The following is a 41,781-nucleotide window of genomic DNA, read 5'->3' as shown; positions in this document are numbered from 1 at the left end:
CACCACCCCCAAACCTTGTTTGTTCGTTGTCGGGGGGGGTGGTTTTTTTTTATAAGCCCCCGCCCCGGGCGGGGGGCGCCGGCGGGTCCGGGGGGGGGCAGCCGGCACCGGACGGCGCGAGACCGGTGGTGCGGCGGATCGTCAGTGCACCGCGCGGCGATGCCAGATCCGCCGCGGCCCTGGCAGCCCGATCCGGGCGATGAGATGGGCCAGGATCATGCCGATCACCAGCCACACCACCGCGGCGAGCCCCTCGTTGACGAGCGTGCGCAACTTGGCGTCACCAGGGGTGAACAGATCGCGCAGGCCGAGGGACACCGAGCCGGACCAGGTGTCGATGAAGCGGGCGAAAGTGTTGGCCGGGTTGGCGTCGGCGTAGACCAGCACGATGTGCAGGGCGAGAATCAGCGCGAACAGCACGCAGATCACCCGGATCACCGCGTTGAGGGTGCGGACGATCCGCACCCGGGGGTGGACGCGTTCCACCACCTCTTCCTCCTCGGCCGGGGTGAGGCGCTCATAAGGTTCCGAATGCGTCATCGTCGACCTTCTTCCTCGCGACCACCATCCACTGTGGACTTGCCGGGCCGCGCTCGTGGCCGTCGGGTACCCCGCCCCCGCCTCGCGAAACACCGGCCGGCCAGGTCATCCGGGCGACGCGGCCACCACGGCCCGCCGCCGGCGGTCACGCACCGAAGTCACGTGCCTCCCGCGGGTTTACAACCACGTCCGCTGTTCGTAGTATCCGGCCGGAGCCGAACGTGTGCTCCGCGTCACGAGGTGGAGGTCAGCCGATGGCACGCATGCCTCGCCACAGGAAACCGGGACCGCGGGTGAACGTCGTTCGCCGGTGCATGCTCACCGCGTCCCTGCTCGTGGTCGCGGGTGGCGCCGCCGTCCCGCTGCTGACCCCGGCGGAACACCACATCACGGTGAGCGCGCCCGCGGCCGATCGCCTGCCGCCGGCGGGCTCGGCGACGGAACCCGCCTCGGCCGCGACGTTCACGCTTTCACCCGTCCCGGCGCGGCCCACGCCTTCTTCCGCGCCCGCCACCGAAACCGTGTCCACCACGACGCCGATGACGACGACGTTCACGGCGGCCCCGCTCCCGTCCGGCGCCGCGACGGCCACCCTCAACGGCACGACCAGCTCGTCGCCGTCCAGCACCGGCCCGGCGACGTCCCCCGGGCTCCTGCTGCCGCCGCCCGGCACGTCGGCGACCACTCCCCCGCCGCCTGCCGCGACGGAACCGGCGCCCAGCCCGAGTCCGACGATCTGGGACTACCTCGGCCGGTTCTACCACTGGTTCACCGGCTGATTTCCGCGCGATTTTCCCCCGGTCCCGCACCACTCAGCGGTGCAGAACGAGCTCTCTTTCCCCGGCTCCACGTTCCCCGGCGCGGCGAATCGGGATACTCCCGAGCAGCAGCAGAATCCCGAGCCCGCCCAAGATCACGTGGCCGGCTGTCAGGCACAGCCCGCACAATCCGATCCACAGGGCGATCTTCATTGCGCAAGTGTAGGTCCGCTTCCCATACCCGGCGGGAAAACTTGGGAAAGACTTAGGGTTGTCGTCGTCCACGCGTATTCGTTATTTCCCTGTGACCGATTCAGGAGAAACGCGATACGCAATCCGCGTGCAAGATCGGCACGCGGCGCTTTGTCCGGGGCCGGGTAATGCATTGTCCGGCACCGGACAAAGCGAAACCACGGGGTCAGGCGGTCGTCGTGGCTTCCCGCGCCCGCTCCCGCAGCAGAAAGCGCTGGGTCTTCCCGCTCGGCGTCTTCGGCAGCTCGGTCACGTAGTGCACTTCGCGGGGATAGACGTGCGCGGCCAGCCGGGCTTTCACGAGCTGCTTCAGCTCCTCGGTGAGCTCGTCCCCGGTTTCGACACCGTCACGGACGACGACATACGCCACCACGACCTCGCCCCGGAGCGCGTCCGGAGTGCCGATGACGGCGGCCTCGGCGACGGAAGGGTGTTGCACCAGCGCGCTTTCCACCTCGAACGGACCGATCCGGTACCCCGCCATGAGGATCACGTCGTCGTCGCGCGAGCCGAAGGTGAGATAGCCGTCGGCGCTCTTGGCCGCGACGTCACCGGTGTAGTACCAGCGACGGTCCTCGCTGAACCGTTCGGCGCTGCGCCCGGGCGCGTTGCGGTACCCGGAAAACGGCATCAGCGTGCTGCGCGTGAGGTCCACGGCTACCCTGCCGGCCTCGCCGGGCTCGGCGATCTCGTCGGTGCCGGACTTCAGCACCTCGACGGCGAACCCGGGCAGCGGACGGCCCATCGAGCCGGGCCTGATCTCGGCGACGAGGTCGGGGTGCCAGGCGTTGCCGACCATCATCCCGGTCTCGGTCTGCCCGTAGTGGTCCCGCACGGGGATGCCGAACGTGTCGAGTGCCCAGCTGATCACGTCCGGGGTCAGCGGCTCGCCCGCCGACGAACAATGCCGCAGCCGCAGGCCGTCCGGCACCTCGGCCCCGGAATTGCGCAGCGCCCGGTAAACCGTCGGCCCCGCGGTGAAGTTGGTGACGCGGAAACGCGTCAGCACCTGCCAGGTCAGGTCCGGCGAGAAGCCCGCGTGCAGCAGGAGGCTGCGCCTGCCGGTGGCCAGCGGCCCGGCGATCGCGTAGTAGAGCCCGTACGCCCAGCCGGGATCGGCGGCGTTCCAGAACACGTCGTCGTCGGTGTGGTCGAGGCCGAACTGCTGGTAGGCATGGATTCCGGCGAGACCGCGCACCGGGACCGGGACCGCTTTCGGCGTCCCGGTGGTACCGGAGGTGAACAGCTCGATCAACGTGCCCTCGCCGCCGGCGGCGACCGGGTCCGGGACCGGTGAGTCCTCGGCGAGCAGATCCGCGAACGCCAGATCGCCGCCGCTCGCCTCGCCGGTGGTGATGACCAGCCAACCGGCGTCGGCCGGGATGTCTTCGCCCGGCTCGAGTTTCGCCCGCTGCGACGGGTCGACGACGACGGCCTTGGTGCCGTTCCCGGTGATGCGCAGGGCGATCGCGGGCGGGGCGAACGCGGTGAACAGCGGCACCTGGACCGCGCCGAGCCGCCAGATCCCGAGCAGCGCGACGACGAGTTCGGCGGACTTGCCCATCAGCGTCGCGACCCGGTCGCCGGGACCGATCCCGCGGGCGGCCAGCGCGGCGGCGAACCGGCCCGAGGCCTCGTCCAGCTCGCCGAAGGTCAGGTCACGGCTGCTCAGATCCGCTTCGATGACCGTGAAGGCGACCGCGTCGGCCGGATGACGGCGGCACAGCAGGTCGAGAGCGCTGGCGCCGGGCGCGCCGTAGACGGCCAACAGGTCCAGCGCGGTCTGCTCCGGTGAGGTCATGAGTCGCTCCGACGAGGTCGTGGGCAGCGTGCCGGGGCCACGTTGCCGCAGGTGGTCGTACTATCGGGGGGTCCGTTACCCGCCGACTACCCCCGAACAGGGGTGATGCGCGCATGCCGACACCGGAGCCGGCCGACAGCGCCGAAGTCCGTCGTGCCCTCGGCACGGTCCGGACCTCCGCGCGGCTGCCGCTCGCGTTCGGCGGTGTGGTCGTCGGCGGCTCCGAGCTGCGGATGAGCGAACTCGTGGGCACCGCGACCAACTCCCTGCGCGGGCTCGTCGTGGCCGAAGGCCGCGGGCTGGGCGGCCAGGCGATCGCGGCGCGGCGCCCGGTGGCCGTCACCGACTACCACGCCAGCGACTCCATCAGTCACCACTTCGACCACGCGGTCCGCGCGGAAGGTGTGCGGTCCGCCCTCGCCGTGCCGGTGATCGTGCGCCGCTCCGTACGCGCGGTGCTCTACGGCGCGGTCCGGGAGGCGGTGCGGTTCGGCGATCCGGCGATCGACGCGGTCGCCCAGGCCGCCCGTGACCTGGAACAGGAACTCGCCGTCCGCGACGAGGTGGAACGCCGCCTGGCGCTGCTCACCGCGCCCCAGCACTTGGCCGGGATGGCCGCCGACAGCGCGTCGGCCGAACGGGAGACGATCCGGCGAGGCCACGCCGAACTGCGGCTGCTCAGCCGCGAAGTCACCGACGAGGCGCTGCGCGAGCGGATCGACGCCGTCACGGCGACCCTCGCCGAAGCCGCGACACCCCCGGACGGCGCGGCGCCTTCGCTGTCCGTACGCGAACTCGACGTCCTCGCCTGCGTCGCCGCGGGCCAGACCAACGCCGAGATCGCCACGACGTTGTCCATCGGCGCCGAGACGGTCAAGAGCTACCTGCGTGGCGCCATGTGCAAACTCGACTGCCACACCAGGCTCCAGGCCGTCAACGCCGCCCGCCGCGCCGGCCTCCTCCCCTGATCACGCGAGATCTCCGCTCAATCACGCGAGCCCGCCCCTCGAACACACGAGACCGCGGCCTGATCACGAGGTGGCGGCGCGTTTGAGGGTGCGGATGACCGGGGCGGTTTCGAGGTGGTCGATGGCGTCGATGCCGCCGACCCGCTCGGTGAGGTAGGTGTACAACGCCTCGACGTCGCGGCAGAGCACCTTGACGATCAGGTTGCTCGGCCCGGTCGTCGCCGCGGCGAACGCGGCTTCCTGGTGTCCCGCAAGGGCTTCGGCGACTTCGACCAGTCGCGTCGGCCGCACCGAGAGCCACAGCACGGCCTGCGCGTGGAATCCCAGCAACGCCGGGTCCATGTCCATGTCGAAGTAGAGCACCCCGGCCCGCCGCAGCCGATGGACCCGGCGGCGCACGGTCGCCTCGGCCCAGCCCGTGGCCACGGCAAGATCGGCGAAGGACATGCGGCCGTCCTGACGCAGCAGACCGAGCAGGGGCTCGTCGGCCGCGATGTCGGCCGGATCGAGCGGCTCACCGGAAGGATCCGGCGGCTCCGGGGTGAGCCGATCGATCTGCTCCGGCGTGAGCGCCGCCGCGCGCCCGTCCCAGCCGACCGGCCCGCCGACGAACGTCCTCAGTAGACAGTGGGCGGAGACCGCGACGACCCGCGGAGTCCGGGGAAGTTCTTGCAGCAGCAGGGATTCCGGCGCGTCCGGCCCCAGGGAGCGGATGACACAGACGATCTCCGTGCCGCCGGAGGTGAGCTGCACCCAGCGGGTGTCGTCGCGGCGGGTCAGCGCGTTCGCCACCTTCAAGGCCGCGTCGGGCGTGCAGCGCAGCCGGACGAACCATTCGACCTGGCCCAGCCGTCGCGGATCGGTCATCCCGACGACGCGGAGCGTCCCGTCGGCCCGCAGCCTCCGATAGCGGCGCGCGACGGTCTGCTGGGACGTCCCGAGCACCTCCGCGACGTGGTTGAACGCCGCCCGGCCGTCGAGGTGCAGGGCATGGACCAGCGCGCGGTCGAGGTCGTCCAGTGGCATATTCCGATCGTAGCCGCTCTCGCATGGAACTATCCGTCGGAAGCTGCGCAGTAGATGGATCGAATCGCAGCGCTTTTCTACCTTCACGGATATGACCGTTCAGTACACCTCCACCGTGGCCCCGCCGCATCGGGGCCGATGGCTCGCGCTCTCGGCGCTCCTCCTCGCGGAGGCCATGAACCTGCTCGACGCCACGATCACGCAGGTCGCCTCGCCCGCCATCCGCGCCGATCTGGGCGTCTCCGACGGTCAGCTGCAATGGGTGAGCGCGGGCTACACGTGTCCGTTCGCGGTGCTGCTGATCACCGGCGGGCGGATCGGCGACATCCTCGGCCGCCGCCGCGCGTTCGTCCTCGGTACAGCCGCGTTCGTCGTGTGCTCGGCGCTGTGCGCGTTCGCCCCTGGCATCGGATTCCTGCTCGCGGCCCGCGCGGTCCAGGGCGCGAGCGCGGCGCTGATCATCCCGCAGACGTTCGGGCTGATCCGCGCGATGTTCGATGGCGCGGAGCGGGCGAAGGCGCTGGGCACGATCGGACCAGTGATGGCGCTGGCTTCGGTGTGCGGCCCTGTTCTCGGCGGCGCGCTCACCGACGCCGACATCCTCGGTTCGGGCTGGCGCGCGGTGTTCCTGGTCAACGTGCCGCTGGGCCTGCTCGTCCTGCTGGCCACCCCGCTCGTCCTGGAGGACCGCTCCCCCATGCGGCCGCGGCTCGACGTCGCGGGCACGGCACTCGCGGCCGTGTCGACCGGCCTGATGATCTACCCGCTGGTGCAGGGCAACGACGCGGGCTGGGCGCCGTGGACCTGGCTGTGCCTGCTGGCGGGCGTCGCGTTGTTCGCGGTGTTCGTACGGCACCAGACCGGAAAGGCCCGTCGCGGCGGCAGCCCGCTGGTCGAGCCGGGCCTGTTCCGCGACCGCGTTTTCCCCGCTTCGCTGGTGTCCTCATTGCTGTTCTTCGCGGTGATGAACGGTCTGATGTTCGTCCTCGTGGTGTTCTTCCAGCTCGGCGGCCGGACCGGCGCGCTGGGCGCGGGGCTGGGCATGCTGCCGTGGTCGGCGGGGCTGGGGATCGGCTCGTGGTGCACCGGCCGGTACCTCGTCCCCCGCTTCGGCGCACGGGTGATGCGTGTCGCCCTGCTCGTCCTCGTGGCCGGGCTGGCCGGGACGGTGGTGCTCGTCGACGCGCCGTGGCCGGTATTGCTGTGGCCGCTGCTGGTTTCGGGCGTCGGGCTCGGGATGTTCACCGTCCCGTTCTTCACCAACGCACTGTCCCGTGTGGACCATCACGAGACCGGATCCGCGTCCGGGCTGCTCAACGCCGCCCAGCAGTTCGGCGCCACGGCCGGGGTCGCCGTGCTCGGCGCGGCGTTCTTCCACCTCGACGGCGTCGGCGGGACCCGGCTCGCACTGGGGATCTCGCTCGGGATGCTCGCGCTCGTCCTGGCGCTGACCCGTCCGATGCTGAGGCGCCGATGAACCTCCCGTCGATTGCGGCCATTAAGTGGCCTATATGCCCGGCAGAGTGGCCCGCATGACCGCACCACAACCCTTCCGCATCGACGTCCCGCAGGCCGATCTCGACGAGCTCGCCGACCGTCTCGCCCACACCCGCTGGCCCGGCGAAATCCCCGGCATCGGCTGGTCGTACGGGGTGAACGAGGACTACTTGCGGGACCTCGTCGAGTACTGGCGCACCGGCTACGACTGGCGCCGCCACGAAGCGCGGCTCAACGCCGTCCCGCAGTTCACCACGGAGATCGACGGGCAGAACGTCCACTTCCTGCACGTCCGCTCCCCCGAACCGGACGCGACACCGCTGCTGATCACCCACGGCTGGCCGAGCACCGTGTACGACTTCCTCGACATCCTCGGCCCGCTCACGAATCCTCGCGAATTCGGCGGTGACCCGGCCGACGCCTTCCACGTCGTCGCGCCTTCCGTGCCCGGCTTCGCGTTTTCCGGACCGACCAAGGAAACCGGCTGGGGTGTCAGCCGCATCGCCCGCGCGTGGCTCGAACTGATGACCCGCCTCGGCTACGAACGGTTCGGCGCGCAGGGCGGCGACTTCGGCAGCATCGTTTCCCCGGCGATCGGCCGGATCGCGCCGGATCGCGTCCTCGGCGTGCACGTCAACGCGCTCGCCGACGCGTCGGTGTCGACAGACCCGGACGATCTGTCGATGCTCTCCGACGCCGAACGCGAACTGGCGGAACACCAGAGCATGCTGTGGATGCAGCATTCCGGCTACGCGACCCAGATGTCGACGCGGCCGCAGACGCTGGCGTACGCGCTCAACGACTCGCCCGCCGGTCAGCTCGCGTGGAACCTGGAATGGTTCGTGGACTGGGATCCCGCGCAGACCAAGCAACCCCCGGTCGACCGCGACGCCATCCTCACCGACGTCTCGATCTTCTGGTTGACCCAGACCACCGGTTCGGCAGCGCGGCTGTACCTCGAAGGCGGAAAGGAGGCCTGGGGCGTACGTCCGCAGCCTTCTCCGGTCCCGACCGGCGTCGCCAACTTCCTCGGCGACGGCGCGATCCGCGGGCTTGCCGAACTGTCGAACACCATCACGCACTGGACGCGCTACGACACCGGCGGCCACTTCGCCTCCTTGCAGGCCCCGGACCTCCTGGTGTCCGACATCCGCACCTTCTTCCGCACCGTGCACTGAGCGGCGGCCCCATGCCGTTAAGGCCACCTTGCAGGCGTCTGACGCCCGTAAGGTGGCCTTAACGGCATTTCGGGCCCGGGCGCGAGAGGTGTGTCACCAAAGCGTCAGTGCGTCGTGGTGATCGGCCGGAAGCGCGTTAAGAGGCCGTAGGAACGCGGCGGCGCGGGGACGGCGTGACCGCAGCCTGGGGCCGTGACCACCACTCTCAGCCCCGCCCGCACCACGGGCGGCAAGAACGAAGACCGGCATCGCCTGTCCGTGATCGGCGGGCTCGCCGCGCTTTCCCTCGACGCCATGGCATCCGTGGCGTACGGACCCGAAGCGATCGTGCTCGTGCTGGCCGTCGCGGGCGGGACCGGGCTCGGCTTCACCCTCCCGGTCACGCTCGCGATCGCGCTGCTGCTGGCGGTGCTGACGCTGTCCTACCGGCAGGTCATAGCGGCGTTCCCGAACGGCGGCGGCGCGTACGGCGTCAGCCGCGAGTACCTGGGCAGGCGGGCATCGCTGGTCGCGGCCGCGTCGTTGATCGTCGACTACGTCCTCAACGTCGCGGTCTCGGTGGCCGCCGGGGTCGCGGCGCTGACGTCGGCCTTCCCGCAACTGCTGCCCTACACCGTTTGGCTGTGCCTCGGCGTGCTGGCGCTGGTGACCGGGATCAACCTGCGCGGCATCGCGAACAGCGCGCGGGCGTTCGTGGTGCCCACCGCGATCTACGTCGGCGCGATCCTGGTGGTCGTCGTGGTCGGCCTGATCCGCACCGACCCCGCCACGGCGCTCGCGGCGGCCCCTGCCCACGCCCAGAGCCTCGAAACAGTCGGAATCCTGTTGCTGCTCAAGGCTTTCGCGAACGGCTGCTCGGCGCTGACCGGCGTCGAGGCGATCGCCAACGCCGTCCCGTCGTTCCGCAAGCCGAGGGTGAAACGCGCGCAGACGGCCGAGGTCGCGCTCGGCGGGCTGCTCGCGGTGATGCTCATCGGCATCGCGATCCTGATCGAGAAGTTCTCGATCCAGCCGGTCGACGGCGTGACCGTGCTCTCGCAGGTCACGGGTGCCGCGCTGGGCAACGGTTTCGGTTTCTACGTCGTCCAGTTCTCCACCGTCGTCCTGCTCGCGCTGGCCGCGAACACCTCGTTCGGCGGACTGCCCGTGCTGGCGCAGTTGCTCGCGGAGCACAACAACCTGCCGCACGTGTTCGCGCTCCGCGCCGAACGTCAGGTGCACCGCTACGGCATCGGGTTCCTCGCGATCACCTCGGCCCTGCTGCTGATCATTTCCGACGGCCAGATGAACACCCTCGTCCCGCTCTTCGCGATCGGCGTGTTCGTCGGGTTCACGCTGTCGCAGATCGGCATGGTCCGGCACTGGCGGCGGACCCGCCCCGCCGGCTGGCACGGGAAGGTGTTCATCAACGGGTTCGGCGCGGCGCTCACCGCGATCGCGGCGGTCGTCGTCACGGCCACGAAGTTCGGCGAAGGCGGCTGGCTGATCGTCGTCACGCTGCCCGCGCTCGTCCTGCTCATGGAGTGGGTGCACCGGACTTACCGCCGTATCGGGGAAAGTCTCGAACTCGGCCGCACACCGGCTCCGCCGCGCCCGCACCGCGCCAGGGTGATCGTGCCCGTCCATTCGGTGACCCGGCTGACCCGCGACGCGCTCGCGGCCGCGCTGTCGCTCGGCGACCGCGTCGAGGCCGTCACGGTGACCCATCCCGGTGAGGAGGCCGCGGCGAAGAAGCTCGTCGAGGACTGGGATCGCTGGCATCCGGACGTCCCGCTCGTGCAGCTCTACGACGAACGCCGCCGGCTCGGCGAGCCGCTGGTCGAGTACCTGCGCGGGATCGGCGACTGCCACGCGTTCGTGCTCATCGCCGAGGTCGAGCCGGAACACCTGTGGCAGCGCGTGTTGCAGAACCAGCGCGGGGCCGTGCTCTCCCGCGCGTTGCGGCGGCATTCCGACGCGGTGGTGTGCCGGATGCGGTTCCGGCTGACCCCGCACGTGTGCATCGACATGGACTAGTACGCGTATAGTCGCTTCCGACTAATAGGGAGCGACTAACTCATCATGGCCACGCGCAAGATCCGGAACACCCTGGCGCTCGCCCTGCTCGGGCTGCTCGTCGAGAAGCCGATGCACCCGTACGAAATGGCGTCCACGCTGCGCGAACGCAATAAGGACACGAGTTTCAAGATCACCACGGGGACGCTGTACGACACCGTCGAATCACTGGTCCGGCACGGCTGGATCGAGCCAGTGGAGACCGTGCGCGAGGGCAACCGCCCGGAGCGCACGGTCTACGCGCACACCGAACTCGGCCAGGACGAGTTCGTGCGCTGGCTCGACGAACTGATCCGCGAGCCGGTCGCGGAGTACCCGAAGTTCGTCGCCGCGGTGTCCTACCTCGGCGCGCTCGGCCCCGAACGGGCCGCCGACGCGCTCGAAGAACGCGCGCGGCACCTGACCGAGCGCATCGAGGGCGCGGCCACGGCGCTGGACGAGACGAGCGGCGCCGGGATGCCCCGGCTGTTCATGATCGAGGTCGAGTACGTCCGGCACGCCTGGCAAGCGGAACTGGACTGGACGCGGCGGACGATCGCCGAGATCCGCGACGGATCGCTTCCATGGCCCGAAACTCATTGACACACAGGGGATTCTCATGCCTTCGAGTCCACTTCAGACGGACGTGCTGATCGCGGGCGCCGGTCCGGCCGGGCTGATGCTCGCCGTCGAACTGCGGCTGGCCGGTGTCGACGTGATCATCGTCGAACGTCATCCCGAGCGGCCGGGCTACTGCCGCGGGTTCAACCTCAACGCCCGCTCGCTCGACCTCCTCGCGCGGCGCGGGCTCGCCGACGCCCTGATCGCCGAAGGTCGTCGCGTGCCGAACGCCGCCGTCGGCGGGATCGACACGATGCTCCTGCTCGCCGGGACCACCACCGATCATCCGTTCACGCTCGGGATTCCGCAGTCCCGGGTCGAGGAGTACCTGGAGGAACACGCCGCCGGGCTGGGCGCGGAGATCCTGCGCGGCCACGAACTCCGCGTCTTCACCCAGGACGGCACCGGCGTCACCGCGACCGTCCACACCGGACACGGCGAGCGCGAGATCCGCGCGGGGTTCCTTGTCGGCTGCGACGGGAGCCGGAGCGTCGTCCGCAAGCAGACCGGGATCGCCTTCCCCGGCACCGCGGCCACGACGTACGCGCTGCTCGGCGACGTCGAGATCGATCTCGACGACCTGCCGCTCGGCGTCACGCACGGGCCGGACGGCGGCAGCGTGTTCGTCATCCCGCGGCCGGGGTACGTGCGGATCGTGACCAGGGACGAGAATCCGCCCGAGGACAAGGACACCCCGGTCACCCTCGAAGTCCTGCAGGCACAGGTCGACGCGGCGATCGGCAGGCACGTCGAGCTGCGAGCGCCGCGCTGGATGACCCGCTTCGGCGACGCCGCGAGGCTGGCGGCGCGGTATCGGGAGGGGCGGGTGCTACTGGCAGGGGACGCCGCGCACATCCATCCGCCGTCCGGCGCGATCGGCGTCAACGTGGCGCTCGACGACGCGGTGAACCTCGGCTGGAAACTCGCCGCCACTGTGCGCGGCACCGCGCCCGCGCATCTGCTCGACACCTACCACACCGAACGGCACGCGGCGGGCGAACGGATCCTCGCGAACACCCGCGCGCAGATGCTGCTGGGCGAGCTGAGCGAAACCGACGACCCGGTGAAGAACCTCCTGAGCAGGATCGCCCGGCATCCGGCGGGAAACCGCGCGTTCACCGAGGTCATCGTGGGACTCGACGCGCGATACGAGACCGTGGTGTCCGGCGATCACCCCTGGCTGGGCCGTCTCGCCCCCGACGTCCCGCTCACGACGTCCACCGGCGAAACCCGCCTCGCCACGCTGCTCCACCCCGCCCGCCCCGTCCTCCTTGACCTGACCCCCGACCACGCCTTCGCCCCCTATTCGTCCACAGTGGACACCTACGCCGCCCGCTGCCCCGCCGAGCCCGACCTCCGCGCCGCCCTCCTCCGCCCCGACGGCCACACCGCCTGGCTCAGCACCACCCCCACCACCGACCCCACCCTCCCCTTAGCCCTCACCACCTGGGCCCCCGCCTGATCACGCGAGTTCTCCACTCAATCACGCGAGATCTCGGCCCCATCACGTGAGTTACGCGCCCAATCACGTGAGATCGCCGAGATCAGAGGAGGCGGGCGATGCCGTCGAGCTGGAGGCTCAGGCCGAACTCGAAGATTTCGTCGAGGCTGTCCAGTTCGATGTCCACCATCTCGGTGGCGAGAGTCGGGTAGCGGCCGGAGGCCAGCAACTCCTCCAGCAGCGTCATGTCCGCCGCCAGCCGCTGGGTGCCGCTGATGCCGGTGTCCTGTTCGGACTCGACCTCGTAGGCGTTGGTCGCCGCGATCCCGCCGATGTAGCCGTTCAACGTGACGATGACGTGCAGCCGCGTCCGGCGGTCCAGCGCGGTATCGGACAGCGCGCGCAGCGACCAGTCGACGTGCTTCAGCGCGCTGGGGATCACCGGCGGCCGCACGAGCGAGTTGAGCAGGACCGGCGCGAGCCACGGATGCCGCCGGTAGGCCCGCCACTGCACCCGCGCGCCGAATTCCAGCCGGGTCCGCCACTGCCGCGGCCCCGGCTCCGGCAGTTCCTCGGCACCGAACGAGGCGTCGGCCATCAGCCGCAGCAGTTCCTCCTTGTCCGGCACATGCCGGTACAGCGACATCGGGCCGACGCCGAGTTCCGCGGCGAGCCTGCGCATCGACAGCGCCGCCCTGCCCTCGGTGTCGGCCAGCCGGATCGCCGCCGCCACGAGACGTTCCCGGCCCAGCGTCGAGGTCGGCGGTTCCTCCGGCGACGCCGGACCGCCCCGCCGCTCGTTCACCACCGAGCCGCTGCCGGGCACCGTGCGGATCCAGCCTTCCTGACGCAGCATGGAAAGCGCTTTCGACGCCGTGGCCATCGCGACGCCCCAGTCGCGCACCAGCGCCCGCGTCGAGGGCACCCGCTCCCCCGCGCGCAGTTCGCCGTCGGTGATCCGCCGCTGGACGTCCGCCACGATCCGCTGATACGGCGTCATCCTCGCCTCCCCAAACCGTACTAGTGCACTAGTACGGTTACCGGGCCGAAGTACTCGATCCCGCTAGTACGGTTTCAGGGTACGCCCCGAGATTATCCCCAGCTAGTTGCCGACATTCGCGCGTGATCGCTAGCTTTGCCAACAGCGCGTACGGCGTATCGCACGCGAAGAGAACAGGGGGATCAGATGACCATCACCCAGGAACCGGCCGTCCGCTCGAAGCAGGCGAAACCGTGGTGGAAGCGGCCGTGGGTCGCGCCGCTCGGCTTCGTCGTGGCCGTCTTCCTCGTCTATTCGCTGCCGCCCTACCTCGGCCTCGACGTGGCGGAGTCGCGGGTGCCACCGCCGCCGGGGGTCGGCTGGTACTACCCGATGCTGGTGACCCACATCGGGTTCGCGTCGATCGCGATGGTGACGTGCGCGCTGCAGATATGGCCGTGGCTGCGGCAGCGGCATCCCGTGGCCCACCGCAGGATCGGCCGGGTCTACGTCTTCGGCGGCGTACTCCCGGCCGGGGTCGCCGCAGTGATCATCGCGAGCGCGATGCCGGTCGGCCCGGTGGCCGCGGTCAGCAACACGATCTTCGCCCTGCTGTGGCTGTTCTTCACGGTCAAGGGTTACCGCGCGGCCCGCGCCCGGCGCTTCGGCGATCACCGGCGCTGGATGATCCGCAGCTTCGCGCTGACGATGTCGATCATCACCAACCGGCTCTGGGCGCCGATCTGGGGCATGGTGCTCGCACCCCAGCTGGAGACGACGTTCGGCGGGAGCGAAGCGGCTTTGGGCTTCACCATCGCCGGGATCACGACCTGGATCGGCTGGACGCTCCCGCTGCTGATCGCGGAGTTCTGGCTGACCGAACGCGGCAAGGGCCGCAAACGCGTGCGCACCCCTGCCGCGAACTAGCTAGAGCGTCGAGATCTTGCCCTTGTGCAGGTTCTGGATCACGTTCCGCGGGTGCTCCTTGACGTACTTCGCGGAGCCGGATTCGTAGACGACGTAGGCGTAACCGTCGTACGCGGCGATACCCTCGGACATGCTCGGCGAGCGGAAGCAGCGCGGCGATCCCTTGTCCAGGTCACGGGCGCCGGCGTTGACCACATAGAGATTGCTGCGGTTGTCGTTGCCGTACGAGGTGCTGTAGACGAAGTGGTCCTTGGTCACCATCAGGCCCTGCGTCTTCATCGGCACCTCGTACGCGCCTTCCTGCGTGGTCAGCGCACCGTCCGCACCGACGGTGTACCGGTACATCTTGTCCCGGCCCTTGTCGTTGAACTTGCCCGCGTACAGGTCGTTCCCGTAGCTGGAGATGAACGAAGCGGCGTAGACATCGCGAGCCTCGCCGTCCTGCTTCAGGTACGGGACGCCGCCCGCCTTCATCGCGGTTTTCAACGCCGACAGCTTGTACTTGCGGATCGTGCTGCCCGCACCCTGCACGAACGCCCAGTCGCGGACCACGGCGATCCCGCCGACGTGCGATTCGGCGATGGCGACCGTGCCGATGTGCTTGCCGCTCTTCGGGTCGATCCCGACGATGTGCGCGTCCTTACCGTCCTGATAGGACGTCACGAGCAGCAGATCGCTCGCGCCGTCCCAGTTGTTCCACGCCGCGATCCCCTGCGGGGTGTGCGTGTCCAGCCCCGGCACGGACGGCCCGATGCCGAACCGCTTGTCGTAGGCGTAGGACGCCGACGGCCCGTTGTAGAACGGCCCGTCCTTGCCGCTGGCCTTGCTGTCGCACGTGATGGCTTCCGCCGCCACGTCCGCGGCCGGGGTCGCCACCGCGGCCGTGGCCGTGGCGAGCACGACCGCCCCGCTCATCGCGGCGACGACGGCGTTCCTCAGCGAAGTCCTCATGCTGCTCCCTCAGTCGTGGTTCCCGGCTGGGACTTCCCCCGCTCCCGCCCGGTTCCCGCAAGGTACCAACGACTTTCGTCGGCCGCCGGACAATCGGCCACAAATCGCCGCGCGACAGCGGACAGGTTCCGTCCTCGATACCCCGGATTTTCCGTGACCGGCTGACTGCATCCGAATGGCCTATGGCAGTTTCTCACCTATTGGTCTATACCAATTGGAAGCGTTTCCCCACACCGTTGTGGAGGTCCCCCGATGCGTCTGTCCCCTCGTCCCCTGTTGGCCGCCCTCGCCGGAGCGCTCGCGCTCGGCGCCGTCGCCGCCCCCGCGACCGCGGCACCCGCCGCGAACCTGCCGGTCGCCCCCTACATCGACATGGGCGCGTGGCCGACGCCCAGCATGTCCGGGATGTCCGCAGCGAGCGGCGTCAAGAGCTTCACCCTCGGCTTCGTCACGTCGTACGGCTGCAAGGCGAGCTGGTTCGCCGCCTACGACCCGCGGACCAAGTGGCAGGCCGACGAGATCGGCAAGATCCGGTCGGCGGGCGGCGACGTGAAGATCGCTTTCGGCGGCGCGTCCGGGATCGAACTCGCGCAGGCGTGCGGCGATGTGTCCACTTTGGCCGCCGAGTACGACGCGGTGGTTAAGGCCTACAGCGCCAAGTACATCGACATGGACATCGAGGGCGCGGCGGTGGCCGACCCCACGTCGGTGCAGCGTCGCTCACAGGCGTTGAAGATCGTGCAGCAGAACAACCCCGGGCTCAAGATCTCGCTGACGCTGCCCGTACTGCCGAGCGGCCTCACCACCGACGGCGTCAACGTCGTCGCCGCGGCCAAGAACGCCGGCGTCGACCTGGACATGGTCAACGTCATGGCGATGGACTACTACCAGGGCCCCGGCGACCAGGGCGCGAAGGCGATCTCGGCGGCGAAGGCCACGCAGGCGCAGGTCAAGTCGGTGCTCGGGCTGCCGGACGAGGCGGCGTGGCAGAAGATCGGCGTGACCCCGATGCTCGGCGTCAACGACTCGCAGAACGAGATCTTCTACCAGAAGGACGCCCGCGCGCTGGTGTCCTTCGCGCAGAGCGTGCACCTGGGCATGCTGTCGTTCTGGGAGCAGGGCCGCGACGCCAACGCCTGCACCGGCGCGCTGTACCGCTGCACCAACGTCCCGCAGTCACCCTACGAGTTCGCCAAGATCTTCGCCGCCTACCACGGCTGACGGCAAAGGTCCGCTCAGGCGTGTTCGGCGATGGTGAACTTGGTGGCGTAGAAGGCGACGTGGTCCTTGATCGGGGCGACAGCGTCGTACGGCGCCTCGTACGTCCAGACGCCGTTCTCCACCGATTCACCGTCGGCGGAGAAGCTGTAATACGCGGCGTCGCCCTTGAAGGGGCAGTACGTCGTGTGCTCGGTCCGCTCCAGCACGCTGAAGTCGACGTCCTCGCGAGGGATGTACTGCACCGGCGGAATGGTCGCCTCGCGTAGCGTCAGCGCGTTGCCGCTGTCGGCGACCACGCGCCCGCCCACGGTCACGACGACCCGGCCGGGGTTCGGCTCGACCGTGATCGGATGACCGGGCCCGGGAATCTGTACCTCTTTGTGCGCCATACCACACGCAGCGCCCGGGCCCGGCCGGTTATTCCCGGCGGCCCGGCTCAGGGCAGGTAGTACATCGGGTTCGGCAGCTTGACCGGCCGTTCGGCGTACCCGCCCTCGAGGTCGCTGAACTGGTCGCCGAAGTTCAGCACGATGTTCGCCCCGGTGGACGCGATGTGCGCGCGAGTCCCGGATTTGTACTGGACGGTGTTGCAGTTCAGGCCGCACGGCAGGTAGTCGGGCGCCGTCTTCTTCGGCTTGAAGAACGCGCCCGCCGGGGCCGGGTAGCCCTCGTTCGCCAGGTTCTTGAGCGACTGCGGGCCCTGGAACTCGTTGCGCCCGGTCAGGAAGTAGATCTTGACGCCGCGCTGGGCCGCCCAGTTCGCCAGCTCCAGAACCGGCTTGTTCGGGCCGAACGTCCCGTTGTCGATCGCCTGCTGTTGTTTGACAGGGTCGAAGCCGAAGTCGTTGTCGGCCTCCCAGCCGTAGGTGATCTCGGCGGTGTCGTCGACGTCGAACACGATCGCCGGGTTCTTCACCTGGTCGGCCAGCCGCCGCGACAGATAGCGCTTGGCATTCTCGACGACTCGCTTCGTGTCGGACACGAAGCGGCTGGTGTCGGAGTAGTGGTGCTTGCCCGCGGCGTCGAGGTAGTCACCGTAGTACGCCTTGACGTCGTTCTTGACCTGTCCGATGTTGGCGGGTTCCTTGGCACGGGCGGCGCTCGCGTCGTCCTGCCCGGCGAGCGCGGAGGCCCCGCCGGCGATCGTGGCTCCGACGGCCGCCGCGGCGGCGAGCTTGACGAGACCGGTCATGCGGCTTCTGAACACGGCTTTCCTCCCAGTGTGACGCCCTCGGTGTGACGCTGACCGGGAGAACGTACTACGGAACCCGCTCGGCGCGGCACAGAAAGGCGACCGGGGACCGGCCGATCCGGGTGAGCACCACCGAGGCCTCGGCCGCGCCACGGGGTTTCAGCCTGCGACGCAGCGCGTCCGGATCGACGTCGAGGCCACGCACGAGGATTTCCAGCCTGCCGACGTCGTGTCGCTTGAGGACGGTCCGCAGCGCTTTCTCCTGGTACGGCCCGTGTTCCAGCACCCGGAACGCCCGTACGCCGGACGGCGGGGTGTCGCCGGTGAGGTAGGCGATCCGCTCATCGAGCTGCCAGAGTCCGTGCCGGGCCGCGTAATGCCGTACCAGTCCGGCACGCACCACCGCGCCGTCGGGATCGATGATCCACTCCCCTGGTTCCCGCTGAGGCAGTTCGTCCGGTTCCGCGTCGGTGACCGTCCACTGTGTTCCGTCCGAACGCAACACCGTCGCCCGGCGCGAGGCCCCGGAATCCAGCCCACGCCACAGGCAGGCTTCCCGGACCTGACCGTCCAAAGAGACCAGTTCGATCTCCGAGGCCCACGGCGCTATCGCGAAGTCGAGACCGGGCGCGCATTTCACCGACAGTGGCCTGCCGGGATACGCCGCGACGAGATCGTCCAGTGGGGGCAGGAAGTCCGCCGGTTTCCACGACCGGCGACCGGCGGAATCGCGCCGCGCCGGATCGGCGACCACCACGGCGTCGCGGCTCACCGGGCACAGCGCGTCGGCCATCACCAGGCCCGGCGCGACCCCGGCGGATCGAGCGTTGTGCCGGGCCATCACCAGCCGCACGGGGTCCACATCGGACCCCAGCGCGCGTCGTGCCACCCGCGAGATCTCGATCAGGTCCGCGCCCACCGAGCACGTCACGTCGTGGACGTCACGACCGTCCAACCGGGACGCCCGATGCCGCGCCACGGCGGAAGCGCTCGCCTGCTGCAAAGCGTCCGAAGTGAACAACCAATCAGCGGCAGCGTCCACTTTGGATGTGGATTTCCGGCGCAGCACCAAGGTTTCCAGCACCGCACCCGCGTACCGCTCCCCCACCGCCCTGCGCACGAAGGCGACGTCGGCAAGCCGCGAGGAATCCGTCAGCGGCAGTGAAGCACATTCGGCGAGCGCCGCGCTCCCCGCGCCGGAGCGCAGGAAGGCGACGTCGTCGAGAGTGAATCCATAGGCCATCTACTACGAAGGACGCTTCGTCCCGGTGATCATCACGTTGTAGAACAGCTCACGCGGCAACACCTTGGAGAGCAGCTTCTTGTCCAAAGCGGACAGCCGCAGCCACAGGCGGTACGCGAACAGGCGCCAGCGCAGCGTCAGTTTCTCCTGCGGCACGGCGGCCTCGAAGGTCCGGATCGGCCAGCCGGTCAGCGCGGCGGCGAACTCCTCGGTGACCGCGCGGACGTCCTGTGCCCCGGCACCGCGGGCCATCGACTCCAGCTCCGACGGATCGAAGGTGTGGATGTCGACCACGGCCTCCAGCGCCGCCGCCCGCGAGGATTCGTCCAATTCGGACTGCGGACGCCGCCAGCCGGACAGCGCGGGCAGCTTCGTCAGGTTCGTGGTGAGGAACCAGGTGACCTGCCCGAGCTTGCGCGCGTAGAAGTCGCCGACCTTCGTCGGCTCGCCCGCGAACACGAACCGCCCTCCCGGCTTGAGCACCCGCAGCACCTCGGCGAACGCCGCGCGGACGTCCGGGATGTGGTGCAGCACCGCGTGCCCGACGACCAGGTCGAACGTGTTGTCGTCGTAGGGAATGCGCTCGGCGTCGGCGACGCGGCCGTCGACGTCCAAGCCCAGGTTCTCGGCGTTGCGCAACGCGACCTGCACCATGCCGGGCGAGAGGTCGGTGACCGAGCCCTTCTTGATCACGCCGCCCTGCATCAGGTTCAGCAGGAAGAACCCGGTGCCGCTGCCCAGTTCCATCGCCGTCGGATACGGCTGGCCATCCTCGCCCGCGACCGCGTTGAACACGTCGGTGGCGTAGGAAATGCAGCGCTCGTCGTAGGAGATGGACCACTTTTCGTCGTAGGTCCCGGCTTCCCAGTCGTGGTAGAGCACGTTCGCCAGCTTGGGGTCGGCGTAGGCCGCCTGGACCTCCTCGGCGCTGGCGTGCGGATTCGGTGCCGGGTCGCTGACGGCCTTGTCGGCGGTGTCGGTCAAGGCACTACTTCCCTTCGAAGGTGGCCTTGCCGGGGCCGTTCTCGATGAACGACTTCATGCCGTTCTTCTGGTCCTCGGTCGCCCAGAGCGCTGCGAACAGGTTCGATTCGAGCTTGAGCGCGTTGCCGAGGTCGGTGTCGAGACCGCCGTCGATCGCGGCTTTCGCGGCGCGCAGCGCGACGGCCGGGCCGTGCGCGAACTGCGCCGCCCACTTGTGCGCCTCGGTGTAGACGTCGTCCGGCGCGACGACCTTGTCGAGGATGCCCAGCGACAGCGCCTCGTCGGCCTTCACGAACCGGCCGGTGAACACGAGGTCCTTGGTCTTGCTCGGGCCGATGAGCCGCGCGAGCCGCTGCGTGCCCCCGGCGCCGGGAATGACGCCGAGCTGGATCTCCGGCTGGCCGACCTTGACGTTGTCGCCGGCGACCCGCCAGTCCGCGGTGAGGGCGAGTTCGAGGCCGCCGCCGAGCGCGTAACCGGTGATCGCGGCGACGACCGGCTTCGGGATCGACGCGATGAGCGCGAGCGAGTTGGTCAGCGCGGTGCCGAACTTCGCGATCTCCGGGTAGGTCCGGGTGGCCATCTCCTTGATGTCCGCGCCCCCGGCGAAGGTCTTCTCGCCGCCGTAGAGGATCACCGCGCGGACGTCGTCGCGATCGGTCGCCTCACGCGCGGCGTCGGCGAGCTCGCCGGTCAGCTGGGCATTCAGGGCATTGACCGGCGGCCGGTTCAGCCGGATCGTGCCGACCCCGTCCTCGACCTCCAGGGTTACGAACTCTCCCACGCCACATCCTCCTCGTTGACGATCTGCCAGCAGGCTACCGACCGGTAAGGCTCAACCTACCGTCGGCGGGCGAAGAAGCGGTCACCCGAACGCTGGAGAATCAGGTCCTGGTCGAACGTCTTCGACAGGTTTTCGCTGGTCACGACGTCCTCGACGAGCCCGGAGACGACGGCGTGGCCCTCCCGCAGGAGCAGCGCGTGGGTGAAGCCGGGCGGGATCTCCTCGACGTGGTGGGTGACCAGCACCATCGCCGGGGCCTCCGGGTCGAGCGCCAGCGCCGACAGCCGCGCGACCAGGTCCTCGCGGCCGCCGAGGTCGAGCCCGGCGGCGGGCTCGTCGAGCAGCAGCATCTCCGGGTCGGTCATCAGCGAACGCGCGATCAGCGCCCGCTTGCGCTCGCCCTCGGACAACGTGCCGAAGGTGCGCTCGGCGAGCTGCCCGATGCCGAGCACGTTCAGCAGTTCCTGGGCACGGGCGGTGTCGAGTGTGTCGTACGCCTCACGCCAGCGGCCGACGACGGCGTACCCGGCGCTGACGACGACGTCGAGCACCTTCTCGTCGCCGGGCACGCGCTGGGCGATCGCGGCCGAGGTGAAGCCGATGCGCGGGCGCAGCTCGAAGATGTTGACCTTGCCGATCCGGTCACCGAGCAGATCGACCGTGCCGGTGGTCGGATGCAGCTCGGCCGCGGCCAGCCTGAGCAGGGTCGTCTTGCCGGCGCCGTTCGGGCCGAGCACCACCCACCGCTCGTCCAGTTCGACATTCCAGTCGAGGCCGGCGAGGAGGTCGTTGCCGCCTCGGCGCACGCCGACGCCGGCCATCCTCACCACGAGATCGTCAAGGTCGCTGGGCTGGATCGGCTCACTCACGCGCCCATTGTGGCCGCCCTCGCGCGCGCGTCCGCACCCGCCCGGTCGTGGATCGCTCCATGCCTGGTCGAGACGTCCAGCGACTGGGACATCCCGCCTGCCCCGCGTGCGCTGTGGCATGATCGGGTCATGTCCGCGACCGCGCCTTCCGCCCCGGTGACCCGGGGTTCGTTCTGGCGCCGCCGGACCATCGACCTGCTCCTGGTCGCCTCCTGCGGGTGTACCGCCTCGCGGCACGCCTGAGTTCGTCCCCTCGACGCGGGTTCTCGCCCGCCGAGTGGTCGCGTGCCGCGCGCGTACGCCTGCCCGCAGCCAGTCCAAGGAGCACTCGCGTGACCACCTCCATCGTCCGTCCCGACGTCGAAATCCACCCCCAGCTGACCGATCCGCTGCTGCCCGAGCTGTTGCACCCGACGCGGCTGTTGTGGACGCCGCGCGAGCTGGCGGACCTGACCACCACCGTGACCACCGAGCTGACCGCGGGCCTGCGGTCGCTCCTGCGGTTCGACGAGGAGCAGCGCTGGTGGGCGCGGCTCGCGCTGACCGACGGCGTCGAGCTGTGGCTGCTGTCGTGGCTGCCCGGCCAGCACACCAAGCCGCACGACCACGGCGGCGCGTCCGGCTCGTTCACCGTGCTGCAGGGCGAACTCGGCGAGGAGTACCGCTACCCCGGCGGCCCGATCCGCCGCCGCACCCACACCGCGGGCGAGGGCCTCGGCTTCGGCGCCGGGCGGGCCCACCAGGTCACCGGCATCGGCGACGCGCCGGCCGCCAGCGTCCACGCCTACTCGCCGCCGCTGGTGCCGACCCGCGAATACGCCACGCTCGCCGACGTGCCGAGCGAGATCCCGCCGCTGCCCGCGCTGGTGCGCCCGTGACGGGTATCGACGATCTCCTGGCCTCCGCGCGATCGGTGCTGGATCGCGCGGAGCCGGAGCGGGCTCAGCGGCTCCAGGCCGAGGGCGCGCTGATCGTCGACATCCGCCCGCACGCGAACCGCCTCGCGGAGGGCGAGATCCCGGACTCGGTCATCGTCGAACGCATCCACCTCGAATGGCGGCTCGACCCGGCGAGCGAGTGGCGGCTGCCCGAGGTCCGCGCCGAGCTGCCGGTGATCGTGATGTGCAACGAGGGCTACGCCTCCAGCCTGGCCGCCGCGGACCTTCAGCGGCTCGGGCTCTCGCGCGCGACGGACCTCGTCGGTGGCTTCCGCGCGTGGCGCGCGGCGGGCCTGCCGGTACGTCCCGGCGGGACCCCCGCCGTGCCATGAGACTTGTGTACACAAAGGACTCAGGTGCCGGTAAGGCCACCTTGAGGGCGTCAGACGCCTGCAAGGTGGCCTTACCGGCATCACAGCACGCCGTGAAGGCGTCGCTTAGCCGTGTCCGGTCAGGATTTCGTCGACTCGAGCACGTATCCGGACCGCTTTCGGATCACCGAACTCCGCCAGGAGGGCCGACGCCTCGGTCCAGTGCGCTCGCGCGGGCGCCGGATCGTCGGAACTCCGCAGGGCGGTGGCGAGATGGTGGAGCGCGAGCGCGAGTTGCCACCGGTCACCGAGTTCCCGGTGGAACGCGACGGCGAGCCGGTGGAATTTGGCCGCTTCGTCGTACCGGCCCATTTCCTGGTAGGCCTCGCCCGTTCCGTCCAGCGCCTTCGCTTCCCGGCTACGGTCACCGAGACGCCGCTGGATCGACGCCGACTTCTGGTAGAAGGTCAAGGCGTCCGCGGGGTTTCCGCGAGCACGGCTGATCCGCGCCATTTCCAGGAAGCAGACCGCCTCGAAAACGACATAGCTGTCTTCGCGTGCCAGAGCCAACGCCGCTTCGACGGCCGAATCGGCGTCGGTCAGCCGACCTCGTTCTCGATACGCTATCGCGAGCGACATCAGGGCATTGCTCTCCGCGGCGCGGTCGCCGACCTCTCGCGAAGCGGCCACCGATTCCCGCAGCATCTCGACGGCTTCCCCCGGCAGGTCCAGATCACACTGGACCATCCCCAGGTTGCTCAGCAACCACGCCTGGTTCGCCCGATCACCGAGCTCCCGGAAGATGGCGACGGAATCGGCGAAATAGCGCTGCGCATCCAGCAGCTGATGCCGTCGGTCCGCCAGGATGCCGAGGTCGTTGGTCGACATCGCGACCCCGAGCCGATCACCGATGTCCGCACGGACGGCCAGCGCGCTCCGGTGGTACTCCTCCGCCCGGTCGAGTTGCTGGGACTGCAGGAAAGCCATCCCCAGACTCGCCAGCAGCTGCGCCTCACCGAACCGATCGTGGTTGTGCCGGGCGGAGTCCAGGCCGACGCGCCCCGTGGCGATCCAGTCCTCGAACGGGTTCTGCAACGCGTACACACTCCACAACACGGCGGGCAACTGCCAGGCCAGCCGGTGGAGCCCCGCCTCGGCCGCGGCGCGGGTGGCGGCGACGAAGTTCGCGCGTTCCTCCTCGTACCACCGGAAAGCCGCACCGTAATCGGCGAAGGACAGCGGAACGACGTCCGCCGGAGGCGGATCCACCAGCACGTCCCGATCCAGTGGGCAGATGACGGCGACGGCGGCACGCGCGGTGCGCACATACCAGGTCACGACCCGCTCCACGGCCGCCCGCCGGGCTTCCGCGGTCTCCTGCCGCATCGCCTGGTCCGTGGCATACGCGCGCAGCAGATCGTGGAACTCGTACCGGCCCGGCGCACGCTGTTCGAGCATGTGCGCCCCCACGAGGGCGTCCAGCAACGATCGTGCCTGCCCGATGCCGGTGCCCGCCAGCGCGGCGGCGGCCGCGCTGCTGACTTCCGGCCCCGGATGCAAGCCCAGCAGCCGGAACATCCGTGCCGCGTCCTCGGGAAGGGCCCGGTACGACCACGCGAACACGGTCCGCACCGCGTCGGATTCCTCGTCGTTCTCAGCGGTGAGCGCGTCCCACAACACCGATTCGTCGCGCAGGTCGGCGATGAGTTCGCCGAGCAGCATCAGCGGACGGCTGGAAGCCCGCTCGGCCGCTATGCGCAGCGCGAGCGGCAACCGGGCACACAACCTCGCCAATTCGACCAGCTCCGCCGGGTCGTCGTCGCGGCGGTAGCCCGCGGTGACCGTGCGCAGCAGGTCGACGGATTCCACTTCGGACAGTGTGTTCAGCGCGAGCCGCCGCGCGCCGTCCCGTGCGACCAGCCCGGACAGGCGATTGCGGCTCGTCACCAGGACAAGGCAGTCGGCGTCTCCCGGCAGGAGCGGCCTGATCTGCCCGACGGTGGCGGCGTTGTCCAGGACGATCAGCACCTGTCGTTCCGCGACCGTGGAGCGATACAGCGCCGCCTTGTCCTCCCGCTCGGCGGGAATGGCTTCCGGCGGCACGCCCAGTGCACGCAGAAAACGATCGAGGGCCTGTTCCGGCGACACCGGCGGTCCGGGGTCGTAACCGCGCAGGTTCACGTACAACTGGCCGTCGGGAAAGCGATGCCGCGCGCTGTGTGCCCAGTGCAACGCCAGCGAGGTTTTGCCGACGCCCGCCGTGCCGGTGATGATGTAGACGCCCACGGCCGAGGGTTCGCCGCGCGCGGCCAGCGCCTCGCCGAGGCGGGCCAGTTCGCCGGACCGGTTGACGAAACCGCCCACGTCGCCGGGAAGCTGGCGTGGCACCTGTCGCGATGGATTGTTCGGGCCGTGGAAGTGGACGCCGCCATGGACGGCGCCCGCCTGCACGATATCGGCCTCGGCCCCGAAAACCTCGGACCGATTGCCCTGCGCGGATTCTTCGTTCCGGTCACCCGAATCTCCGGTGTGCATGAACCCGGCTATTCCCGCACATCGCTCAGCGGTGGCGCCAAGCCCGCTATCTCGCGCTGGAAGAAACTTTCCGCGTCCTCACCGACCGCGTAGAGGTCCGCGATGAAACGCTGACATCGGGCGATCACGGCGCGGTCGACGATGCGGATCCCGCCCTGCTGGCGGCCGGCGTCGTCGTACACGAGGTCGTACATGACATCCGAGCCAAGGGTGACCATCTCGGGCAGCATCTGGTGCTTTTCGAATTGCCGCACCTGATCCTCCCGGACCACGCGCATCCGCTCCCCGGACTGCGCCCTGATCCGAAGCACATGAAAAGCCCACTGGATATACGGCGTGATGGGCTTTTCCACCACCTTGACCCACCAGGACCGGATACCGTGCTCGGCGTCCTCGCGATACTCGGCCTCGATGTCCGGACGGAGCGCCTCGCCCAGCCGGATCGCCTCGTCCCAGTCGCCTCTGGCGAACGCCTGCCAGCTCGGCATCGTCGGGTCCTGAAACTCCTGCCGCCGCTCCAGTTTCCAGAATCCCGGCTCACCGAGCCGCCAGTAGTCCCTGTCGAAGCCGGTCCAGTAGGCGTCGTGTTCCAGCAGTTCGCCGGACGATCCATGAAGGAGCTCATGCATCGGGAATGTCCGATTTCGCCGCGCTGACCATGGCGCCGGGGAGTACCACCAAGCGTTCGCCCTGTGCGACGCTCACGTCCGCGGGAAGCCTCGACCGGTAGGCGTCGGTGAGATCCCGGCCGATCACCGCGACGTCGCCGTTCGAGAGCACCCAGATGTCCGGGCACCCGTTCTTCCCGCCCGTGGTCGCCGTCGTTCCGCCGCGACCGCCGCTGCCCGGTTCACGCGGCGAGACGCCGAGGCGCCTGACCAGTGTCGCCGAAGGATCCGGTTTCCAGACCTTCTCGCCCATTATCGCCTCCCACGCGACCGATCAGGAATATTGACATTACCAGGAGCACAACCGGCGGGAACAGTTCCCGCGTTGCTCCACGCGTGTGAGCGACACAGGCGGCTGTCGCACGCCTTGAATTCTCGACGCGGTACACAAGGCGGCGCGATCCACCAGGATCTCGCAGGGTGATAACGGTGCGCAACCCGAAGATCTTTCGCATAAAAACCACGGAAACCAACGTCAAAGAGGGCTTTATCCACGAATTACCTCACCATGCGGCCGACTCACGGAATTCGTCCAGGCCGCGACAATCGATCACCACATTCCCCCAGCAGTGGGACGCTCGCCAAATAAACCGTACATACGTATTTTGGCGGCAATTCCCACCCAGCGATCTGTGCGGCAGCGACAGCTTTTTGCTTCGTCTGATGTCGGCGTTACCAACCGGGGCAGAGCTTACTCCCGCGTGCTACCGGCAAATATTCGGGGCACCGGAGTCATTCACGGGCGATGTCCGCCTTCCCGATCAGCGCACCGAACCCGGTCAGCAACGCGGTGAGCCCGACTTCGAACTCGTCGTCGCCGCCGACGTCCGCGACGATGTCGGCATGCTCGACGAGCAGCGGAAGGGTCGCCGCGTCTCGCGAGCGATACAACTGTCGGCGATGACGGCGTTCTTCGGGATCCTGCGCGTCGAGCCCCAGATTGAAGTGCACCGAGCCGATGACGAAGGTGGCCAGTGACGACGCGGCGGCGGAGGCGAGCCGGGGACTGAGCCCCGCGCCGATGAACAGTTCGAGGGCGTACTCCACCCCGGCCAGCGAGTTGGGGCCGAGCCGCTCGGTCCCGCGAAGGAGCGAGGCGACGCCGGGATGCCGCAGGAGGTGCGCGCGGAACCGGCGTGCGGACCACGCCGCCTTCTCGGCCCAATCCGCATCTTCGGGCGGAGGCGAACTCGCCACGCTCACCGCCCGGTCGACGAGCAGGGTCACCAGTTCCTCACGGTTGCGCACGTGGCGGTAGAGCGACGCCTGCGTGCAGCCCAGTGCCTCGGCGACATTGCGCATGGTCAGCGCGGCGGCCCCGCGCTCGTCGAGCAAGGCCATGGACGCGTCGAGGATGCCTTCGAGGGTCAGCGATCTGCGCCGCCGCGGCCGCGCGGGTTCCCGCTCCCTGGCAAGCCACCAGGCCGCCGTTCCCGGTCGAGGTTCGTCCTGGCGCTCCTTCCCTTGCGACGGCTCGTCTGCCTCGGATTTCGGCCTCGGTTCCTGCACGGGACAAGGATAGCTCCTATGCGAACATTGACAACTTAAGATAAGCTAACGTTGTTCGCATAAGAGCAGTGGAAGGGAACGCCGTGCGTGCCGTACGAAACTCCGATCAGGGCATCCTCGTGGCCGAGGCCGACGAACCGGAAGGGCCAGGAGTCCGCCTCGCCATCGGCTCGGTGGGCATCTGCGGGACCGACGTCACCTTCGCGGCGAGCGGCGTGCAGGGCTTCACCTACGGCCACGAGTTCGCCGGCACCACCGCCGACGGCCGGTCCTACGCCGTCGAACCCACTGTCTACTGTGGAAAGTGTGACCAGTGCCGTACCGGTCACGTCCAGCGGTGCGCCGCCCCGGAGCACGGAACGCTCGGCATCTTCCGGGACGGCGGCATGTGCGATGCCCTGACGGTTCCCGAGGACATGCTCGTCCCGCTCCCGCCCGGCCTCGACGTGCGCGACGCCTGCCTCGTCGAGTCGGCGTCGGTGGCCGGGCACGGTGTCCGCAGCGCGTCACTCGAGCCGGGCGAGCGGGTGGCGATCGTCGGCGGCGGCAGCATCGGGCTGCTAGCCGCGGCCACGGCCCGGCACCACGGCTACGACGTCGATGTCGAAGCGCGCCACCAGCACCAGAGGACCGCGGCGGAACGGCTGGGAGCCGGTACGGCGGCAGGCACCTACGACGTCGTGATCGACGCCGCGGGCAGCGAGGCCGGTCTCGCCCGATGTGCCGAACTCGCGCGCCCCGGCGGTCGCGTCGTGCTGATGGGCGTATACCAGCACACTGCTCCCATCCCGGGCATTGTCAGCCTGGTCAAGGAACTCACCTACATCCACTCCATCGCCTACAGCAGGCACGACGGCGTCCGCGACACCGAACAGGCCGCCGCGCTGCTCGCCGGGAACCCCGAGATCGCGCGGACGGTGATCACCCACCGCTTCCCGCTGGACGACGCCGCCGAGGCCTTCCGGGTGGCGGGCGACCGGGCCTCCGGCGCCATCAAAGTGGTCCTGCACCCGTGACCAGGGCCGACGACCCTGCCCGCGCCGGGCAGGGTCGTCCGTCCTCATCCGGCCAGAGCGGGCGCCACCTTGCTGGTGAACAGGTCGATACCCGACCGGTCGTAGGCGGCCTCCGCGAAGTTCAGGATCGCGTAGGTCATGCCCAGGTCCCGCATCACCGACAGCCGTTCGGCGATCTGCTCCGGCGTGCCCACCGTCGGGCTGTTCGAGAAGTTGCCGAGCGCGTTCGCGAGCGCGTCGGCCGGGATCAGCCGCTCGTAGTGGGACCGGATCCAGGCGAGCCGGTCCTGAACGTCCTTTTCGGACTCGCCGATGACGACGTTGTAGTTGGCCGACCGGGTGATCGCGCCGAAGTCGGTACCGAGGTCGGCGCAGTGCCCGGCCAGGATGTCCGACTTGCGCCGGAAGTCCTCGGGCGTGTTGCTGAAGTTGGTGTACTTCGCGTACTGGGCGGCGATCCGCAGGGTCTTCTTCTCGCCACCGCCCGCGATCCACAGCGGCAGCCCGCCCTCCTGCGGCGGCAGCGGACGCAGCAGCGCGCCGTCGGTGCGGTAGTGCTTACCGTCCAGAGTGGACGTACCGGTCGTCCAGAGGTCACGCATGATCCGCACGCCCTCGTCGAGCATGCCGAGCCGGTCGCCCGCGCTGGGGAAGCCGTAGCCGTAGGCCCGCCACTCGTGCTCGTACCAGCCGGCACCGATGCCCATCTCGACGCGGCCGCCGGAGATGATGTCGGCGGTGGCCGCGATCTTCGCCAGGTAGGCCGGGTTGCGGTAGCCCATGCAGGTGCACATCTGGCCGAGCCGGATCGTCGACGTCGCGGCGGCGAACGCCGAGATCAGCGACCACGCCTCGTGCGTGGCCTCCTCGGTGGGCACCGGGACGGTGTGGAAGTGGTCGTAGACCCAGATCGACTCGAAGGGGCCCGCCTCGGCGTGGTGGGCGAGGCCGAGCATGGTGGTCCAGTGGTCCGCGGGGTCGATGCCGGCGAGGTCGAGCCGCCAGCCCTGCGGTACGAAGAGTCCGAAACGCATGCCCTCAACCTAGGCCACGGTTCCGCGCGTCCGCAGGTCTTCCTCGACCTGCGCGATCGCGGCGTCCAGCGCGGCGCGGAAATCGATGATCTCCCTGCCCGACAGCGCGATCAGCGCGCCGTCCGGCCCGCACACCCCGAGGCTGCCCTTGTTGGCCTCGACGGAACACACCCCCGTCCGGCGATCGCCGTCGCTGCAGCGCACCAGCCATTCCCGGCGCGGTTTGACGTTGTTGATCGCGAAGTCGCCCATGGCGCTTCCCCTTTCAGGTGACCGTGGTGGACGTGAGCCCGAGATCTTGCTCACAGCTGCTACTGTGAAGCTACAAGAGTAAAAATGCAACTGCTGTACAGCAATTGCTGCAACCTTTGACTCCTTTGGGTGATGCGCATGCGGATGACGCCGACCGTGCGGCTGAAGTTCCTGTCGATCTACATGCGGGAAGCCCGCCTCGAAGCGGGCGTCGACATGAAGGACGCCGCCAAGCTGCTGGGCCGGGACACCACGCGCGTCACGAAGATGGAGAAGGGCCGCGAGGGCCTGACCCCCGGCGACGCGAAGATGCTGCTCGACCACTACGACGTGCACACCGAGGAGCAGAAGGCCGCCATCGTCGAACTGGCCAGGACCCGCAGCCAGCGCGGCCGCTGGTCCGGCCATCGCGCCGCCGTCCCGCTCCAGCAGCGCGCCTACTACGACTTCGAGTGGGACGCCAACCTCATCCAGCACTACGGCGCCGAAGTAGTACCCGGTCTGCTCCAGACCGAGGCGTACATGCGCGCCATCCTCGCCCACGACTTCCGCCGGGACACGATCAACGTCGACGACGTCATCGCAGCGCGACTTGAACGCCAGGAGGTGCTGTTCCGCCAACGGCCCGCAACGGCACACTTCGTGCTCAGCGAGAGCTGCCTACGCCGGATGGTCGGCGGCAACGCGGTGATGCACGAGCAGTTGCGACATCTCGCCACCACCGCCCGGCGACCCAATGTCCAGTTACAGGTGCTGCCCTTCGACTCGCCGAGCGCCGCACGAACCTTCAGCTTCACCATGTTGCGCATCCCGGCGCCCACTACCTCGGCACCGCCGCTGGAGATGGTCTACGTGGAGAACCTGCACGACGCGGACTACCTCGATGGAATCTCTGATGTAGCGGACTACGCGAACCTCTGGAGTCGCCTTACCGCGAACGCACCAGGCATGGACAAGTCGAAGAGGTTTATCCTGGACATCGCCCAGAATTTCGCGTAACACCGAAGGACGGTCCCCATGTCGCCTGACTTCCCGACAGCCACGTTCAAGACCTCCAGCTACAGCGAAAGCAACGGTACGTGCGTGGAGGTCGCGGTCATCCCGGGGTACGCCGCCGTGCGCGACACCAAGGACCGCACCAGCGGCCACATCACCGTGCCCGCCGCGAGCTTCACCGCCCTCCTCACCACGCTGAAGAACTAAAGGACAACCATGTCCCCTGACTTCTCCACGGCCACCTTCAAGATCTCCACCTACACCGAAGGCAACGGTACGTGCGTGGAGGTCGCGGTCACCCCGGGGTTCGCGGCGGTCCGCGACACCAAGGACCGCGCCAGCGGGCACATCGCCGTCCCCGCAGCCAGCTTCACCGCCCTGCTCACCGCGCTGAAGAACTGAGGACAGCCCCATGTCCCCCGACTACTCGACAGCCACCTTCAAAACCTCCACCTACACCGAAGGCAACGGCACCTGCGTAGAGATCGCGGTCGTCCCCGGATACGCCGCCGTGCGCGACACCAAGGATCGCGCGGGCGGGCACATCGCCGTCCCCGCCGCTGCCTTCGGTGCCTTCCTGGCGGTCGTGAAGGAGAGCTGAGCGGGGCGCCAAGCGTCCTTTGTGGATAGCCGATCGGCGGAGTCGGCGCCGAGTGCGGCGGTGGCGCCGCACTCGGCGTTCGGCTGGGTATCAGCTGCGGGTTTCGATCGACAGGTCGCCGCTGTTGAACGCGCGGCCCCTGTCGCTGGCGAGCAGGTCGTGGGGGTAGCCGAGTTCGATCGCGCCGGCCTCGTCGAGGCGGGCCAGCTGGGCGGCGGTGAGGTCGACCTCCAGTGCGCCCAGATTGTCCTCCAGCTGCTCGGGGGTGCGGGCGCCGATGATCGGTGCCGTGACGTCCGGGTTCCGCAGGATCCAGGCCAGCCCGACCTGGCCGGGTGTGTGACCTGTCTCCGCCGCGACCTCCTTCACGACGTCCGCGACGGCGAGGTTGCGTTCGGTGACGTCGCCGTTGGCGATGTTGAATCCCTTGCGGGTGCCGTCGTCGGCGACCTTCGCCGCGGTCAGGTCGTCGCGGCTGTACCTGCCGGCGAGCACCCCGCCGGCCAGCGGTGAAAAGGGGATCACCCCCAGCCCCAGTTCGCGTGCCATGGGGATCAGGTCACGTTCCCCGGCGCGCTGGATCAGGTTGTATTCGATCTGCAGCGCGACCAGTGGTGACCAGCCGCGCAGGTCGGCGATCGCCTGCATGCGCGACACCTGCCAGGCCGGGGTGTTGCAGATCGCCACGTACAGGACCTTGCCCTGGCGGACCAGATCGTCCATGCCACGCAGGATCTCCTCGACCGGCGTCGTGAAGTCCCACACGTGCAGGTAGAGCAGATCGAGGTAGTCCGTGTTCAGCTGCCGCAGGCTGGCTTCCACCGACGCGAACAGGCTCTTGCGGTGCGGGCCCCCGGAATTCGGGTCGCCTGGCCTGCGCTGTGTCGTGTATTTCGTTGCCAGCACCAGGCTTTCGCGGTTGTCGCGGGTGAATTCGCCGAGCAGGCGCTCGGAGCTGCCGTTGGTGTAGGTGTTGGCGGTGTCGATGAAGTTGCCGCCGCGCTCGACGTAGGTGTCGAACAGCTTGCGCGCGTCGTCCTGCTCGGCGCCCCAGCCCCACTCGGTGCCGAAGGTCGCCGTGCCCAGGGCCAGCGGCGAGACCCGCAGCCCGGAGCGGCCCAGCAGCCGGTAGGTGTCGAGGGTGAGCGACATCGTGTCCTCCCGTGCTCGTGATCCGTTGCCGAACCAAGTCTGGGACCGCCGCGAGCAGGGGATAAGGGAAGGAACTTCCTGGGAACACCAGTCCTACCCTGGCTGCCGGACCGGGCATGACGGCTCGCACCGGGGACACGACACAGATCGCCTACGCCAAGGAGTTGTCGGGCAGCTCGCCGCGCGGGCCGGTGGCGTCCGCGACGCCCAGGCATTCGTCACCGCGGAAAACGCCGAGTTCGTACCGCACGGAATCGGCGTCGAAGGAGAGCACCGACAGGCCGATTTCGTAGTCGCCGGGATAGGTCACTTCACCGGAGTACTGGATCCGGTACGACCACGGCGGCAGGTCCGGCAGCCGCCGTCCATCGCCCTCGCCGATCGCCCGCACCGTGAACGCCGCGACGGCCTCGTCGTACCAGCCGGCCAGCTCGACGGAATTGACGTGCTGATTCAGATCGACGTCGCCGATCCGCGCCCGCAAGGGAAGGAAATGCGTGTAACGATCTCGCCGGCGACGTTCGGCACCCGGGCGGGGCGAAGCCTCCTGATCCGATTCGGACAATCGCAGGTCCGTGAGATCCGCGATCAGTTCGTCGGGAAGGGCAAGGGGCCCCGCGGCACCGCCGAGTACCACGGTGGCCTCTCCGCTGCCTACCCGCTCGCCGCCGGCGAAGACCGCGTGCCCGTAGGTGAACGACGTCCGCCCGATGCGGCGGACACCGGTGTGCACCTCGACGTCGGTGCCCACCGAGCCGACGGGTGCGAGCCTTTCGAAGCTTTGACTGACGAACAGGATCTGGAAAGGTTCGAACCGCCCGGCGGCCAGGAACCGTTCGGCACGACGCAGCCTGAGCCGCTCCCGGGCGTCCCCCAGCCAGCGCGCCACCCCGATCGTGCTCGCCGAGCCGTCCCGGCCGAGATCGACCTGGCGAACCCGGAACCCGGTCTGGATCGGAAACGCGGAAATACCGACGTCAGTCATGACGTCGACACTAACCGCGCGAATCCCGAGCCTGGATTCGTTTGCCCGTCCGTTTAACCATCGAGGCTTTTTCGGGCACAGCGAATCCATTCCCGCCGCTCAGCCCAGCACTCGCCCGAGGAAGCCTCGCAGATAACCCGCGACGACGTCCAGATGGCTTTCCAGCAGGAAGTGACCACCGTCGATCAGGTGCACCTCCGCGTCCTTGGCGTCGCGGGCGAAGGCCCGCGCGCCTTCGGGTGCGAAGATTTCGTCGTTGCGGCCCCACACCGCGAGCACCGGGACCTCACTGGTGCGCAGGAATTCGTGCAGCAGCGGGTAAAGCGGGCGATTGTTCCGGTAGTCGCGGAACAACGCCAGCTGGACCTCGTCGTTGCCCTCGCGGGAGACGAGGGCGAAGTCGTGCTCCCAGGTGTCCGGGCTGACCAGGCTCGGGTCGGGCACGCCGTGCACGTACTGCCAGCGAATGGCCTCGACACTCAGCGCGGCGCGGACGGCGGGTTCGGTACCGGGGCCGGGGTTCGCCCCGTAGGCCCAGACGTCGGCCCAGAATTCCTCGACGAAACCGTCCTCGTAGCCGTTGCCGTTCTGGGTGACGATGGCGGAGATCCGTTCGGGGTGTTCGAGCGCGAGGCGCCATCCGACGGGGGCGCCGTAGTCCTGGACGTAGAGCGCGTAGCGGTCCAAGCCCAGCTGGTCGAGCAGCCCGGACGTGAGTCCGGCGAGGGCGTCGAAGGTGTAGGTGAACTCGCCCGCGCCGGGCGCGTCGGAGTGCCCGAAGCCGAGGTGATCCGGCGCGATGACGTGGTAGTCCCCGGCCAGCAGCGGGATGAGTTCGCGGAACATGAACGAGCTGGTCGGGTAGCCGTGCAGCAGGACGATCGCGGGCGCGTCGACGGGCCCGGCCTCGCGGTAGAAGATCTCGTGGCCGTCGACGGTCGCGGTCCGGTAGTGCACCATGTCTAACCTCTTCAAGTCGTTTATCCGGTTAGTTGCTCGCCATGGAAGCACGCGATGGGCTAACCTGTCAAAGGACTCGATCTGGTTAGAAGGAGCGGCACCCGATGGACGCGCTGCTGGACCTGCTCAACAGCAGGCCGCTGGTCAACGGCGAGGAGCAGGACGCGCTCCGCGACCCTGCCGAAGGCAGACGCTGGGCGCGGGAGCACGGCGGCGAAGGCAGCCTCGCGGAACTGAAGCTGCTGCGCGAGGCACGCGACGTCTTGCGGGACGTAGTGCGCGGAGAACGCCCGCCCGCCGCGTTGAGCCCGCTGCTCGACGGGGTCCACCAGCTCCCGGAGTTCACTTCGGACAGTCTTCAGTGGACGGTCAAGAGCCCGCCGCACGCCCGGCTGGCCGTCGAACTGGTCCTCGCCTGGGCCGCCACCGAGCAGCAACTGCCCGGCAGGCTACGCCCCTGCGCCAACGACGAGTGCCAGTTGTTCCTGCTCGACCGCAGCCGCGCCAACCGCGCCCGCTGGTGCTCGATGGCGGTCTGCGGCAACCGCGAAAAAGCCCGCCGCCACTACGAACGCACCCACTGACCAGCTCTGCCCCGCCAACGTTCACCGGTCATCGCCGGTCCGACGAGGTCGTCGCCGCTGGTCACTTGGTGTGCCGCCCTGGCGGCTTGTCCGGATCCGGCGGGTCCTGCTTCCCGCTGCCCTGCGGCACGAAGCGTCCGAAACGCATGGCGCCAACCTAGACCACGGCTTCGAGAAAACTTCCGCGAGCGAAGCAACGCACGCCGCTATATATCGTCTTCTGATATATGTGGACCCATGGTGGAGCGGAGTATGTCCGAGCAGACCTTCCTGGTGCTGATCGCGCTGGCGGACGAGCCCCGGCACGGCTATGGGGTCGTCCAGCGGGTCCAGGAGCTGTCCGAGGGACGAGTGCGCCTGCGGGTCGGCACCCTCTACGGCGTGCTGGATCGCCTGGTCGGCGATGGCTGGGCCGAGCCAGACCGGGAGGAGATCCACCAGGGCAGGCTCCGGCGCTACTACCGGCTGACCGGTGCGGGCAGCGCGGCGCTGGCCGAGCAGACCCGGCGGCTGGCCGCGAACGTCGATGTCGCCAGCACCGTCCTGCGAGCCCGCGGCCAATGGCCCCGATCCGCGGAGGTGCGGGCATGATCAACGCCGAAGTCCGGTACCGCACGCTGGTGCGCGTGCTCCCGGCGTGGTACCGCGCCGAACGCGGCGACGAGATGGTCGGCACCCTGCTCGACTTGCACGGCGAGCGGGCGCGCGCGGCACTGTGGAGCGAACTGTGGGCCATGCTGGCACTGGGCATGCGCACCCGGCTGGCGGCCAGGGCGGCACCCGCGCGCACGATCGCCCTCGGCGATCTGGTGCGGCAGGTCGCGCTTCTCGGCCTGCTCTGGGGCGTGCTCAGATCCGCCTGCCACACCGGCGACACACTCTGGGCGCTGATCAGATTCTCCAACGGCTACCCCGGGAGCTTCCGCGCGGCGCTGACGTCCGATCTGCGCAAGGACCTCGTCCTGCTGGCGGTCGCGCTGATTCCGCTCGCGCTGCTGGTGGACGGGTGGCGCCGCATGGCACGGATCGCTGCCGGTGCGATACTGGCCGCGGGCGCGATCTGGTTCCTGGCCAAGCATTCGTCCGACCTCGGCCCCGAGCTGATCGCGTATTTCGCTCCACAGTGGCTCCCACTGGTGCTGGTGCTGCTGGCCTTCCACACCGACGCCCCGCTGCCACCGGCGCGGCCGTGGTGGTGGGCCGTCGGTGGCAGCCTGGTTCTCGCCCCCGCCCTCGCGCTCAGGTTCGGTCTCCCGGGCGATCTGAGCCAGATCGACGGATTGTCCCCGCTCGTCTGGCTGTGTGCGATCGCCGGAGCCGGCTACCTGCTGCTCCGGCGCCGCACCGGACAACGCCCGGGGTGGACACTGGCACTGGCCCTGTGCATCGCCCTGGTGATGATCCAGAACCTGGTACTGAAAAACGGGGTCATCCCGTTCGGCGCGATGGTGATCGCGCAGGTCTGCTGTGCCGGGGCAATCGTCGTGGCGCTGACCGTCGCCGGAATCCGTGACTATCGCCGGACCGTCGTGAATCGCTGAGCCTTCTCGGTATTTTCCTCTCCAGAAAAGGATTCTGGCTTTATGGACACCATTCCCGCCGGGCCCTCGCGCGCCCTTTTACCGCTCGAAGTCCCCCCGTCACGGGCAAGAATCCGCGGGCAGGGCCTGTTCTCGCCGGCCACGGCGGTGTTCCTGGTCGTGCTGCCACTCGCGGCCTACACCGGATTCCGGTCGCCGTCGGACTGGGCCGTAACGCTCGAATCCGTTTCGCTGACCGACGGTTTTCACCGCCGATTCCTCGTCGGCACCGTGTTGCGTCCGTTCGCGGCGTTGTTCGGGTACCACTACGCGGTGTACGCCGTCGCCGCCTTCGCCGTGCTCGGGCTGCTGCTTGCGGTGCTGGTCGTCGCGTTCTTCCGGACTTCCTCGGTGAGCAGGCGATTCCTCATCATCGGCTGGTTGCTGCTGCCGACCGGCGGTTACCTTTTCCACGAGATCGGCTATCTCGACCAGGTGCTGTACCTGACACTGTTCGCCGCCTTGTGGGCACTGCGCCGCGATCGGCCGATGGTCGCCGGTGCGTTCATGGTGGCGTCCGTGCTGACGCACGAAATCGCGTTGCTCACGGTGGTTCCCGTTTTCGGGTTCGTGCTCCTGCGGAAGGTCTCGTTCCGGAAGGCCTGCGCGGTTCTCGCACCGGCTGCGGTCGCCGGACTGGTGGTACTGACGGTGCCGCCGGCCGGGGTGGGTGCGACGCAGCGGTTCCAGCGGGTGCTGGCGGAAGCGGGGTTCCCGCACCGAGCGGACGCGCTCGGGCTGTTCGATCGCACCCAGGCGCAGAGCTGGCAGCTCTACTCGATCACCGACGTCCTGCTCTACCTGCTGCCGATCCTGCTGGTGGTGGTGGCCGGTTTCCTGATGCTGCACCGGCCTTCGGCGGCGGCACTGCTGCCGCTCGCCGCGATGGTGGCCCCGGTGCTGCTCGCCTTCGGCGGCTGGGACGAGGCCCGATGGGGATTCCTGCTCATCACCAACTTCGTGCTCGTGCTGTGGCTCCGGCAGGGCAGACACGAACTCGACCTGCCCCGGTTCGGTGCGCTGGCCGCGATCATGCTGGTTCTCACCCACCTGCCGATGCCCTACTTCGACGGCTACCAGCCCCGCGACGTCACGCTGGTGGGCCCGCCGCACCCCGGCGGGAACGTCACCCCCTCCTCGCCGTGATTCGCCGTGCGGGCGATTACGCCAGGACCACCTTCGACAACTCCGCGGACGTCGCGAGCAACGGGTGCTTCGGCAGTACGCGCACGGTGTAGCCCACCGAACCCGACCGCGGCAGCCGCAACCGCGCGGCGAAGGCGCCGATGCCGTCGCCGGTCATCTGAACCGTGACGGTCTCGCTCAGCTCGTCGTCCTCGCCGACGCGCCCGACGACGGCCTGAATGTCCACTTCGGACGGATCGAGCCCGGCGAGGTCGATCCGCGCCCGCACGGTCACCTCGGTGCCGACGACCAGCGATTGCCGGTCCTCGACCAGCAGCTCGGAGTCGAAGATCCGCACCCGCGGCCACGCGACCTCGAGTTTCGTGCGGTAGTCGGCGAGCGAAAGCGCGCCGCGGTAACCGTCCCCGGTCGCGGCGGCGACCATCCGGGCGGCGGGCAGGTAGCCGGATTCGACGTACTCGCGCACCATCCGAGCGGCCTGCACCCGCGGCCCGAGCGTCTCCAGCGTGTGCCACACCATGGACAGCCAGCCGTTGGGGACGCCCCCGCCGTCGCGGTCGTAGAACAGCGGTGCGATCTGCTGGCCGAGCAGATCGTAGAGCGCCGCGGCCTCCAGATCGTCACGGCGCAACGGGTCGGTCACGCCGTCCGCGTTCGGGATGGCCCAGCCGTTGCTGCCGTCGTAGCACTCCTCCCACCAACCGTCGCGAATGGACAGATTGAGCCCGCCGTTGAGCGCCGACTTCATCCCCGAGGTCCCGCAGGCCTCCAGCGGTCGCACCGGGTTGTTGAGCCAGACGTCGCAACCGCGGTAGAGGTAGCGCGCCATCGACATGTCGTAGTCGGGCAGGAACACGATCCGGTGCCGCACGGCCGGATCGTCGACGAACCGGACGATCTGCTGGATGAGCTGCTTGCCGCCCTCGTCGGCCGGATGCGACTTCCCGGCGACGACGAGCTGGATCGGACGCCGCTCGTCGAGCAGCAGCGCGCGCAGCCGGTCCGGGTCGCGCAGCATCAGCGTCAGGCGTTTGTACGTCGGGACACGCCGGGCGAAGCCGACGGTCAGCACGTCCGGGTCGAAGACCGAGTCGACCCAGCCGAGTTCGAGCGGTGAGGCGCCGCGCTGGAGCCACGCCGCGCGCACCCGCCGCCGGACCTCGAAGACGAGCTTCTCCCGCAGTTCGCGTCGCAGCTCCCAGAGCTGGGCGTCGGAAACGCCTTCACGGAGCGGTTTCCCGCCATTGCCGTCGAGCCCCCACTCCTCGTGGTCGCGGCCGAGGAGCGCGCTCAGCTCGCGGGCGACCCAGGTCGGCCCGTGGACGCCGTTGGTCACCGAGGAGATCGGCACCTCGGCGTCGTCGAATCCCGGCCACAACCGGGAGAACATGCGCCGGGTGACGCGCCCGTGCAGCTGGGACACGCCGTTCGCGCGCTGCGCCAGCCGCAGGCCCATGTGCGCCATGTTGAACAGGCCGGGGTTGTCCTCGGCGCCGAGCGCCAGCACCCGGCGCAGGTCGACGTCGGGCACCAGCCTGCCGTCGGTGAAGTACCGCTGGACGACGTCCACCGGGAACCGGTCGATGCCCGCGCTGACGGGGGTGTGCGTGGTGAACAGGGTGCCCGCGCGGACCGCGGGCAGCGCTTCCTCGAACGCCAGCCCGTCCGCCTGGATGATCTCCCGCGCACGTTCGAGCCCGAGGAATCCCGCGTGTCCCTCGTTCGTGTGAAAGACCCTGGGCTGCGGATGCCCGGTGAGCTCGCAGTACTTCCGCACCGCGCGGAATCCGCCGATCCCGGCGAGGATCTCCTGCCGGATGCGGTGATCGGCGTCGCCGCCGTAGAGCCGGTCGGTGACCGCGCGCAGGTCGTCGTCGTTCGCGTCGGTGTCGGTGTCGAGCAGCAGCAGCGGGACGCGGCCGACCCTGGCCTTCCAGATCTGCGCGCGCAGCTCCCGCCCACCCGGCATCGCGACACCGACGAGCACCGGTTTCCCGTCCTCGGTCAGCAGTTCCAGCGGGAACGCGTTCGGGTCGATCACCGGGTAGTGCTCGACCTGCCAGCCGTCCAGCGACAGCGACTGCCGGAAGTACCCGGCGCGGTAGAGCAGCCCGACGCCGATCACCGGTACGCCGAGATCGGACGCGGCCTTGAGGTGATCCCCGGCGAGCACGCCCAGCCCGCCGGAGTAGTTCGGCAGGGCCTCGGTGACGCCGAACTCCATGGAGAAGTAGGCCACCGCCCGCGGGAGGTCGGCGTCCTCGCGCCGCTGATACCAGCGCGGCTCGGTGAGGTAGCGCTCGAGATCGGCGACGGAGTCCCGTGCGCGGGCGAGGAACTCCTCGTCCTTGGCCAGCTCTTCCAGCCGCTCCGGCGGCAGCGCGGTGAGCATCCGCAGCGGATCCCGGACGGCGTTGAACAGCTCGGCGTCCATCGACGCGAACAGGTCGCGGGTCGGCGGATGCCAGGTCCAGCGCAGGTTGGTGGCGAGGGAACCGAGGCCGGTCAACGGCTCCGGCAGGCTCGCGCGGACGGTGAACCGGCGGACTGCACGCATGGTCACCGACCATATCGGGAGCGGCTCCCCCGTACACAGTTCGGGGATGCTGTGCCGGTAGATACCGATCCGAAGAGAAAAACTCCTTGGTATGTCCACGCGGCCGGTGATCACTGGGTAGGGTCCTGCCTGCCCGTGTAATCGATGTGAAGCGAGTGAACATGATCCAAGGGGGAGGGTGGGGCTTTCGCCGCCCGGCTCTGATCGCCGTCGTCACGGTGGCCGTCCTGGGCTTGAGCGCGTGCGGTGGCAGCTCGTCCGGCTCGTCGGCGGACACGGGCGCGGGCAGCGTCGCCGGTCTGCCGGTGACGCATTTCGAGAGCGGCCTGAAGTCCGGTGCGCCGACGCCGGACCTGGACGTCAAGAACGCCGACGGCGGTGAGGACGACAAGCTCGCCACCGCCGCGATCGCCGATGTGCAGGCGTACTGGACCGATCAGCTCCCGGCGAACTTCGGCGGCCAGCCGTTCAAGCCGGTGAAGTCGCTGCTGTCCTACGACGCGAAGCGCGACACCCAGAAGACCGAGTGCGGCAGCGTCAAGGGGCTCGTCAACGCCTTCTACTGCCCGCCGGACGACTCGGTGGCGTGGGACCGCGGCGTGCTGCTGCCGTCGCTGCGGGAACGGTTCGGCCCGATGTCGGTGGTGACCGTGCTCGCGCACGAGTTCGGCCACGCCATCCAGTACCGGCTCGGCGAGAAGGCCGGGGTCACCAAGGCCACGCCGACCGTGGTGAAGGAACAGCAGGCCGACTGCTTCGCGGGCGGCTATTTCCGGTGGGTCGCCGAGGACAAGAGCAAGTTCTACCAGGTGTCCACCGCCGAGGGCCTCAACCAGGTGATGGCCGCGATGTTCTTCATCCGCGACTCCGCGGGCACCAGCGGCAGCGATCAGCAGGCCCACGGCACCGCCTTCGACCGCACATTCGCCTTCCAGACCGGGTTCACCAAGGGCCCCAAGGAATGCGCGGCGATGAACGCCGAGAACGTCAAGGCCCGCCTCACCGAGCGCCCCTTCGACAAGAAGGACACCGGCAAGGGCGACGAGAAGTTCAACGGTCAGCTGCTCGCGCTGCTGAAGAAGAGCCTCGACGAGGCGTTCAAGGGCGCCGGGGTCGCCGCGCCGGAGATCGTCGAGGGGGGCGGCAGCTGCTCGAACGGCAAGAGCACCCCGCCCGCGTCGTACTGCCCGGACAACAACACCGTCAGCATCGACATGGCGAAGCTGAACCAGATCGCGCAGCCGGTGGACCGCAAGGCCGAGCAGAAGGGCCAGACCCGCGGCGGGATGGGGGACTTCGCGGCGTTCGCCGAGGTCGCGTCCCGCTACGCGCTGGGCATCCAGAAGGGCGTCGGCGCCTCGCTGGACAACCCGAACGCGGGCCTGCGGACGTCCTGCCTGGTGGGTGCCTGGGCTGCCGCATCGAACAAGCAGGGGCAGGTCCTGCGGCTGTCCGCGGGTGACCTCGACGAGGCGATCGCGGATCTGCTGATGCCGGAGAGCCTCGTCTCCGCCGACGTCAACGGCAACCGCCCCGCCAGCGGTTTCGACCGGGTCGAATCGCTGCGGAAGGGCTACCTCGAAGGCTCGTCGGTCTGCTCGACGCAGTACGGCTGAGCCACGCTTCTCCCACGTGCCGTTAAGGCCACCTTACGGGCGTCTGACGCCCGTAAGGTGGCCTTAACGGCATTC

The 41,781-nt window shown here is 69.2% G+C and carries 43 protein-coding genes; 21 read left to right on the top strand and 22 right to left on the bottom strand.

What is annotated here, in order from left to right; all coding sequences use genetic code 11:
• Positions 1 to 141 precede the first annotated feature (141 nt).
• A complete protein-coding gene (locus tag ACFW0G_RS39605) occupies positions 142 to 540 on the bottom strand; it encodes a hypothetical protein (protein WP_378330665.1) in 399 nt (132 codons plus the stop codon).
• A 293-nt stretch (positions 541 to 833) separates the two neighbouring features.
• On the opposite strand from ACFW0G_RS39605, the gene ACFW0G_RS39600 reads away from it, so the two are divergent.
• Positions 834 to 1,319, top strand: a complete 486-nt coding sequence (locus ACFW0G_RS39600) for a hypothetical protein (protein WP_378330664.1) — start codon at positions 834 to 836, stop codon at positions 1,317 to 1,319.
• Between the two features lie 33 nt (positions 1,320 to 1,352).
• On the opposite strand, the gene ACFW0G_RS39595 is transcribed toward ACFW0G_RS39600, so the two are convergent.
• Together ACFW0G_RS39595 and ACFW0G_RS39590 are read right to left on the bottom strand one after the other, a co-directional pair.
• Positions 1,353 to 1,511: a hypothetical protein gene (locus ACFW0G_RS39595; RefSeq protein ID WP_378330663.1), complete on the bottom strand. Its 159-nt coding sequence runs from the start codon at positions 1,509 to 1,511 to the stop codon at positions 1,353 to 1,355.
• A 205-nt stretch (positions 1,512 to 1,716) separates the two neighbouring features.
• Positions 1,717 to 3,351, bottom strand: a complete 1,635-nt coding sequence (locus ACFW0G_RS39590) for an AMP-binding protein (protein ID WP_378330662.1) — start codon at positions 3,349 to 3,351, stop codon at positions 1,717 to 1,719.
• A 113-nt stretch (positions 3,352 to 3,464) separates the two neighbouring features.
• Here ACFW0G_RS39590 and ACFW0G_RS39585 point away from each other — a divergent pair, with 113 nt between their 5' ends.
• Positions 3,465 to 4,319 (top strand): LuxR C-terminal-related transcriptional regulator, encoded by an 855-nt coding sequence (locus ACFW0G_RS39585; RefSeq protein WP_378330661.1) that lies wholly within the window; start codon positions 3,465 to 3,467, stop codon positions 4,317 to 4,319.
• Between the two features lie 63 nt (positions 4,320 to 4,382).
• Here ACFW0G_RS39585 and ACFW0G_RS39580 read toward each other — a convergent pair whose 3' ends face one another.
• Positions 4,383 to 5,345 (bottom strand): Lrp/AsnC family transcriptional regulator, encoded by a 963-nt coding sequence (locus tag ACFW0G_RS39580; RefSeq protein ID WP_378330660.1) that lies wholly within the window; start codon positions 5,343 to 5,345, stop codon positions 4,383 to 4,385.
• A 91-nt stretch (positions 5,346 to 5,436) separates the two neighbouring features.
• Here ACFW0G_RS39580 and ACFW0G_RS39575 point away from each other — a divergent pair, with 91 nt between their 5' ends.
• The 5 genes from ACFW0G_RS39575 (at position 5,437) to ACFW0G_RS39555 (ending at position 12,137) form a co-directional block, all read left to right on the top strand.
• Positions 5,437 to 6,822: an MFS transporter gene (locus tag ACFW0G_RS39575; RefSeq protein ID WP_378330659.1), complete on the top strand. Its 1,386-nt coding sequence runs from the start codon at positions 5,437 to 5,439 to the stop codon at positions 6,820 to 6,822.
• 55 nt (positions 6,823 to 6,877) lie between these two features.
• Positions 6,878 to 8,020, top strand: a complete 1,143-nt coding sequence (locus ACFW0G_RS39570) for an epoxide hydrolase family protein (RefSeq protein ID WP_378330658.1) — start codon at positions 6,878 to 6,880, stop codon at positions 8,018 to 8,020.
• A 192-nt stretch (positions 8,021 to 8,212) separates the two neighbouring features.
• Positions 8,213 to 10,036, top strand: a complete 1,824-nt coding sequence (locus ACFW0G_RS39565; RefSeq protein WP_378330657.1) for an APC family permease — start codon at positions 8,213 to 8,215, stop codon at positions 10,034 to 10,036.
• A 45-nt stretch (positions 10,037 to 10,081) separates the two neighbouring features.
• Positions 10,082 to 10,657, top strand: coding sequence for a PadR family transcriptional regulator (locus tag ACFW0G_RS39560; RefSeq protein WP_378330656.1), 576 nt, complete (start codon positions 10,082 to 10,084; stop codon positions 10,655 to 10,657).
• Positions 10,658 to 10,673: 16 nt separating this feature from the next.
• Positions 10,674 to 12,137, top strand: coding sequence for an FAD-dependent monooxygenase (locus tag ACFW0G_RS39555; protein ID WP_378330655.1), 1,464 nt, complete (start codon positions 10,674 to 10,676; stop codon positions 12,135 to 12,137).
• Between the two features lie 82 nt (positions 12,138 to 12,219).
• Here ACFW0G_RS39555 and ACFW0G_RS39550 read toward each other — a convergent pair whose 3' ends face one another.
• Entirely contained in the window at positions 12,220 to 13,116 is an 897-nt protein-coding gene (locus ACFW0G_RS39550; protein ID WP_378330654.1) for a TetR/AcrR family transcriptional regulator C-terminal domain-containing protein, read from the bottom strand.
• 186 nt (positions 13,117 to 13,302) lie between these two features.
• Between ACFW0G_RS39550 and ACFW0G_RS39545 the strand changes: the two genes are divergently transcribed.
• Positions 13,303 to 14,022 (top strand): DUF2306 domain-containing protein, encoded by a 720-nt coding sequence (locus ACFW0G_RS39545; RefSeq protein WP_378330653.1) that lies wholly within the window; start codon positions 13,303 to 13,305, stop codon positions 14,020 to 14,022.
• Here ACFW0G_RS39545 and ACFW0G_RS39540 read toward each other — a convergent pair whose 3' ends face one another.
• On the bottom strand, positions 14,023 to 14,973 hold the full coding sequence (locus tag ACFW0G_RS39540; RefSeq protein ID WP_378330652.1) for a hypothetical protein: 951 nt from the start codon (positions 14,971 to 14,973) through the stop codon (positions 14,023 to 14,025).
• A gap of 252 nt (positions 14,974 to 15,225) precedes the next feature.
• Between ACFW0G_RS39540 and ACFW0G_RS39535 the strand changes: the two genes are divergently transcribed.
• On the top strand, positions 15,226 to 16,194 hold the full coding sequence (locus ACFW0G_RS39535; protein WP_378330651.1) for a chitinase: 969 nt from the start codon (positions 15,226 to 15,228) through the stop codon (positions 16,192 to 16,194).
• 14 nt (positions 16,195 to 16,208) lie between these two features.
• Here ACFW0G_RS39535 and ACFW0G_RS39530 read toward each other — a convergent pair whose 3' ends face one another.
• The 6 genes from ACFW0G_RS39530 to ACFW0G_RS39505 all read right to left on the bottom strand — a co-directional run bounded on the left by ACFW0G_RS39530 (position 16,209) and on the right by ACFW0G_RS39505 (position 21,266).
• A complete protein-coding gene (locus ACFW0G_RS39530; protein WP_378330650.1) occupies positions 16,209 to 16,583 on the bottom strand; it encodes a DUF427 domain-containing protein in 375 nt (124 codons plus the stop codon).
• A 47-nt stretch (positions 16,584 to 16,630) separates the two neighbouring features.
• Positions 16,631 to 17,386, bottom strand: a complete 756-nt coding sequence (locus tag ACFW0G_RS39525; protein ID WP_378330666.1) for an HAD family acid phosphatase — start codon at positions 17,384 to 17,386, stop codon at positions 16,631 to 16,633.
• Between the two features lie 67 nt (positions 17,387 to 17,453).
• Complete coding sequence (locus ACFW0G_RS39520) at positions 17,454 to 18,629, bottom strand: class I SAM-dependent methyltransferase (protein WP_378330649.1); 1,176 nt, start codon at positions 18,627 to 18,629, stop codon at positions 17,454 to 17,456.
• 3 nt (positions 18,630 to 18,632) lie between these two features.
• Entirely contained in the window at positions 18,633 to 19,613 is a 981-nt protein-coding gene (locus ACFW0G_RS39515) for a class I SAM-dependent methyltransferase (protein WP_378330648.1), read from the bottom strand.
• A gap of 4 nt (positions 19,614 to 19,617) precedes the next feature.
• On the bottom strand, positions 19,618 to 20,397 hold the full coding sequence (locus ACFW0G_RS39510; RefSeq protein WP_378330647.1) for an enoyl-CoA hydratase/isomerase family protein: 780 nt from the start codon (positions 20,395 to 20,397) through the stop codon (positions 19,618 to 19,620).
• Between the two features lie 56 nt (positions 20,398 to 20,453).
• The gene (locus tag ACFW0G_RS39505; protein ID WP_378330646.1) at positions 20,454 to 21,266 is read right to left on the bottom strand and encodes an ABC transporter ATP-binding protein; all 813 of its coding nucleotides are present in this window, start codon (positions 21,264 to 21,266) and stop codon (positions 20,454 to 20,456) included.
• Between the two features lie 332 nt (positions 21,267 to 21,598).
• On the opposite strand from ACFW0G_RS39505, the gene ACFW0G_RS39500 reads away from it, so the two are divergent.
• The gene (locus tag ACFW0G_RS39500) at positions 21,599 to 22,144 is read left to right on the top strand and encodes a cysteine dioxygenase (RefSeq protein ID WP_378330645.1); all 546 of its coding nucleotides are present in this window, start codon (positions 21,599 to 21,601) and stop codon (positions 22,142 to 22,144) included.
• The gene (locus tag ACFW0G_RS39495; RefSeq protein ID WP_378330644.1) at positions 22,141 to 22,536 is read left to right on the top strand and encodes a rhodanese-like domain-containing protein; all 396 of its coding nucleotides are present in this window, start codon (positions 22,141 to 22,143) and stop codon (positions 22,534 to 22,536) included. The genes ACFW0G_RS39500 and ACFW0G_RS39495 overlap by 4 nt, the downstream gene beginning before the upstream one ends.
• Positions 22,537 to 22,641: 105 nt before the next feature.
• Here the strand turns inward: ACFW0G_RS39495 and ACFW0G_RS39490 are convergent, their stop codons facing one another.
• The 4 genes from ACFW0G_RS39490 to ACFW0G_RS39475 form a co-directional block, all read right to left on the bottom strand.
• Entirely contained in the window at positions 22,642 to 25,050 is a 2,409-nt protein-coding gene (locus ACFW0G_RS39490; protein WP_378330643.1) for an ATP-binding protein, read from the bottom strand.
• An 8-nt stretch (positions 25,051 to 25,058) separates the two neighbouring features.
• Positions 25,059 to 25,679, bottom strand: coding sequence for a DUF6879 family protein (locus tag ACFW0G_RS39485; protein ID WP_378330642.1), 621 nt, complete (start codon positions 25,677 to 25,679; stop codon positions 25,059 to 25,061).
• Positions 25,672 to 25,971, bottom strand: coding sequence for a hypothetical protein (locus ACFW0G_RS39480; RefSeq protein WP_378330641.1), 300 nt, complete (start codon positions 25,969 to 25,971; stop codon positions 25,672 to 25,674). Before ACFW0G_RS39480 ends, ACFW0G_RS39485 begins: the two co-directional genes overlap by 8 nt.
• Before the next feature lie 479 nt (positions 25,972 to 26,450).
• A complete protein-coding gene (locus ACFW0G_RS39475) occupies positions 26,451 to 27,227 on the bottom strand; it encodes a TetR/AcrR family transcriptional regulator (RefSeq protein ID WP_378330640.1) in 777 nt (258 codons plus the stop codon).
• Positions 27,228 to 27,310: 83 nt separating this feature from the next.
• Between ACFW0G_RS39475 and ACFW0G_RS39470 the strand changes: the two genes are divergently transcribed.
• Positions 27,311 to 28,243: a zinc-binding dehydrogenase gene (locus tag ACFW0G_RS39470; RefSeq protein ID WP_378330639.1), complete on the top strand. Its 933-nt coding sequence runs from the start codon at positions 27,311 to 27,313 to the stop codon at positions 28,241 to 28,243.
• Between the two features lie 44 nt (positions 28,244 to 28,287).
• On the opposite strand, the gene ACFW0G_RS39465 is transcribed toward ACFW0G_RS39470, so the two are convergent.
• Together ACFW0G_RS39465 and ACFW0G_RS39460 are read right to left on the bottom strand one after the other, a co-directional pair.
• Entirely contained in the window at positions 28,288 to 29,277 is a 990-nt protein-coding gene (locus ACFW0G_RS39465; RefSeq protein WP_378330638.1) for an LLM class F420-dependent oxidoreductase, read from the bottom strand.
• A gap of 9 nt (positions 29,278 to 29,286) precedes the next feature.
• Entirely contained in the window at positions 29,287 to 29,529 is a 243-nt protein-coding gene (locus tag ACFW0G_RS39460) for a hypothetical protein (protein ID WP_378330637.1), read from the bottom strand.
• 138 nt (positions 29,530 to 29,667) lie between these two features.
• On the opposite strand from ACFW0G_RS39460, the gene ACFW0G_RS39455 reads away from it, so the two are divergent.
• The 4 genes from ACFW0G_RS39455 to ACFW0G_RS39440 are packed head-to-tail and all read left to right on the top strand — an operon-like array spanning position 29,668 to position 31,126.
• On the top strand, positions 29,668 to 30,528 hold the full coding sequence (locus ACFW0G_RS39455; protein ID WP_378330636.1) for a helix-turn-helix transcriptional regulator: 861 nt from the start codon (positions 29,668 to 29,670) through the stop codon (positions 30,526 to 30,528).
• Between the two features lie 18 nt (positions 30,529 to 30,546).
• Complete coding sequence (locus tag ACFW0G_RS39450; RefSeq protein ID WP_378330635.1) at positions 30,547 to 30,732, top strand: DUF397 domain-containing protein; 186 nt, start codon at positions 30,547 to 30,549, stop codon at positions 30,730 to 30,732.
• Positions 30,733 to 30,741: 9 nt separating this feature from the next.
• Positions 30,742 to 30,927 (top strand): DUF397 domain-containing protein, encoded by a 186-nt coding sequence (locus tag ACFW0G_RS39445; RefSeq protein ID WP_378330634.1) that lies wholly within the window; start codon positions 30,742 to 30,744, stop codon positions 30,925 to 30,927.
• Between the two features lie 10 nt (positions 30,928 to 30,937).
• The gene (locus ACFW0G_RS39440) at positions 30,938 to 31,126 is read left to right on the top strand and encodes a DUF397 domain-containing protein (protein ID WP_378330633.1); all 189 of its coding nucleotides are present in this window, start codon (positions 30,938 to 30,940) and stop codon (positions 31,124 to 31,126) included.
• A gap of 90 nt (positions 31,127 to 31,216) precedes the next feature.
• Here ACFW0G_RS39440 and ACFW0G_RS39435 read toward each other — a convergent pair whose 3' ends face one another.
• The 3 genes from ACFW0G_RS39435 to ACFW0G_RS39425 all read right to left on the bottom strand — a co-directional run bounded on the left by ACFW0G_RS39435 (position 31,217) and on the right by ACFW0G_RS39425 (position 34,223).
• The gene (locus ACFW0G_RS39435; protein ID WP_378330632.1) at positions 31,217 to 32,278 is read right to left on the bottom strand and encodes an aldo/keto reductase; all 1,062 of its coding nucleotides are present in this window, start codon (positions 32,276 to 32,278) and stop codon (positions 31,217 to 31,219) included.
• Positions 32,279 to 32,429: 151 nt separating this feature from the next.
• Complete coding sequence (locus ACFW0G_RS39430) at positions 32,430 to 33,263, bottom strand: hypothetical protein (protein WP_378330631.1); 834 nt, start codon at positions 33,261 to 33,263, stop codon at positions 32,430 to 32,432.
• Between the two features lie 99 nt (positions 33,264 to 33,362).
• A complete protein-coding gene (locus tag ACFW0G_RS39425; protein WP_378330630.1) occupies positions 33,363 to 34,223 on the bottom strand; it encodes an alpha/beta fold hydrolase in 861 nt (286 codons plus the stop codon).
• 104 nt (positions 34,224 to 34,327) lie between these two features.
• On the opposite strand from ACFW0G_RS39425, the gene ACFW0G_RS39420 reads away from it, so the two are divergent.
• The 4 genes from ACFW0G_RS39420 (at position 34,328) to ACFW0G_RS39405 (ending at position 37,533) form a co-directional block, all read left to right on the top strand.
• Positions 34,328 to 34,807 carry a CGNR zinc finger domain-containing protein gene (locus ACFW0G_RS39420; protein ID WP_378330629.1) on the top strand — a complete coding sequence of 160 codons (480 nt, stop codon included), beginning with the start codon at positions 34,328 to 34,330 and terminating at the stop codon, positions 34,805 to 34,807.
• Between the two features lie 252 nt (positions 34,808 to 35,059).
• Positions 35,060 to 35,398, top strand: a complete 339-nt coding sequence (locus tag ACFW0G_RS39415) for a PadR family transcriptional regulator (RefSeq protein ID WP_378330628.1) — start codon at positions 35,060 to 35,062, stop codon at positions 35,396 to 35,398.
• Complete coding sequence (locus ACFW0G_RS39410) at positions 35,395 to 36,348, top strand: hypothetical protein (protein WP_378330627.1); 954 nt, start codon at positions 35,395 to 35,397, stop codon at positions 36,346 to 36,348. The genes ACFW0G_RS39415 and ACFW0G_RS39410 overlap by 4 nt, the downstream gene beginning before the upstream one ends.
• 42 nt (positions 36,349 to 36,390) lie before the next feature.
• Positions 36,391 to 37,533 (top strand): hypothetical protein, encoded by a 1,143-nt coding sequence (locus ACFW0G_RS39405; protein WP_378330626.1) that lies wholly within the window; start codon positions 36,391 to 36,393, stop codon positions 37,531 to 37,533.
• A 16-nt stretch (positions 37,534 to 37,549) separates the two neighbouring features.
• Here the strand turns inward: ACFW0G_RS39405 and glgP are convergent, their stop codons facing one another.
• Positions 37,550 to 40,090, bottom strand: a complete 2,541-nt coding sequence (gene glgP / locus ACFW0G_RS39400) for an alpha-glucan family phosphorylase (protein WP_378330625.1) — start codon at positions 40,088 to 40,090, stop codon at positions 37,550 to 37,552.
• 161 nt (positions 40,091 to 40,251) lie between these two features.
• Between glgP and ACFW0G_RS39395 the strand changes: the two genes are divergently transcribed.
• Positions 40,252 to 41,706, top strand: coding sequence for a neutral zinc metallopeptidase (locus ACFW0G_RS39395; protein WP_378330624.1), 1,455 nt, complete (start codon positions 40,252 to 40,254; stop codon positions 41,704 to 41,706).
• The last annotated feature ends 75 nt before the right edge of the window (positions 41,707 to 41,781 follow it).

The organism is Amycolatopsis sp. NPDC058986 (assembly GCF_042741125.1).
In the GTDB taxonomy this organism is placed as follows: Bacteria; Actinomycetota; Actinomycetes; order Mycobacteriales; family Pseudonocardiaceae; genus Amycolatopsis.
The sequence above is the reverse complement of the archived record's forward strand: the minus strand, read 5'-3'. Positions and strand labels throughout refer to the sequence as shown.

Excerpts from the sequence above, each read along its gene's own strand:
- ACFW0G_RS39530 (WP_378330650.1), bottom strand. The coding sequence starts at position 16,583 with ATGGCGCACAAAGAGGTACAGATTCCCGGGCCCGGTCATCCGATCACG.
- ACFW0G_RS39555 (WP_378330655.1), top strand. The coding sequence starts at position 10,674 with ATGCCTTCGAGTCCACTTCAGACGGACGTGCTGATCGCGGGCGCCGGT.
- ACFW0G_RS39590 (WP_378330662.1), bottom strand. The coding sequence starts at position 3,351 with ATGACCTCACCGGAGCAGACCGCGCTGGACCTGTTGGCCGTCTACGGC.
- ACFW0G_RS39455 (WP_378330636.1), top strand. The coding sequence starts at position 29,668 with ATGCGGATGACGCCGACCGTGCGGCTGAAGTTCCTGTCGATCTACATG.
- ACFW0G_RS39595 (WP_378330663.1), bottom strand. The coding sequence starts at position 1,511 with ATGAAGATCGCCCTGTGGATCGGATTGTGCGGGCTGTGCCTGACAGCC.
- ACFW0G_RS39545 (WP_378330653.1), top strand. The coding sequence starts at position 13,303 with ATGACCATCACCCAGGAACCGGCCGTCCGCTCGAAGCAGGCGAAACCG.
- ACFW0G_RS39485 (WP_378330642.1), bottom strand. The coding sequence starts at position 25,679 with ATGCATGAGCTCCTTCATGGATCGTCCGGCGAACTGCTGGAACACGAC.
- ACFW0G_RS39480 (WP_378330641.1), bottom strand. The coding sequence starts at position 25,971 with ATGGGCGAGAAGGTCTGGAAACCGGATCCTTCGGCGACACTGGTCAGG.
- ACFW0G_RS39575 (WP_378330659.1), top strand. The coding sequence starts at position 5,437 with ATGACCGTTCAGTACACCTCCACCGTGGCCCCGCCGCATCGGGGCCGA.
- ACFW0G_RS39430 (WP_378330631.1), bottom strand. The coding sequence starts at position 33,263 with ATGACTGACGTCGGTATTTCCGCGTTTCCGATCCAGACCGGGTTCCGG.
- ACFW0G_RS39420 (WP_378330629.1), top strand. The coding sequence starts at position 34,328 with ATGGACGCGCTGCTGGACCTGCTCAACAGCAGGCCGCTGGTCAACGGC.
- ACFW0G_RS39540 (WP_378330652.1), bottom strand. The coding sequence starts at position 14,973 with ATGAGGACTTCGCTGAGGAACGCCGTCGTCGCCGCGATGAGCGGGGCG.
- ACFW0G_RS39395 (WP_378330624.1), top strand. The coding sequence starts at position 40,252 with ATGATCCAAGGGGGAGGGTGGGGCTTTCGCCGCCCGGCTCTGATCGCC.
- ACFW0G_RS39585 (WP_378330661.1), top strand. The coding sequence starts at position 3,465 with ATGCCGACACCGGAGCCGGCCGACAGCGCCGAAGTCCGTCGTGCCCTC.
- ACFW0G_RS39465 (WP_378330638.1), bottom strand. The coding sequence starts at position 29,277 with ATGCGTTTCGGACTCTTCGTACCGCAGGGCTGGCGGCTCGACCTCGCC.
- ACFW0G_RS39445 (WP_378330634.1), top strand. The coding sequence starts at position 30,742 with ATGTCCCCTGACTTCTCCACGGCCACCTTCAAGATCTCCACCTACACC.
- ACFW0G_RS39435 (WP_378330632.1), bottom strand. The coding sequence starts at position 32,278 with ATGTCGCTCACCCTCGACACCTACCGGCTGCTGGGCCGCTCCGGGCTG.
- ACFW0G_RS39580 (WP_378330660.1), bottom strand. The coding sequence starts at position 5,345 with ATGCCACTGGACGACCTCGACCGCGCGCTGGTCCATGCCCTGCACCTC.
- ACFW0G_RS39605 (WP_378330665.1), bottom strand. The coding sequence starts at position 540 with ATGACGCATTCGGAACCTTATGAGCGCCTCACCCCGGCCGAGGAGGAA.
- ACFW0G_RS39525 (WP_378330666.1), bottom strand. The coding sequence starts at position 17,386 with ATGACCGGTCTCGTCAAGCTCGCCGCCGCGGCGGCCGTCGGAGCCACG.
- ACFW0G_RS39450 (WP_378330635.1), top strand. The coding sequence starts at position 30,547 with ATGTCGCCTGACTTCCCGACAGCCACGTTCAAGACCTCCAGCTACAGC.
- ACFW0G_RS39550 (WP_378330654.1), bottom strand. The coding sequence starts at position 13,116 with ATGACGCCGTATCAGCGGATCGTGGCGGACGTCCAGCGGCGGATCACC.
- ACFW0G_RS39410 (WP_378330627.1), top strand. The coding sequence starts at position 35,395 with ATGATCAACGCCGAAGTCCGGTACCGCACGCTGGTGCGCGTGCTCCCG.
- ACFW0G_RS39560 (WP_378330656.1), top strand. The coding sequence starts at position 10,082 with ATGGCCACGCGCAAGATCCGGAACACCCTGGCGCTCGCCCTGCTCGGG.
- ACFW0G_RS39570 (WP_378330658.1), top strand. The coding sequence starts at position 6,878 with ATGACCGCACCACAACCCTTCCGCATCGACGTCCCGCAGGCCGATCTC.
- glgP (WP_378330625.1), bottom strand. The coding sequence starts at position 40,090 with ATGCGTGCAGTCCGCCGGTTCACCGTCCGCGCGAGCCTGCCGGAGCCG.
- ACFW0G_RS39440 (WP_378330633.1), top strand. The coding sequence starts at position 30,938 with ATGTCCCCCGACTACTCGACAGCCACCTTCAAAACCTCCACCTACACC.
- ACFW0G_RS39520 (WP_378330649.1), bottom strand. The coding sequence starts at position 18,629 with ATGGCCTATGGATTCACTCTCGACGACGTCGCCTTCCTGCGCTCCGGC.
- ACFW0G_RS39425 (WP_378330630.1), bottom strand. The coding sequence starts at position 34,223 with ATGGTGCACTACCGGACCGCGACCGTCGACGGCCACGAGATCTTCTAC.
- ACFW0G_RS39415 (WP_378330628.1), top strand. The coding sequence starts at position 35,060 with ATGTCCGAGCAGACCTTCCTGGTGCTGATCGCGCTGGCGGACGAGCCC.
- ACFW0G_RS39490 (WP_378330643.1), bottom strand. The coding sequence starts at position 25,050 with ATGCACACCGGAGATTCGGGTGACCGGAACGAAGAATCCGCGCAGGGC.
- ACFW0G_RS39460 (WP_378330637.1), bottom strand. The coding sequence starts at position 29,529 with ATGGGCGACTTCGCGATCAACAACGTCAAACCGCGCCGGGAATGGCTG.
- ACFW0G_RS39405 (WP_378330626.1), top strand. The coding sequence starts at position 36,391 with ATGGACACCATTCCCGCCGGGCCCTCGCGCGCCCTTTTACCGCTCGAA.
- ACFW0G_RS39535 (WP_378330651.1), top strand. The coding sequence starts at position 15,226 with ATGCGTCTGTCCCCTCGTCCCCTGTTGGCCGCCCTCGCCGGAGCGCTC.